This is a genomic window from Flavihumibacter petaseus NBRC 106054 (assembly GCF_000974785.1).
In the GTDB taxonomy this organism is placed as follows: Bacteria; Bacteroidota; Bacteroidia; order Chitinophagales; family Chitinophagaceae; genus Flavihumibacter; species Flavihumibacter petaseus.
Window position 1 is genome coordinate 2,303,688 of the sequence record NZ_BBWV01000001.1, and the last position, 41,481, is coordinate 2,345,168.

The 41,481-nt window shown below is 49.8% G+C and carries 35 protein-coding genes (1 of these 35 cut by a window edge); 21 read left to right on the top strand and 14 right to left on the bottom strand.

The genetic code is table 11. From position 1 onward, the window contains the following. Together FPE01S_RS09600 and FPE01S_RS09605 are read left to right on the top strand one after the other, a co-directional pair. On the top strand, positions 1-125 hold the 3' end of the coding sequence (locus FPE01S_RS09600) for an SDR family NAD(P)-dependent oxidoreductase (protein ID WP_046368453.1). It extends 877 nt beyond the left edge of the window; the window shows 125 of its 1,002 coding nt (coding positions 878-1,002); its start codon lies beyond the left edge, outside the window; its stop codon occupies positions 123-125. A gap of 72 nt (positions 126-197) precedes the next feature. Continuing rightward, positions 198-1,280 (top strand): carboxypeptidase-like regulatory domain-containing protein, encoded by a 1,083-nt coding sequence (locus tag FPE01S_RS09605; protein WP_083990197.1) that lies wholly within the window; start codon positions 198-200, stop codon positions 1,278-1,280. Positions 1,281-1,289: 9 nt separating this feature from the next. On the opposite strand, the gene FPE01S_RS09610 is transcribed toward FPE01S_RS09605, so the two are convergent. Continuing rightward, positions 1,290-2,237, bottom strand: a complete 948-nt coding sequence (locus FPE01S_RS09610; protein ID WP_046368865.1) for a UDP-3-O-(3-hydroxymyristoyl)glucosamine N-acyltransferase — start codon at positions 2,235-2,237, stop codon at positions 1,290-1,292. Between the two features lie 181 nt (positions 2,238-2,418). On the opposite strand from FPE01S_RS09610, the gene FPE01S_RS09615 reads away from it, so the two are divergent. Genes FPE01S_RS09615 through FPE01S_RS09635 form a run of 5 tightly spaced genes read left to right on the top strand, consistent with a single transcriptional unit; the run spans position 2,419 to position 6,094 of the window. Further along, positions 2,419-3,009, top strand: coding sequence for a pseudouridine synthase (locus FPE01S_RS09615; protein WP_046368455.1), 591 nt, complete (start codon positions 2,419-2,421; stop codon positions 3,007-3,009). A 34-nt stretch (positions 3,010-3,043) separates the two neighbouring features. Beyond that, positions 3,044-3,919 carry a YicC/YloC family endoribonuclease gene (locus tag FPE01S_RS09620; RefSeq protein ID WP_052955653.1) on the top strand — a complete coding sequence of 292 codons (876 nt, stop codon included), beginning with the start codon at positions 3,044-3,046 and terminating at the stop codon, positions 3,917-3,919. A gap of 8 nt (positions 3,920-3,927) precedes the next feature. Next, a complete protein-coding gene (locus tag FPE01S_RS09625) occupies positions 3,928-4,407 on the top strand; it encodes a gliding motility lipoprotein GldH (RefSeq protein ID WP_046368457.1) in 480 nt (159 codons plus the stop codon). Further along, entirely contained in the window at positions 4,404-5,390 is a 987-nt protein-coding gene (locus FPE01S_RS09630; protein WP_046368458.1) for a sensor histidine kinase, read from the top strand. The genes FPE01S_RS09625 and FPE01S_RS09630 overlap by 4 nt, the downstream gene beginning before the upstream one ends. Then, the gene (locus FPE01S_RS09635) at positions 5,390-6,094 is read left to right on the top strand and encodes a response regulator transcription factor (protein ID WP_046368459.1); all 705 of its coding nucleotides are present in this window, start codon (positions 5,390-5,392) and stop codon (positions 6,092-6,094) included. The genes FPE01S_RS09630 and FPE01S_RS09635 overlap by 1 nt, the downstream gene beginning before the upstream one ends. Positions 6,095-6,096: 2 nt before the next feature. Here FPE01S_RS09635 and FPE01S_RS09640 read toward each other — a convergent pair whose 3' ends face one another. The 3 genes from FPE01S_RS09640 to FPE01S_RS09650 are packed head-to-tail and all read right to left on the bottom strand — an operon-like array spanning position 6,097 to position 9,588. Further along, positions 6,097-7,932 (bottom strand): BatD family protein, encoded by a 1,836-nt coding sequence (locus FPE01S_RS09640; RefSeq protein ID WP_083990198.1) that lies wholly within the window; start codon positions 7,930-7,932, stop codon positions 6,097-6,099. A gap of 15 nt (positions 7,933-7,947) precedes the next feature. Continuing rightward, positions 7,948-8,646 (bottom strand): SDR family oxidoreductase, encoded by a 699-nt coding sequence (locus FPE01S_RS09645; RefSeq protein ID WP_046368461.1) that lies wholly within the window; start codon positions 8,644-8,646, stop codon positions 7,948-7,950. Between the two features lie 15 nt (positions 8,647-8,661). Then, entirely contained in the window at positions 8,662-9,588 is a 927-nt protein-coding gene (locus tag FPE01S_RS09650; RefSeq protein ID WP_169749151.1) for a DUF2167 domain-containing protein, read from the bottom strand. Positions 9,589-9,665: 77 nt separating this feature from the next. On the opposite strand from FPE01S_RS09650, the gene FPE01S_RS09655 reads away from it, so the two are divergent. Further along, a complete protein-coding gene (locus FPE01S_RS09655; RefSeq protein WP_046368463.1) occupies positions 9,666-10,364 on the top strand; it encodes a YjjG family noncanonical pyrimidine nucleotidase in 699 nt (232 codons plus the stop codon). A 14-nt stretch (positions 10,365-10,378) separates the two neighbouring features. Here the strand turns inward: FPE01S_RS09655 and FPE01S_RS09660 are convergent, their stop codons facing one another. After that, positions 10,379-11,035 (bottom strand): phosphatidylserine decarboxylase family protein, encoded by a 657-nt coding sequence (locus FPE01S_RS09660; protein WP_046368464.1) that lies wholly within the window; start codon positions 11,033-11,035, stop codon positions 10,379-10,381. A 49-nt stretch (positions 11,036-11,084) separates the two neighbouring features. Between FPE01S_RS09660 and FPE01S_RS09665 the strand changes: the two genes are divergently transcribed. From FPE01S_RS09665 to FPE01S_RS09710, 10 genes are all read left to right on the top strand, one after another. Further along, complete coding sequence (locus FPE01S_RS09665; protein ID WP_046368465.1) at positions 11,085-12,224, top strand: formimidoylglutamase; 1,140 nt, start codon at positions 11,085-11,087, stop codon at positions 12,222-12,224. A 29-nt stretch (positions 12,225-12,253) separates the two neighbouring features. Next, the gene (locus tag FPE01S_RS09670; RefSeq protein WP_083990199.1) at positions 12,254-13,597 is read left to right on the top strand and encodes a D-alanyl-D-alanine carboxypeptidase/D-alanyl-D-alanine-endopeptidase; all 1,344 of its coding nucleotides are present in this window, start codon (positions 12,254-12,256) and stop codon (positions 13,595-13,597) included. Between the two features lie 42 nt (positions 13,598-13,639). Beyond that, positions 13,640-15,487 carry a DNA mismatch repair endonuclease MutL gene (mutL, locus tag FPE01S_RS09675; protein ID WP_046368467.1) on the top strand — a complete coding sequence of 616 codons (1,848 nt, stop codon included), beginning with the start codon at positions 13,640-13,642 and terminating at the stop codon, positions 15,485-15,487. Positions 15,488-15,520: 33 nt separating this feature from the next. Further along, positions 15,521-18,433, top strand: coding sequence for a serine hydrolase domain-containing protein (locus FPE01S_RS09680; protein ID WP_046368468.1), 2,913 nt, complete (start codon positions 15,521-15,523; stop codon positions 18,431-18,433). 132 nt (positions 18,434-18,565) lie between these two features. After that, on the top strand, positions 18,566-19,855 hold the full coding sequence (gene eno, locus FPE01S_RS09685) for a phosphopyruvate hydratase (protein ID WP_046368469.1): 1,290 nt from the start codon (positions 18,566-18,568) through the stop codon (positions 19,853-19,855). A 9-nt stretch (positions 19,856-19,864) separates the two neighbouring features. Beyond that, positions 19,865-20,188, top strand: coding sequence for an FtsB family cell division protein (locus FPE01S_RS09690; protein ID WP_052955654.1), 324 nt, complete (start codon positions 19,865-19,867; stop codon positions 20,186-20,188). Between the two features lie 105 nt (positions 20,189-20,293). After that, positions 20,294-20,524 carry a hypothetical protein gene (locus FPE01S_RS09695; protein WP_046368470.1) on the top strand — a complete coding sequence of 77 codons (231 nt, stop codon included), beginning with the start codon at positions 20,294-20,296 and terminating at the stop codon, positions 20,522-20,524. Further along, positions 20,521-21,192, top strand: coding sequence for an endonuclease III (gene nth, locus FPE01S_RS09700; protein WP_046368471.1), 672 nt, complete (start codon positions 20,521-20,523; stop codon positions 21,190-21,192). The genes FPE01S_RS09695 and nth overlap by 4 nt, the downstream gene beginning before the upstream one ends. 234 nt (positions 21,193-21,426) lie before the next feature. Further along, positions 21,427-22,680 carry a murein L,D-transpeptidase catalytic domain-containing protein gene (locus tag FPE01S_RS26240; protein WP_169749152.1) on the top strand — a complete coding sequence of 418 codons (1,254 nt, stop codon included), beginning with the start codon at positions 21,427-21,429 and terminating at the stop codon, positions 22,678-22,680. 623 nt (positions 22,681-23,303) lie between these two features. Beyond that, positions 23,304-25,685: a GAF domain-containing protein gene (locus FPE01S_RS09710; RefSeq protein ID WP_046368472.1), complete on the top strand. Its 2,382-nt coding sequence runs from the start codon at positions 23,304-23,306 to the stop codon at positions 25,683-25,685. Here the strand turns inward: FPE01S_RS09710 and FPE01S_RS09715 are convergent. Further along, positions 25,638-29,297 carry a BamA/TamA family outer membrane protein gene (locus FPE01S_RS09715; protein WP_046368473.1) on the bottom strand — a complete coding sequence of 1,220 codons (3,660 nt, stop codon included), beginning with the start codon at positions 29,295-29,297 and terminating at the stop codon, positions 25,638-25,640. The genes FPE01S_RS09710 and FPE01S_RS09715 overlap by 48 nt on opposite strands. After that, the gene (locus FPE01S_RS09720) at positions 29,294-30,133 is read right to left on the bottom strand and encodes a hypothetical protein (protein WP_157473949.1); all 840 of its coding nucleotides are present in this window, start codon (positions 30,131-30,133) and stop codon (positions 29,294-29,296) included. The genes FPE01S_RS09715 and FPE01S_RS09720 overlap by 4 nt, the downstream gene beginning before the upstream one ends. 44 nt (positions 30,134-30,177) lie before the next feature. On the opposite strand from FPE01S_RS09720, the gene FPE01S_RS09725 reads away from it, so the two are divergent. Together FPE01S_RS09725 and FPE01S_RS09730 are read left to right on the top strand one after the other, a co-directional pair. Next, positions 30,178-31,446: a Pycsar system effector family protein gene (locus FPE01S_RS09725; protein ID WP_046368475.1), complete on the top strand. Its 1,269-nt coding sequence runs from the start codon at positions 30,178-30,180 to the stop codon at positions 31,444-31,446. Positions 31,447-31,448: 2 nt separating this feature from the next. Then, positions 31,449-33,671 carry an FUSC family protein gene (locus tag FPE01S_RS09730; RefSeq protein WP_052955657.1) on the top strand — a complete coding sequence of 741 codons (2,223 nt, stop codon included), beginning with the start codon at positions 31,449-31,451 and terminating at the stop codon, positions 33,669-33,671. Here the strand turns inward: FPE01S_RS09730 and FPE01S_RS09735 are convergent. From FPE01S_RS09735 to FPE01S_RS09765, 7 genes are all read right to left on the bottom strand, one after another. After that, entirely contained in the window at positions 33,668-35,524 is a 1,857-nt protein-coding gene (locus FPE01S_RS09735) for a 2-oxoacid:acceptor oxidoreductase subunit alpha (RefSeq protein WP_046368476.1), read from the bottom strand. The two genes, FPE01S_RS09730 and FPE01S_RS09735, sit on opposite strands and share 4 nt — an antisense overlap. A 12-nt stretch (positions 35,525-35,536) precedes the next feature. After that, positions 35,537-36,442, bottom strand: coding sequence for a gliding motility-associated ABC transporter ATP-binding subunit GldA (gene gldA, locus FPE01S_RS09740; protein ID WP_046368477.1), 906 nt, complete (start codon positions 36,440-36,442; stop codon positions 35,537-35,539). Positions 36,443-36,462: 20 nt separating this feature from the next. After that, positions 36,463-37,095, bottom strand: a complete 633-nt coding sequence (can, locus tag FPE01S_RS09745; RefSeq protein ID WP_046368478.1) for a carbonate dehydratase — start codon at positions 37,093-37,095, stop codon at positions 36,463-36,465. Next, on the bottom strand, positions 37,095-38,675 hold the full coding sequence (locus tag FPE01S_RS09750; protein WP_046368479.1) for a SulP family inorganic anion transporter: 1,581 nt from the start codon (positions 38,673-38,675) through the stop codon (positions 37,095-37,097). Before FPE01S_RS09750 ends, can begins: the two co-directional genes overlap by 1 nt. A gap of 46 nt (positions 38,676-38,721) precedes the next feature. After that, complete coding sequence (locus FPE01S_RS09755) at positions 38,722-39,069, bottom strand: hypothetical protein (protein WP_157473950.1); 348 nt, start codon at positions 39,067-39,069, stop codon at positions 38,722-38,724. 64 nt (positions 39,070-39,133) lie between these two features. Beyond that, positions 39,134-39,352 carry a DUF6814 family protein gene (locus FPE01S_RS09760; protein ID WP_046368481.1) on the bottom strand — a complete coding sequence of 73 codons (219 nt, stop codon included), beginning with the start codon at positions 39,350-39,352 and terminating at the stop codon, positions 39,134-39,136. Positions 39,353-39,363: 11 nt separating this feature from the next. Next, complete coding sequence (locus tag FPE01S_RS09765) at positions 39,364-40,830, bottom strand: MFS transporter (RefSeq protein ID WP_046368482.1); 1,467 nt, start codon at positions 40,828-40,830, stop codon at positions 39,364-39,366. Between the two features lie 42 nt (positions 40,831-40,872). Between FPE01S_RS09765 and FPE01S_RS09770 the strand changes: the two genes are divergently transcribed. Further along, the coding region (locus tag FPE01S_RS09770) for an AMP-binding protein (RefSeq protein WP_046368483.1) at positions 40,873-41,481 on the top strand (609 nt) is incomplete at its 3' end.

Here is a 41,481-nt window from a genome sequence, read left to right on the forward strand (position 1 = left end):
CGCAAAGCAAAACTTATTTCGATTCCGGCAAGCTTCTCACTACACTACCGGAGTTCCGGTTTACGCCACTGGAAAAGGTGATCAGGGAAAGCTGTTCGCGGTATTTGCAGCAGCTGAAAGCGTAAATGGCCTCTTTTTTGCAATTTCCATATACCAGTAACAAAAATTCAACGTTTCCTATCCGTTAAAGAAATGCCATGCGAAAATTCCTGTACCTTCTTTGCATAGTAGTTGCGCTCCCGTACTTCGTGTTTTCCCAGGAACAGTTTACGATCAGGGGAAAAGTACTGGACGCCGCTACCAAAGCACCACTCTCCGGCGCTTCTGTATTTTGCCAGAATACCACTTTCGGAGTGGTAACCAATGCTGATGGCGAATTCAGTCTCAGTCTTCCAAAAGGAGGCTATGATCTGGTCGTTTCCTACACGGGATTCCAGTCGGCCGAACAAAGAATCGGTGCCGGTAATACTGATCCGCTGGTACTGGAACTCAAAGCCAAAGACAAAAGCATGGAAGCTGTTACCGTTGCGGGCAGCAATGAGGTGCCGGATGGCTGGACAAAATATGGCGAGTTTTTCCGCGAGCAGTTCTTCGGATCCACTGCCAATGCACAGGAATGCAAAATCCTGAACCCCGAAGCGCTGCGTTTTTTTTACAGCAAGAAAAGGAACAGGCTGAAAGTATTGACAAAAGAAGAACTTAAGATCGAGAATCAGGCACTGGGATACCGTGTCCGCTACCAGCTGGATTCGCTGAGTTATGAATACAATACCCAGGTCAGCACATTTTCCGGTTATCCGTTTTTTGAAGCGATGACTGGCAGTACTGACCAGGAAAGCAAATGGAAAATCAACCGGCAAAAAGCCTACCGCGGCAGTAAACTGCACTTCATGAGGTGCTGGTATAACAAAACAATCGCACAGGAAGGTTTCGCACTGGAAAAAGTAAATCCTGATGCCAAGAGTTTTGAAGCAACCCCTATTGCCGATTATTATGATACCAGTTTTTACGGGATCGACAGCGGCGCAGCAGTGATCACCATGCCCGGCAAATACCGGGTGATATACCGGAAAGAAATGCCTGACGCCAGGTTCGTGATCGCCTATAAATTACCACCGCACATCCGTGTGCAGCTGAGCATACTCGATATCATGGATGAATTCGTGATTGAACAGAACGGATATTGGTATGAACAGTCGGATCTGATCAATACTGGTTACTGGAGTTACGAGAGAATGGCTGAAGCTGTTCCATACGACTACGTTCCTGAACCGAACTGATCTTTCACCTCAGGAGTTCATCACCTTTTGCCAGAGCTCGGGGATCCGCTTGATCCATACGAGCTCTCTTTTTTTGATGCTGGCATCTTCTGCAGGAGAACCGAAATAAATCTTGCCGGGTTCCACATCCACACCAACTCCCGATTGTGCATAGATTACTGCATTTTTCCCGATGGTGAGCGTTTTGTTTACACCAACCTGACCCCACAAGACAACGCCATCTTCAATAGTAGTAGCACCGGCAATTCCGACCTGGGCGGCAAAGAGGCAATTCCTGCCAACTATGGTGTCATGACCGATGTGAACCTGGTTGTCGATCTTGGTACCCCTGCCAATCACGGTATCATGGCTGACGCCCCGGTCGATGGTGCAACCGGCACCGATCTCCACCGCATCTTCAATCACCACACGTCCGCAACTTAACATTCTCCGGTACCAGTTTTCCCGGTCTTTTTTGGTGTTGTAGTAAAAAGCATCGGAGCCGATGACAGTACCGGACTGGATCACCACATCATCTCCGATCACACAATGTTCGAGTATGGTAACGTTGGGCTGGATCCGGCAATTGCGTCCGATGATCACATGCTCTCCGATAAAAACCTGCGGCGCGATATAGGTACCCGCACCAATCTTTGCCGTATCACTTACAGGTTTTACTGCTGGTTGAAACGGCCTGAAATATTCAACTATGGCAGTATATGCATCAAACGGCTGATTCACTACCAGCAAGGCTTTCCCTTCAGGTATGCTGACCTCCTTCGTGTTGATGATAATAAAACTTGCTGCTGATTGCAAACACGTGTTGTAGTACTTGGGATGATCAACAAAAGCAAGATCACCTGGTTCTACCCGATGTATTTCATTGATGCCGCCGGCCAGTGCATGTTCATCGCCGATGACTTCAGCGCCGATCAGTTCAGCAATCCAGGATAGTGCAACGGGAGTTGGAAAACGCATATTGGAAAATTTGGTCAAAGGTAGTTTCCACATCCCTAAAAAAAATGTGTATAAAAAACAGGTAAATATTTTTTTCGTTAGTAAAAATTCTTTTTAATATTGTGTAGGGAAATTTTGTTCCCTACTTACTAACCCATCCAAATAGCAAAGCTCGGTTTACTCCCGGGCTTTTTTTCTGCTCATGTTTTCCTACTATGTTCTATACAAACCTTATGAGGTGCTAACGCAGTTCAGTGCGGTTTCAGGAAAACGTTGCTTACAAGATATTCTGAAAGTGCCGTCTGATGTGTATCCTGTCGGAAGGCTGGATTACGATAGCGAAGGATTGCTGTTGCTGACCAATGATGCGGGCATGAATGCTGCCCTGCTGCATCCCCGGCGGGAACATTACCGGACCTACTATGTACAGGTGGAAGGATCACCTGATGACGAATCGCTTGCCCGGCTTTCAGCAGGCGTAACTATCTCGGTTGACGGCAGGAAACATCACACCCGGCCGGCCATAGCGCAACGCCTTCCCGCGGATCCGTCACTTCCTGAAAGAGTGCCTGCTATTCGCTTCCGCAAAAACATTCCCGCTACCTGGATCTCTCTTCAATTAACGGAAGGTAAAAACCGCCAGGTGCGCAGAATGACTGCAGCTGTCGGTTATCCTACCCTCCGGCTGGTGCGGTATGCTATCGGAGACCTGACGATCGAAGGCTTCGCATCCGGCGAATACAGAAAGTTTACCCCTGGGCAACTCCGGGAGTTGCTCTTCCGGAAAAAATAGCCCTTATTCATTACCTTGCTTAAAATACCGCTGCATGCTTAAATCAATGACAGGTTTCGGACGTTCAGAGAAAAACGTAGGGGACAAAACTTTCCTGGTAGACATCAAATCGCTGAACGGGAAGCAGTTTGATTGCTCGCTGAAAATGCCGGCATTTCTCAAAACATTTGAATTTGATATCCGTAAACGACTCTCAGAAAAATTGCAGCGGGGAACTATTGACTGCCTGATCAGCCTCAAACAGACCGGTTCAGCAAAACCCGTTTCCATCAATCTGTCCCTGGCTAAAGCATATTATGAACCCATTGCCGCATTGTCAAGGGAACTTGGCCTGGATGATTCACATATTCTCGGCAACATCCTGAAATTGCCCGAGGTGATCACACCTACTTCAGATACACTTACTGAAGAAGAATGGGAAGCTTTCAAGGGCATCATCGACGAAGCGGCCGATGACCTGATCAGCCATCGCTTTGAAGAAGGCAAAGTACTGGAAGAAGACCTGCTGACCAGGATTGCCAATATTGAAAAACAACAGGCGGTGGTTGCAGCCCTGGAACCGCAACGGCAGCAGAAGATCCGGGAAGGCCTGGTGAAACTGCTCGAGGAAAACGTCGGCAGCGACAACTACGACAAGAACCGCCTGGAACAGGAAATCATTTACTATATCGAGAAAATTGACATTTCGGAAGAACAGGTCAGGCTTAAAAACCATTGTGATTACTTCAGAAGCATGCTGAAGGAAAATTCAAATGAGATCGGAAAAAAGCTGTCTTTTCTGCTCCAGGAAATCGGCCGGGAAATCAACACCACCGGTGCAAAAGCCTATGACTCCACCATTCAGCAGGCAGTCGTGCTGATGAAAGACGAACTCGAAAAAGCCAAAGAACAGGTGTTGAACGTTTTATAATTTACCATATGCGCGCCTTACTATCCTATTCAGTGCTGCTTACCGTACTTGCCCTTTCTGTTGCTTCCTGTGAAAAGGTGGCAGTGTTTGAAAAAAATGAAATGATACCAGGCCACCAGTGGTCCGCCGGTTTCAAGCCCTCTGTGCAGTTCAATATCGATGATAGTACTTCCCGCTATAATCTTTTTGTGGTGTTGCGTCACAGCGATGCTTACCGTTATAACAATCTCTGGGTAAATATCCATACTACCGCACCGGGAGATTCAGCGGCCAAGGTCCAGGCGCTTGACCTCACCCTGGCGAATAACGAGAAAGGATGGCTGGGAACCGGCATGGATGATATCTATGAGCACCGTATACGCATCACCCAGGATGCCGTGACCCTGAAGAAAGGACTTTACCAGTTCCAGCTGGAACAGATCATGCGGGACGACCCGCTGGCCAATGTTTACAATGTGGGCATCAGGGTTGAAAAAGCAAATCCATGAAGCGGCTGCGTTTCCTGCCGCGACAAAAGCTGGCGGTTGCCACCGCCATCTACTGGTTCCTCCTCCTGTATATCATAGCCGCCCTCTTTTTCTGGTACATCAGGCTTCAGCAACAGAACCAGCAGATGGCCAGTTATAAACTGCTTGAACTTGTTGCGGATGATCCGAAATACATCGGCAAAGTAGAGACCATCCAGCAGGAAGCCGACCGCAAAGCCTACCAGTATCGGGGCGAAGGCATTACCTTTCTCGCCATTATCCTGGTAGGCGCAGTATTCGTATTCCGGGCAGTTCGCCGCCAGTTCAAGGTGGCTGCACAGCAACACAATTTCATGATGGCGATCACCCATGAACTGAAAACGCCGATTGCTGTTGCCAAACTGAACCTGGAAACACTGCTGAAACACCGGCTGGAAGAATCCAGGCAGCAGAAGATCCTGCAGATGACCCTGCAGGAAACCAACCGCCTGAATGACCTCACCAACAATATTCTCATTTCTTCCCAACTCGAAGCTGGCGGTTACCAGAAAGTTCAGCAGGAAGTTGACCTTACCGAACTGGGCAACAAAATGATACAGGAAATGCGGCAGCGGTTTCCTGATAACCAGTTCAATTTCGAGGCACCACCCGACCTTTCCATCAAGGGCGATCCGCTGCTGATCCGGATCCTGATCAGCAACCTGCTGGACAATGCCGTGAAATATTCACCCCGCGGGGCAGTAGTGGATACCGTTATGAAACAGACCGGCAAACAGGTGGTCATCGAAGTCAGGGATCCCGGCCCCGGAATTCCTGACGCCGAGAAACAGCGTATTTTTAAAAGGTTCTACCGGATCGGGAACGAAGAAGTCAGGAAAGCAAAAGGCACCGGCCTTGGCCTTTACCTTTGCAGGAAGATCGCCGCTGATCACCACGGCACTGTTGCCGTAACGGACAATACTCCTGCCGGCGCAATATTTACCATCACCTTACCTTCATTATAATGGCAGATAAAAGGTCAATATTACTGGTTGAAGACGAGGAGAATCTCCATGAGTCCCTGCGCCTTAATCTCGAACTCGAAGGGTATGAGGTAACAGGAGTATTTGACGGCCTGGCCGCCATCAAAGCAATCCAGCAGGAATATTTTGACCTGCTCATTCTGGATATCATGCTCCCCGAAATGGACGGACTTGCCGTGATGGAAACAATCCGAATTCAGAATAACCAGGTACCGATCCTGATTCTCAGCGCCCGGAACAATAGTGCTGACAGGGTACTCGGATTAAAAAAAGGAGCGGACGACTACCTTACCAAACCATTCGACCTCGAAGAACTGCTCCTGCGGGTGCAGAAGCTGATTGAGAAAAACAAACGGCTGCAGGACAAAGACAATGTGGGTGATGTGTATGCATTCGGCGATAACCGCGTAGACTTTGCTGCACAGGAAGCCGTAACCGGGAAAGGAGAGCGCATTCAGCTCAGTAAGAAGGAAGCCATGTTGCTGAAGCTCCTGTTTGAAAATAAAAACGAGGTGGTGACCCGGGAAAAGATCCTTCAAACGGTTTGGGGCTATAACGTTTATCCCACTACGAGGACCATCGACAATTTTATTCTGAACTTCCGGAAGTACTTTGAATCAGACAGCAGGAATCCGCGTTACTTCCACTCGGTGAGAGGCGTTGGCTACAAGTACACGGAACTGTAAGATCAGACTTCCGCAATTTTACCCAGCAATGTCGCTGCTGTACCGAGCAAAGCCGGATCTATCCGGTGAGCGGACGGGGGTAGGTACAGGATCCAGTCACAAGTTTTCCAGCAACCTTCCAGTGCCGCCAGATCGCCGGCATCCATGCCCCGTTTTGCCAGCATGGCAAGCGCAACGGGCTTTTGCTGAGATGAGCCGGGGAGGTCGAGCCGTGCAGCCACTGCTTCCCATAATGCCAGCTCTATGGCGTGGTAATAGGCAGTAGCATCTTCCCGCTCCATTGCCTGCCGCGCATGGATCAGCGGATCCCGGATTTCAACAATAACCGGTACCGCATCGGCTGCCCGTTCAGGGGCTACAGGTTCTGCGGCTGAACGTTGAACACGCCGCCTTTTCCTGACCAGCAAAACCAGGCCCGCAACCAGTAAGGCTGCTGCAGAAATGCCCCCGGAATAAAGCCACACTTTCCGGGATTTCCCCGCAGGCGCCGCAATTACTTCATTGGACTGTTTGCGGTGCTGCGGCTCCCCAACAACAAGGTAAACGCTATCTGTATGAAGGGAGTGGTATCTGGCTGAAACCGGGTCAAAATAACTGAACTCAATTGCAGGTAACAGGATCTTGCCGGAAGAATCAGGTGTGATACTATAAGTGAAAATTTTGGTGCCGGTCATCGGCGCAACTGATTTGTCGAGGGTTTCCTTAACCTGCGGGTCAAGTGAATGAAATCCTGTGGGCAGCGACCAGGCTGGAGCATTGATGAGGGGAAGATTTCCCTTTCCTTCAATACTGAGTTCATATTGTGCGGGTTCTCCGGCGGCCACGGCCGTATCCACCAGGCGCCCCTTCAGATCGAATTTACCTACAGCGCCGTTGAAACTGGCGGGCGCTCCCGGCGGTAGCGGTTTGATGTGGATTTGTTTTGCCTCACTGGAAAGCGTAACCTGGTGCGTCTCCGTCACACCACGCCGGGAATCAAACAGGTTGTCGAACATCTCCTCCAGCGGTGATTGATTGGTACGGTCTTTTTCGACTGGAACCATTCGGGTGAAGGAGATCCGGTTATCGAGGATTACCGGCTCCAGTTCAAAATCACCTTCCTGTAACGGGATCAGCTGCGTTTTACGAATGATGTGGGTCATGAATGTTTTGCCATTCAGGGTTTCGACATCCGGACCAAGTTTTTCCGGCTCAATCATATCATAAACGCTGAAACCATTGAGCGAGGGACGCTTGGTAACCCTTGACTCCGATCGCAGCCTCGTGAACAATTTGTAGGTAGCCACGATAGGCTCACCGATAAAAACTGATTTTCTGTCCAGTTCCAGTTTGACGAAAAGGTTCTTTTTTATTTTTTCAGCAGCATCTTCTTTCTCCTCCAGCTGGTAATCTTCTTCAGGCTGTTGCCGGAATAGGGAAATACCGGGGTTGCGTGGATAGGGATTTGGCTGCGCCCTCACGGCATCCGTCACTTCAATCACTACACGGTTGGAGGTCACGTTTTTTCCGTCGATCATAGCCGTGGCTCCGGGCAGCTGGAGCCGGCCCTTTTTCAGCGGCATCAGCACATAGGTATAGGAGAGGTAATTGCTGTACTGACCGTTGGTAATGATATTGCCATCTGTTTTGATTGGTCCCTGTACAACTTTAAAATCACGGAAAGCCGGCAGTTTAAACTGACCAACAGACTGCGGGTTTTCAATCATATAACTGACCTGCAACGCTTCATTCTGACGAATGCTGAGGCTGCCCGGAATCGTGTTGAATTTTGCCTGCCCGAAAACGCCGGAAACAATGGCAAGCAAAATAGTCCCTATGAAAATTTGACGAACACCCACTGGATCGGATTGTAGTTAAAGATCGCCCAATTGCGGACGTAAAACAATATCTTCTACACAAGCCCGGTCAGTAAGTGTACTGGCGGCAAAAACCATTGTTGCGATATCGCTTGCTTCCATCAGCCTGTTGCGGTCTATCCCGGCCCCTTCCCAGGAATCGGTATAGGCCGCTCCGGGTATTACAGCGGTTACGCGGATACCGAATGGTTTCATTTCTTCCCTGAGATTACGGCTGAAGCCCAGCAGTGCATGTTTGCTGATGCCATAGGCGCCGCCATTGTGGTAGGCCTGCATACTGGCGATCGAACAGATGTTGAAGATCATGCCTGATTTCCGTGCCATCATGGCTGGAAGCAGGTAGCGGGTCAGGTGATACGCACTCAGCAGATTCTGTTGCAGCATTGCTTCCAAGGCACCATCCGGTTCATTATGAACCGATCCTGGTATGAACTGACCGGCATTGTTGACAATGATGTCTGGAATGCCCTGTTCCAGCACCCACTCCGCAAATTCTTTTATGTCATTCGGAACGGAAAGATCAGCCGGCCGCGCTTTCCATCTTGTTTGTGGAAATGCTTCCTGCAGGTCCTGCAAGGCACGGTACAGGTTCGTTTCACTCCGGCTGCAGAGCAGCAGGGTGTTTTCAGGGGACGCAAACTTTTCCGCTATGGCTTTTCCGATGCCCCGGCTGGCACCTGTAATGACGATAAGCATGCCTAAAGGTAAGCCTTATACGGCTTGCCCTACTGCCTTCCTTTTTCTCAGTTTGGTGAACATGATGCCACCGCTGCCTGCAACCAGTGCTGCAAGCCCGATCCAACCCAGGTGAACTGCCGTTGACGGAAGACCGTTAGTTTCGGATTGATAACCGGCAACCATCTCTGGCATCGTCCATGTACTGGCGGTATCTGTGCCCGGTTTGAAATCGGCATAGGATTGACCTTGCGCAAAGCGTGTCTGGGCAATTATCGCGGGTAGTTCCTGTTTGATGGCGGCCAGCTGATCCATCGTGGCTACCGCATTGATCTTGATCACACCATTTTTACCCAGGAGCCGCAGGTTATAGTTGAGGATCTCCTCTTCTGATCCGTTTGCACGGATCCTGCTGGCCCAATACAACGCTTTTTTGAAGGAATCATAGTAAGGAACCATTACCCAGCCGGTAACTTTCATGGTATTGTACCCCATTTCTTCCCGTACCACATTACTTTTTTTCATGTTGTCTTCCAGTGTTTCCAGTAATTGGTTATGGTCGAGTTGAATGTTTTTGCTGTCTGTGATATACCCCACATTGCTGTAACTGATTACAAAACTGTGATCGTTATCCAACCGGGTAGCTTCAAAACCGGTCCTTACCAGCATACCCGCAACGTCCATGTCCGGCATATTGCCCCATATTTCCTCGAGGATGAACCTTGCCTGGTCGCCGGCAATAAAGTAAAACCCTTCCGGAACAGTAAGTTCGACGGCACCATCGGCAAGCTGGACCTTACCGGTATAAAACACTAATTTCCTGTCGATGGAATCAAGCTCCCTTTTGAGTCTGGGAAGCAGGGCGGATGCCTCTTTCGGCTCACTGGAAACACTGTCAAGGGGATCTGCTGAACTGGAAAATGCAGCAAGCAGGAACAGACCTGCCAGTACGGGTACACGCATGTTTTTCGGTTTAGGGTATTCAGGACTGCCGTCAATATAGGCAATCATTTTAACGCTTGCAATATCTTTGCGGAAATATGAAACAATATCAGTACCTGTTCTTTGATCTTGACCATACACTCTGGGATTTCGACACGAACGCGCGTCAGACTTTAGCCCATCTGTATGAAGAATATACCCTTGAAGCAAAGGGGGTTACCGATTTCGCTCAGTTTTACCGCCAGTATATGGCGCACAATGATAAATTATGGGAACGCTACCGGAATGGCTTTATCAAAGTAGATGAACTGCGCTGGAAAAGAATGTGGCATACCTTACTCGATTTTAAAATCGGCGACGATAAACTGGCCCGCCGGATGAGCGACACTTTTCTTGAATTGTTGCCGACCCGCAGGGCAGTTTTTCCACACACCATCGAATTGCTCAGTTATCTCCGTGACAAAGGGTATCAGTTACACTTAATCACCAATGGTTTTGAAAAAACGCAACGCAGTAAATTAAAGTATGCAGGTCTCGATGGTTTTTTTGGAAAGATGATCACTTCCGAAGGCAGCAACAGCCTTAAGCCGCATCGTGAAATTTTCGACTATGCATTACAGGAATCAGGTGCCACTGCGGCAACCAGCATTATGATCGGTGATAATATCGAAGTAGACATTATCGGCGCCAGCAATGCAGGTATCGACCAGGTTTTTGTGAACCACCTGAATGAGGTGCCGACATTTCGCCCCACCTATACCGTCAGCAACCTGAAAGAAATGGAGCTGATTTTCTGAGTATAGCCGAATCGTCAGAGTGTAGCCAGAACTGTAACCCCCCCCTGCACCATCTGATCAAGCTTTACATCTACGGCAGTACCCACCGGTAACAGCACATCCACGCGGCTTCCGAACTTGATGAAACCGAGTTCATCATTCTGCTTCACTTTCATTCCCGGTTGCAGATAGTTGACAATGCGTTTGGCTAAGGCGCCGGCAATCTGCTTCACCAGGATCTCGGTATTTCCCCTTTTCAGCACAACACTGTGCCGTTCGTTTTCAGTAGATGACTTAGGGTGCCAGGCAACCAGGTATTTGCCTTTATGGTATTTGCTGTATACCACATCACCGGTAACAGGGTTGCGGTTTACGTGCACATTGGCAGGACTCATAAATATGCTGACCTGAAGTCTTGGTCCATTAAAATATTCAGTATCGTGTATTTCTTCTATAACCACTACTTTGCCATCAGCCGGACAAATTACCTTATTGTCGCCGAAGGTCATGTTGCGGTTGGGAATCCGGAAAAAAGAAAGGATAAAGAGCAACAACCCAAAAGTCGCCACGAGGATCAGCCAGCTCAACCAGGGCAATGCAGCACTGATGAAAAAGAAAGACAGGATGTTCAGCAGCGCGAAAACCAGTGTAGCAATAGCAATGGATTTATAACCTTCCTTATGTATGGTCATGTTGTTGGGTTGAACTGCAAAAGTAAGGTCCAATTACTATATTGCACTCATGAGTGATATGCAGCATTTATCTGACTTTCTGATACCTGTTTCACCTTCTGCATTAAATGGCGATGAAGGATACCGTTCGGGTCAGATGGGAAAACAAATCAGTATTTTTCAGGATGACGATTTTCCTGACCTGGAGCAAACACAGATCGTACTGATCGGTTGCGGCGAAGAGCGGGGAATGGGAATGGGACGACCCTTCAGTGCCGCTCCCGACGCCATCCGCCAGCAATTTTACCAGACCTTTTACTGGCATACCGATATACCCGTTGCCGATCTGGGTAATATCAAACCCGGCGCCTCGCTGAGCGATACCTACGCGGCCCTGAAACTGGTCATTAAAGAACTGACCGATGCAGGCAAAACTGTTATCATTCTTGGCGGAGGGCATGACCTTACTTTGTCACAATACCATGCTTATGCCGACCGGCAGCAACTTATAGAAGCAGCATGTATCGATGCCCGCATCGACCTCGACATGGACGCACTGCCCCAGGCTGAACATTTCCTGATGGAACTGCTCACCGGTGAGCCCAATTTCATGAAGCACTACAGCCACCTCGCATTCCAGAGTTATTATGTACATCCCTACATGCTGGAGAACATGGACAAACTGCGGTTCGATTGTTTCCGGGTGGGTCATGTCAAAGAACATATCGAAGAGATGGAACCAGTTATCCGCAACTGCAGGATGGTCAGCTTCGATCTCTCTTCCCTCGCACATGCCTATGCGCCGGGAACCGCCATTTCACCGAATGGCCTGGATGGCGAACAGGCCTGTGTGCTTTCCCGTTATGCGGGCATGAGCCTCCAGGTAAACAGCATCGGCTTTTACGGCTACCAGCCCGGAAAAGACCAGTCTGACCTCACAGCTAAACAGATCGCACAGATGATCTGGTATTTCATCGACGGCCGCTACAAGGGATTGAAAGAATCGGCACTTTCTGACAGAAATTCCTTTTACGAATACCACATCACCTTCGCAGAACTCGAAACACTCTTCCTGCAAAGCAAAAGGACCGACCGCTGGTGGATGCGCCTTCCGGATGAACGCTTTATCCCCTGCTCCTATAAAGATTATGTAATGGCCTGCAACAACAATCTTCCCGAACGCTGGTTGCGTGCCATGGAAAGGGGATAAGACAGAAGGGAAATAGTTACATTTGAAAGATGCGATCTCAATTACTTCATTGGGCAGTGGTACTGTTGTCCGGTACCATGCTGGCTTCCTGCGGAACCAGCAAAGTCTGGACGAAAACTGCCAACGAACAGTTACTCGGCAAAGAAGGACTTCAGCAGGCGCACGTAGGGATATGCCTCTACGACGCCGACAAAAACCAGTATGTCTACCGGTACCAGTCTGAAAAATTTTTTGTACCGGCCAGCAATACCAAATTGATGGCGTTGTATGCTGGCATGAAACTGCTGGGAGATTCCATTCCGGCAATCCGGTATACAGAAACTGCCGACAGCCTTTACCTGCAACCGACCGGCGACCCGACTTTCCTGCACCCCGACTATCCCGAACAGCCACTGTTCGACTTTCTGAAAGCAAAAGAGAAAAAGATCGTGATCAGTGACGGTAACTGGCAGGAGAAAGAATTCGGCTACGGTTGGTCATGGGACGATTTCAACAGTGCCTATATGGCCGAAAGAAGTTCTTTTCCCATTTATGGCAATGTGATCAAATGGACCCAGGTAAGGGAGAAAACAGACGACGAAAATGGCGAGGCCAAAGAAGACATCTTCGTCTACTCTGAACCGGAAGTGTCCTGGAAACTACGGTTCAATCCGCAGTCGGGCAATAATTTCTCAGTCATCCGGGAACGCTACGATAATATTTTTCATGTGACGGAAGGAAAGGAAATCCTGCGCAGCCTGGAAATTCCGTTTGTCACCAATGGTTTGCTGTCTGCAATGGATCTGCTGAGGGATACGCTGAATAAAACCATTGTATATGTACCTGCCACGAAATCGCGGCCGATGCAAAACGTCGTTTACTCGCGGAAAGCCGATTCGGTTTTTTCACCGATGATGCACCGCAGCGACAACCTGTTTGCCGAACAATGCCTCCTCATGCTGTCCGATAAACTGCTGGGCGTCATGAGCACGGGCAAAACGATCGACACGCTGCTGAAATCATGCTTCCAGGGAATGCCGCAGCCGCCGGTATGGGTCGACGGCAGCGGCCTGAGCCGGTATAACCAGTTCAGCCCGGAAGATTTTGTATGGGTAGTGCGCAAACTCTATGACGATTTCAGCCCGGAAAGGGTAAACTCCATCCTTCCGGCAGGAAACGAAGGAACGCTCAGGGGATATTATAAGGAAATTGGTAATAATATACATGCCAAAACAGGCAGCCTCAGCGGCCAACTCGCACTGAGCGGGTTGCTGAAGACAAAAAAAGGCAGCCGGTTGTACTTCTCCATTATCGTCAACAACCATACGGGATCAGCCACCGCAGTCAGACGCAGTATGGAAGCCTTTCTGACCAAAGCGTATGAAACCTATTAGTCTGACGGGGCTGCCGTATTTTTGCAACAGAAAAATCAGACTTTGGGAGATAGCATACAACTGTTACCGGATCATATAGCTAACCAGATCGCAGCAGGGGAAGTGATTCAACGGCCTGCCAGCGCAGTAAAAGAGCTGCTGGAGAATTCCGTTGACGCCGGTGCAACCGAGATCAGGCTGATCGTTGCGGATGCCGGCAAGTCATTGATCCAGGTGGCCGACAACGGGAAGGGGATGAGTGAAACTGACGCCCGCCTTTGTTTCGAAAGACATGCTACTTCAAAAATCAGTCAGATTGACGATCTTTTTCATATTCAGACCATGGGTTTCCGGGGCGAAGCGCTGGCCAGTGTGGCAGCCGTGGCACAGGTCGATCTCAAAACCCGCAGGGCTGCAGATGAAGCAGGCACCCATATAGAAATAGAGAACAGCATGGTCGTATTACAGGAACCCTGTGCCATGGCGCAGGGAACCAGTATTGCCATGAAAAACCTTTTTTTCAATATCCCTGCCCGACGCAACTTTCTGAAAAGCAATGCTGCAGAAATGCGGCATATCATCGATGAGTTCATCCGGGTGGCGATGGCTTTTCCACAACTCTTTTTTTCCCTGTCCCATAACGGACAAAACGTATTTCACCTGGACAAAGGTTCCCTGAAACAGCGGATCGTACAGGTGCTCGGAAACCAGTACAACGCGAAGCTGGTTCCGGTACAGGAACAAACAGACTACCTCAATATCCAGGGATTCATCGGCAAGCCGGAAGCGGCCAAAAAGACCCGCGGTGACCAGTTCTTTTTTGTCAACAACCGCTTTATCCGAAGCGCCTACCTCCACCACGCAGTGATGCAGGCCTTCCAGGATCTGATTCCCGCAGATGCATTTCCCACATATGTATTGTTCATTGACCTTCAACCCGACCAGATCGATGTAAACGTGCATCCCACGAAGCAGGAAATCAAGTTCGAGGATGAGAAGATCGTATATGCCTTTGTACAGGCAGCCGTAAAACATGCGCTCGCGCAATTCAGCATCATGCCATCGCTGGAATTCGACATTGATTCAGGTATCCAGCAGCTGGATGCAGTAGCCAAGCCCTTTACACCGCAACAACAGGATGCAGCCCGTGACTCAGGCCTCTTCCGCAGTTTTACCCAACAGCACCAGGCACATTTTATCGAAAAACAACCCGCTTCAGGGAATACTGCAGGCAACACGTCCGGCATGCAGGACTGGAAAAGCCTGCTCAGCTCCACCGAAACAGAAAGTACTGTAAGCGCATTCGACTGGGAGCTGCCCAAAAAGAAATGGGAGCTGGCTGAAAATGCCGGTCTGCTGCAACTTGAGTCGCAATACCTCATTGCGCCACTCCTGAAAGGTTGCCTGCTGATTCATCAGCAACTCGCCCATGAGCGCGTGCTGTATGAAAGATATGCCGCTGCCGTGGCCGGCAGGCAAATGCCTTCCCAGCAAACTATGTTCCCGGTGACCATCGACCTCTCTGCGGCCGACAGCGCCCTTCTGACTGAAATGCTGGCCGACCTGCAATTGCTGGGTTACGGCATCGAACCGTTTGGCACAAACGCTTTTATCATACAGGGAACACCTGCTGACCTGTTCCAGGGAAATGAAAAAGCCGCTATCGAAGCATTACTCGAACAATACAAGCATTTCAATACCGATGTCAAATTTTCCCGAAGGGAAAAACTGATCCGTTCACTCGCTGCACAACACGCCATCAAACGGGGCACCGCCTTGTCCATAACCGAAATGCGACAGCTGGCAGAAGACCTCCTCCGCTGCGCCACACCGAATATTACACCCGGAGGACAACCGACTTTTATTGAATTTACCAGCGACTATCTCTTCCGCCTGTTTGATGCGAGATAGAGTTATCTTCATTCCTACAAAGGAAGGAAGCACATGAAAAAACTCGGGTTAGTGGCCGTCGCGGCTTTGCTGTTGCTAACAGCCAAAGCGCAGGATGCGCAGGCAGACAAATGGGTGGACAGCGTTTTTAAATCATTGTCAGCGGATCAGAAAATTGCGCAACTGATGATCATCAGGATGTCTACGCTGAAAGAAGGCAAACCATTCTTCTACGACAGCCTGGTTACCGCGATGGTGAACAAGTACAATGTCGGCGGCATCTGTCTGTTCCAGGGTGGCCCGCTCCAACAGGCGAAAAGCATCAACTTTCTTCAGTCAATAGCGAAAACACCATTGCTCGTTACGGTAGATGGCGAATGGGGACTGGGCATGCGTTTCGACAGTGTCAGGGCATTGCCACGCCAGATGACACTTGGCGCAACCAGCAATCCTTCCCTTGTTTACGATTATGGAAAACTGGTGGCTGACCAATGCCGCCGCATAGGCATCCAGGTGAACTACGCACCCGTAGTAGACATCAACAATAATCCTGACAACCCGGTGATCAATGACAGGTCTTTCGGGGAAGATAAAATGAAGGTCGCCGCACTCGGTATACAATACATGAAAGGATTGCAGGACAATGGTGTAATGGCCTGCGCCAAACATTTTCCCGGACACGGCGATGTAGCCGTCGACTCCCATTATGACCTGCCGGTTATCCGTAAATCACGTGCGGCACTTGATTCCCTGGAACTGTATCCCTTCAGGCAGATCTTTAAAGCAGGTGTGGGCAGTGTAATGATCGCACACCTCGCAATTCCAGCGATCGACAGTACCACGAACCGGCCAACTTCCATTTCCCGTAATGCCGTAACAGGACTTTTACAGGATGAACTTCATTTTAAGGGACTGAGTTTTACAGATGCGCTGGAAATGCAGGGCGTCGCCAAATATTACCCCGATGGTGAAGCATCTGCACAATCGCTGATCGCTGGCAACGACCTGCTTTGCCTTCCCGGTGATGTGGCAGATGGCATTGCCAAAATCAAAAAAGCCATCCGGAAGAAAAAACTGAGCTGGGATGATATCAATATCAAAGTAAAAAAAATGCTCTATGCAAAATATGCCTATGGCCTCAGCCAGATCAAACCGATTGATCTTCACCAGCTCACAGATGACCTGAACAGTGGTACTGACCGGATGCGCCGCCGCGTTGCTGAAGAGTCCGTCACCCTCCTGCGCAATGAACACAGCCTGTTTCCCTATCCCGCAACAGGACGCACCAGCCGGAGGGTCGCCTACATTGGCATTGGCCTGAAAGCCGACAACCGTTTCGCTGAAAGATTGCGGAACGATTACAATGCCCACACCTACTATTTTGACTATACACTTGACTCCGCGAGAGCCAACGCCCTGATCGCCCTGATTCAGAACCGTTACGACATGATCATTCTGGGTGTACACGGATACGAACGGCGGCCGGCGCGGAATTTCGGTATCAGCAATGCAGCGATTTACCTGATTCAGTCCCTGGAGAAACAGGAGCAGGTGGCCAGCATCTATTTCGGCAACCCCTATGCGATCCGCTTCAACTGCAGCAGCAAGGTATTGGTTGCCGCTTATGAAGATGATCCCATTACCCAGGAAACCGTAGCTGATTTTATCAACGGAAAAATACCCGCCCGGGGCAGACTGCCGGTGACGGTTTGTCCTGAACTGACCTTCGGATCAGGCATCGTCTCCAACCGGCTTCTGGCGGAAACCTGGCCAGGCAATGTGGGTATGGATCACAATAAATTGCAGGAGATCGATACGATCTGTCTCCAGGCGATCAGGGAAAAAGCACTCCCCGGTTGCGTGGTGCTGGTAGCGAAGGAAGGGAAGATCGTTTATGAACAGGCTTTCGGTCAGTATGCATACACCGATTCCACACCAGTAACCACCGAAACAATCTACGACCTGGCATCGCTCACGAAAGTAATGGCCACAACGTTGTCGCTGATGAAATTGTATGATGATGGAAAGCTGGATCTTGACAAAACGCTGGGAGATTATCTGTCCTGGACACAGGGAACAGACAAAGCCCGGCTTCCTATCCGGGAAGTCCTGCTGCACCAGGCTGGCCTGAATGCGTTTATTCCCTTTTATAAGGAGACTATTGATCCTGCAGACGGTGTGCCGCTGGGCAACCTGTATGCCAATAAGAAAGAAGGCGCATTTACTGTACGGGTAGCTGAAAACATGTACCTCCGGCAGGATTATGAAGATACCCTTTACCAGCGGATACTGAAAAGCGCCCTGGGGCCGGAGGGCAAATATGTATACAGCGACAATGATTTTATTTTGCTGGGTAAAGTGGTGGAGGCCATCAGTGGAAAATCGCTGGATCAATATGTGCGGGAGACTTTCTATGAGCCGCTTCAGCTGAGTCATACGGGATTCAGGCCCTGGGAGCGTTTTCCGAAAAACTTTATGGCGCCTACAGAAAATGAGCCGGTATTCCGCCGCCAGTTGCTGCAGGGAGATGTTCATGATCCCGGTGCGGCAATGTTTGGTGGCGTGGCCGGGCATGCAGGGTTGTTCAGCGATGCCTATGAACTGGCCGTTCTGGGGCAATTGCTGCTGAACAACGGAACCATAAACGGCATGAGCTTTTACAAACCGTCAACTGTGGCGTTGTTCACCGCCTATAGCAGCAATATCAGCCGGCGGGGACTCGGCTTCGACAAACCCGAAAAGGACAATGCAACACGAAAAGAACCCTATCCGTCACTTTCGGTTTCCCCTGAAACCTACGGACATACCGGGTTTACCGGTACCTGTATCTGGATGGATCCCCGTTACAACCTGACGTACATCTTTCTGGGCAACCGGGTAAACAATAATGGCGATCCGAATAAATTCGGGCGGATGAACGTCCGGCCGCGGATCCAGGAAGTTATTTACAATGCCATGTCAAAATAACCTTGGATCACCTGCCACCGCGGAGTTCAACTCCTAAACAACTAAACTCCTAAACAACTAAACAGTAAAACTTCCCTAATTTCGCTTCCGCTTGCTGTGCACACACATATCTAAAACCAAACAAGCAAAACAATGAGTTACATTTCCGAAGTACACGCCCGGCAGATACTGGACAGCCGCGGTAACCCGACAGTTGAAGTTGATGTGATTACCGACGAAGGTGCCCTGGGCAGGGCTGCGGTTCCAAGCGGCGCCAGCACGGGTATTCACGAAGCAGTGGAACTGCGTGACAACGACAAGAAAAAATATGTAGGTAAAAGTGTGCTGAAAGCGGTAAAGAATGTAAATACCATTATCGCCGATAAACTGATTGGATTTGAAGTGGCAGACCAGACCGGGCTCGACAACCTGATGATCGCACTCGATGGTACTCCCAACAAGGGAAAACTGGGTGCCAATGCGATCCTGGCCGTATCGATGGCTGCTGCCAAGGCTGCCGCTCTCGAAGCCGGACTGCCCCTGTACCGTTATATCGGAGGTACCAATGCCAAGACGCTTCCCCTTCCCATGATGAATATTGTGAATGGCGGCGCGCATGCTGACAACAAGATCGACTTCCAGGAGTTCATGATCATGCCAGTAGGCGCTCCTGACTTTTCAGAGGGACTTCGTTGGGGGGTTGAGATCTTCCACGCACTGAAAACTGTTCTGAAGAAAAAAGGATTCAGCACCAACGTGGGTGATGAAGGTGGTTTCGCACCGAATATCCAGAGCAACGAAGAAGCTATTGAAACTGTGCTCGAAGCAATTTCTGCTGCAGGATACAAAGCCGGCAGCCAGATCGTGATCGCCATGGATGCTGCAAACAGTGAGCTGTGGGATGCAAAAGCTAAAAAATATGTATTCCACAAGAGCGACGGAAAGAAAATGTCCAGTGAACAACTGGTAAAATTCTGGGAGAGCTGGGTGAAGCAATATCCGATCGTTTCTATTGAAGACGGTATGGCAGAAGACGACTGGAATGGCTGGAAAATGCTGACGGATGCTGTTGGTTCAAAATGCCAGCTGGTGGGAGACGACCTGTTCGTAACGAATGTTGACCGCCTGCAGCAGGGGATCGACAAGCATATCGCCAACGCATTGCTGGTGAAAGTTAACCAGATCGGTACCATCACTGAAACCATCAATGCCGTGACACTCGCACAGCACAATGGCTACAACACGATCATGAGCCACCGCAGTGGTGAAACAGAAGATACAACGATTGCTGACCTGGCAGTTGCGCTGAACTGCGGACAGATCAAAACGGGTAGTGCCAGCCGCACAGACAGGATGGCCAAATACAATCAGCTGATCCGTATTGAGGAAATGCTGGCTGAAAGCGCGATATTCCCGGCAGGAAAGATTAAATTCGGTAAATAAATATCCGGCATGGCATCTTCGATCATCGAAAAAATCCCTCCGATCTGCAGGAACAAGTACTTTTTATGTACAGTTGTCTTCGCAGTCTGGATGGTCTTTTTCGATGATCGGGATATCATCACAACGCATTTCCGGTACAAGAAAGAACTCCACGATCTCGAAAAAAGCAAAGCATACTACCTGGATCAGATCGCTGAAACAAAGCAGGAGCTTTCCAAACTTCAGTCAGATCCGGCACTACTGGAAAAATATGCACGTGAAAAGTACCGGATGAAAAGGGATAATGAAGATCTCTATATTGTTGCACCCCCCCGTCCCACAGAAAAAAAGTAGATTTTTTTTCTGTTAAGGCAATATTAACCAACCCTCACCGTTTAGAAACATGGACGAAACCCCGGACTGGACCCCGGGAATTACTGGACAATAAATGGTTTGCACATGTCAATCTTTACAACAGAAGATTTACTTCTCTATTATTACAAAGAAACTTCTCCCGAACAAAACACCGCGATTGAAGCTGCAATGAAGCAGGACTGGGACCTCAAAGAAACTTATGAGGTTTTGGTAGAATCACTGAAAGCCCTGGAACATCCCCTTGAAACTCCTCGTACTGAGGTGGTTCTCAATGTGTTGAACTATGCGCGCGAAGCTGCCGAAGCAACTTCATGACCGTTAAGGAGCGTTACCGGAAAGTAATCGACTATTTTTTAGCACATGCCCCCGAAGCTGAGACGGAACTGTTTTACGACAACCCGTTCCAGCTTTTGGTGGCTGTTGTGCTTTCTGCCCAATGCACCGACAAACGGGTAAACCTGACCACCCCCGCACTGTTTGATCGTTTTCCTGATGCAGAAACACTGGCCCAGGCCAGTCCCGATGACGTATTACCTTATATTAAGAGTATTTCTTATCCCAATAATAAAGCCCGCCACCTGTCGGGATTGGGAAAGATGCTGGTGGACGATTTTGGCGGCCAGGTTCCCATGACAGTAGATGAACTGGTCAGACTACCGGGTGTGGGCCGAAAAACTGCTAATGTTATTACTTCAGTAATTGACGCCCAGCCCAATATGGCCGTGGATACCCATGTTTTCAGGGTTTCTGACAGAATCGGCCTCACTACCAATGCAAAAACGCCACTGGCCGCTGAGAAACAGTTACTGAAACATTTGCCCACCGGCCTGGTACATAAGGCACATCACTGGCTGATCCTCCATGGCCGGTACGTCTGCACTGCCAGATCCCCGCAATGCGAAATCTGTGGTTTACGATCGGTCTGCCGGTTTTACAGCAGGCTCCCTGAAATTCCATCAAGCAAAAACCCTCGTGGTAAATAGGTAGAAAGCCTTTTCTGATCGGGAAAAGAGGGCAATATTTCTACCGGCAAAATCTGTCCATTCATCGAAGAGCTTTTTTTACGGAGGTTGATAATCAACGCATTAATATCCACCGTGATTCTACGATCGTGAATTTTCATGGGCATTTACTTTGCCCCGCTGCATAAACGGTAATATTTTTCGTTTTAGTTACAGCCCGATCCGCATTCTATTAAAACGAAAATGTCTAAATCTATGAAAACAAAGCTATGCGTAGCTGGCATTGGCGGTTGCATACTGCTGATGGCCTACTTTAGTCCCTACGTAATGTTTTCTTCAAATCCTGCCGAACAATCCCGGATGGATTTGTCAAAAGCCCAAGGATTGTTGAACTATGAAAAATCCAGTATCCCGGGTCTGGAAGTTAAAACTCCGGCCAAAATCGCTATAGTCAACAAAGTAGCTGTTGCCAAAATGAAGAAAGCTCCTAAAAAAGAGCGTGTTCTTCCGGTTACTCCCCTAAACGACAATGCTGAATTGCTTGCAAGCAATCAGAATCCCTCCCGCAAAAACAAGTCTGCAAAGAATGCTCAACAGGAGTCTGTCGTATCTGAGGATCAGTTGGATGATCTGGACAATAACCAGTCCGACATCAATCCATCCCAACCTTTGGTGAACATGCCAAAGCCCGGTTCGACGAAAGAACATCCGGGTCGCACCGTAATCAACTATTCATCCAACGATTACGCAGAGCATACCTCCAACAAGCGCTTCCCGCATAACAATGAGGAAGAAGAAGCCCTTGTATTAAGGGATGAATCTGTAAACCTGGTAGCCGACAAAGCCGAGAAGACTTATACTTTTCGCGGTAAAACAACGGTCAAATCCAGTTTGATGAAATATATCCCGCCATTCTGGGATGGCTTTTCAGAAGAAACCGGTCAGAACAAGGCCGACCACGCTGAATTGCTTCAGAAGGCGCGCAAAATTGCCAAATTTGCCGAGAAGAACGGTTGTAACAGTGATTTCGCTTTCCTGCTCGACATGAGTGTGAAGTCAAACAAGAACCGCTTCTTTGTTATCAATCTCAGAACCAATACCATCGAGATGAGTGCACTCGTTGCCCAGGGACGTGGAAACCAACGCCTGAACCTGGACAAGGACTACTCCAACAGACCGGGTAGTAACTGCAGCTCGCTGGGTATGTACAAGATCGGAAAACCATACGATGGTGATTTCGGTCGCTCGTACAGACTTGCAGGACTGGATGCAACCAATAAAAATGCCGCCGCGCGTGCTATTGTGTTGCATGCCATGGGAAGTATTCCCAATATGGAAACCAATTTCCCGATCTGGCAAAGTGAGGGATGTCCGTCTGTTTCACCTGCAGTATTGGAAAAGATCGGTAACATGATCGATGGCAGCAAAAAGCCTGTATTGATGTGGATGTTTGATGACACCTATATCGATGCTGGTAAGAGTGTCGCTTCGGCTTATGCCGGAAGCTGATACTGCAACAGGTAAACACGGATCCAGGGCAGATTTTTAAAATCCGATAGTTCAAAAAAACCTATAGCGTTTCAAACATTTTCTACTAATAAGACCCGCAGTTTTTACTGCGGGTTTTTCATTGGCAAAACGGAGGAACAAAGGCGGGAACCAAAAAAGTTTGAAGTCTGCAGTTTGCTTTGCCTGCCGAAGCTTTAGCGTAGGCTGGGGGGGTGAGGTTTGGTTTGGGGTTTGAAGTCGTCACCGGATTTTTAAATACTTGATTGACAGAAATTAGAAAGTCAGCTTAGGGTCAGCTTAGGGTCAGCCTAGGGTCAGCTTAGGGTTTCGCCATACTCATCCTATTTTCATCCATGCTTCACCCCTGCCTGATACCAGCTTCAATGATGCCCGGAGAGCGTTCCGTAGTCAATCAAACCCACCCAAAATTGCAGGGATAGAACCCGGATAGCGCCAGGATTGCACTTAGATGGTTATCGGAATTCATTTCAGGCATACAAATCGACCAGATTAAACCTCAGACACAACCTCAAACCCCAGACTCCAGACCCCAAACCTTTCTCCAACCATTTCCACCGCCCTTTGTTATCTTCTTACCTTTACTATATCCCAAAAGGCCTGTTATGGACCAAACGCTACCTGAATTGCCCTTTATCAACGGGCGACTGTCTTTTGCACCCCTTGTGGATGCCTGGAAAAAGAATGCCGCAGCCGGAAGCCCCGGCGCCCGCCGTGTTTATCAATACCTGCTGGAACGCATTCACCATCATCCGGAACTGCTTTCGCCGATCGACGATTTCTCTATCCTGGAGGAACACCAGGAATGGGTGGATATCCTGATGACCACGCTTTTTCCTGTTTCAACTTCCGACGAAAAAGACATCTACGCTGTATCCGTTCCGTTCAACTTTAAATTCATACATACCAGCAAGGCATTCCGGGAATATTTTCTGGATAGCGAGGGACAACTTAAATATCAGCCCGAGCGGGAGGCAAAATTGAAGCTGATTGACGAAAAATGTTCCGTTGCCTACAAGATGATCCTCTCCAAATACTATGGCCGCGTGATCACCGGTCATGTCACTACTATCCTGCAGTTACCACACCCGGAAACAGGTCTTCCACATTATTTTGAAATGGAACTTGACCCGACATTTATCCAGGCTGTTCCTAAAGGTGAGTTGCCACCGTTACTGGACGATTTCAAATGTGGCAACATGAATGACCTGCGCAGAATGGAAAAGCTTCAGGAATGCCTGCCGCTCGACAAATTTGTTTTCGAAGGAATTGCCATTATCCGGATTAAAGATGTTACCCGCCGGGAAGTGGTCAACAATATCAAAAACATACTGCTGGAACAGCACAACCTTGAGGACAACAGCGTTTTCGCTGACCTGGAAAATGAAATGCGAACCCTCATCGGTATACCGGGACTGAAACTTGGGCTTACCCCTTTTCTGAATATTAATAACCATTTTGTATTCTCGGAACAGCAATACCAGAATACCGTTCTGCTGCGAAGCATGCAGGATAAACCGGTAAAGGCTGAAGTGTTCCGCGTGTTCCAGGAAATGTTCCAGGCGCTGGACGAACCGCTGCTACTGGAAAATATCGATGCGGCTGCCGTTGAAAAACAGCCCATGCTCGGCATGCTTACAGAGAAAGGGTATCACAGTGCGGCCTTCTTTCCGCTGAAATCGGAAGGAAAGCTTGTTGGTGTTCTTTCTGCAGCGCATGCTGAGGCTGGAACCCTGAACGGCAGGCATTTACATGAAGTGATGCCATCCATTCCGTTGTTTGTCCTCGCACTCGAAAAAGCCGCGGAACGGCTGGATGTAGAAGTAGACAAAGTGATCAAAAAGCATTTTACCGCTGTGCAGGCTTCTGTGGAATGGAAGTTCACCGAGGCCGCCCTGCAATATCTCGCCAATAAGAAACAGGGGATCAAAGCAAAAATTGAAACGATCTCCTTCGATCAGGTATTCCCGTTATATGGCGCGATCGATGTCCGGAACTCCTCTATCGAACGCAATAATGCCATTCAGCTTGACCTGAAGGAACAATTGGAAGGTGCCGGGAAAATAGTCAGGCAGGCAGAAGCACTGACCAATATGCCGCTGCTGAAGGAGATTTCGTTCCGGATTGAAAAGTACCAGTACAATGTGTCCAATATTCTTTTTTCGGGAGATGAGATCCTTATCGACAATTTCCTGAAAAACGAGCTGGTGGAATTGCTGCAACATCTCCGTACGATGGTGCCTGCACTGCAGCCGGTGATCGATCAGTATTTCGAAGCGATCGACCCTAAGGTCAAACTGCGGGTGGAACACCGCCACGATTTTGAGGACAGCATCACGATGATCAACCAGGAACTTGCCCGCTTTATCGACCAGGAACAGGAAGCAGCACAAAAGATCTATCCGCATTATTTTGAGCGTTTCGTAACAGACGGAGTGGATTTCAATATGTATATCGGGCAATCGATCAGCCCGGATAGGCCATTTGATACATTCTACCTGAAGAACCTGAAAATGTGGCAACTGAATACACTGGCCAATGCCGCCATCATGGTTAAACAGTTGAAAGACAAATTATCCATGCCGCTGGAAACCACGCAACTCATCCTCGCACACAGTCTGCCGATCTCTATCAGTTTCCGGACGGCAGAACGAAAGTTTGATGTGGAAGGCGCATACAATATCCGCTACGAGATTATCAAAAAGCGGATCGATAAAGTGCATGTACGCAACAGCAATGAACGCCTCACACAACCCGGTAAAATAGCAATTGTATATACCCAGGCCAGGGAAGCCACAGAGTACATCAGTTATGTGGAATACCTGCAGAACCAGGGCGTTCTGCTCCATGATATTGAACACCTGGAACTGGAAGAGTTGCAGGGCGTCATTGGCCTGAAGGCACTGCGGGTGGGCATCAACATGGAATACGGCAAATCATCAGAACTGGAATCCGAGCGTAACACTCGGAAGGCCACCGTCCTTTGAGTAAGCGTAGTTGGCTGTAACGACATAACGGGAAGCGGGCGCAAGCCAGATGCCCCCACCGTAACCTGTATGCCACCTGCCGGATTCTTCACCAGGCTGCCATACGCGACCGATGTCGTGAAAGAACACCAGGCCCGCCGTCGCCGGAAGAATATAGCCCTTTATTTCACCGATTTTTAAACGCAGGTCGATATTATTGAAAAACATAGTCTCGCCGCCAAACCGGTATTTCCGGTATCCGCGCAGGTTATCCGGACCGCTCAGGTACTGCGCCTGAAAGAATTCATAACGTCCGCTGTTGGTTCCTGCGCCAATCCGCGCAGCAATCACCACTGCAGCCCTTGTGTTGAAACTGGTATAGAATGACAGATCCGTTCGGTATTGCTGAAAGGCATGGGCGGCTGCGTTCAAACCCCCAATCCAGCGTGCATAGCTGTTCCAATAGATGCCACGGGATGGCATCAGCTCACTGTTCCGGTTATCTATGATCATTTGCAACTGTCCGCCCAGGTATGATTTCCGCTCAAACAGGGTTTCCTGGTCAAGCCCGCTTTCGGGAGAGGTAATGAATTTCCCTTCGTTTCTTTCTTCATCCATCCAGTACCGTTGAATGACAGGACCCGCCAGTAACGACAGGGATCGTGTTGCTTTCAATCGTAGCAATGCTCCGGCTTCTACCAGGTTGAACCTGCTCCGGTAATAAGAGATCGTCTGATCCCCTTTGTTGGGGAATTCTGTTTCGTTACCCAGGCCAAAAAAGTTCTGGATATTATCCGGCGCCTTGAACTGCGCCATAAAACGCAGGTCCATTTTTTTATTGACTGCAAAGGGCAATGGTATCAGGTCAATTGCTTCCAGGTCATATTTCAGATTGAATGCCCCGGTAGCAAAGGCTACGCTGCCTACAAGCGACTGCTTCACAGCAAACGGTGTTTTACGGAAACCCTGCCTGACCGACCGGATCCCGGCACCTACGAAAACACCGTCATCGGGGTTGTACGCAACGGAAACCAGTGGCGAAGTCACGTGGTACCGGTAACTGTGCGGATCATAAGCGTTGACTGCAGGATCTTTTGTGAAACGATTCCTGACCACTCCTGTGCCGGTCAGTACATTCTTTTCGGTGGACTGATCATACCACCGGATATGGCGGCCGCTACCATCCTGTACCACGCTGTCGGCACCTTCACCACCGATGATCCTGATCCGCGGACCGGCAGACGTATTCCCGGTAACGTGGAAGACATCGTCCCCATTCATCCCGTAAAGCCGCAATTCCCGTGTAACGGAACCTTCAAATACACGGTCATATTTTTTGTCGTGGTGCAGTCCCGCCTTGTTGATCTTGTACATTCTTATGCGAACATTGCCGGAGTCCGTATAGCTGATGTCAAAATATTCCCGTTTGTCCGATCCGGTTATATCCACCTGCCGGGACAGGAAACGGTAGTACTTCATCACATCCCCTTCAAAATATTTCCTTCTTTCTTTCAGCGTGGCGGCAATTTTCTGTGCATTCATTTGTTGAATGGCGGCAGGTTGCTCTGCCATGGCAGCTGCAATCACGCTGTCTGTCATCAGTGGCAGAAACCGGCTGATCTCCTTATGCCAGTCAGCAGCATCGGGCTCCCGCAGGAAAATCCGGTCAAACCATCTTGCATTAAAATTGAAGCGGTTGATATTCCTGGCTTTTGGACGGAAACCCTGGAATTTCGGCTGGATCCAGGGCATGCTGATAATGGCAGGAAGAAATCCCTCGTTGATAAAAAATGCCTGATCACGGTCGCGGGGAATGGGCGCGTATTTTTTGCCGTCTTTTGTTATCGTAGCTGTCCACCGCCACTGGTCTTCATGTCGGTCGAAATCCATGATATACATGTCCAGCAATCTTGCGCGCAGCACTGCTTTCTGATCCACCTCATTGTCGTTGTCTTTTTGCAATGCCACCTGCACTTTGGTGGAGTTATATGACTTGGTTACCCCTTCCGGTTCGCGTGCTTCAAACAGGTAGAGACTGTTGGCAAAATCGTGCCGGTATGCGCCCAGTGCAGGATCATCAGGAACATATACCAGCTTTGCCGGGAGATACGGAATGCCTGCCGCTTTTGCCAGCGGCGGAACAGAAAGTGCGGCAAATGGATAGGAGGCAGAAATGCCATCCACAATAGCATCCTTTACAAAAGTTTGCCGCAACTCTTCAGGCAGCGTTTTGTCGGGATATTTCTGAATGCTCCTCAATACAAATTCCTGTTTGGCGCTGTCTTCCAGGCGGATGGAACGCGATTGCATGCCACCTCCCCGGCGGGTAGGTGACAGACCACCATTGATCTCCCGGATACTGATCACGGGAAGGATCACGGGCGTGGTCCATTCCTGCCGGTAATTGGTGCCCAGCAGCCATTTTTTAAAACCGCCGGCCCGGTAATATGGGGCTGCGATGATGCTGGCAGAATCAGGGAAAGTAACTGCCGGAAGCGTACTGACCGTGTCGGGTGCAGGATGAAAAACCGGAAGTGCTGCGGTAAATAATGCCGTGTCGCGTTGAATATCCACACCTTCGTAAACTATACTAACGGCGCCGTTTGAACGAAGGGTGAGCGTACAATATCCGGTTTCTGTTGCCTGGAAGACCGAATAGGGCCCGTTCCTTAGCCTGGTCTTCTTGGAGCCGGCGCCGCTGACCACATAAGGCATGCTGTCTTTCACCAGGTATTGCAGCCCGTGTTCATGACCGGCAAGCCGAATGCAATAGGGGTGTTGTGCAAGTATCGTATCAACGCCTTCAATGAAGCTCTTGTAAAGGGGATGCCGCAGATCCTGGATATTACCGAAAACGCCGCGTACGATAGGATAAAGTGAACCGATTACGGGTAAAGGTATATACAGGGACGGGTCTACATCAGTGAGCGGAAAGATATGTTGCTTGATGGTAAAGTAGCCCCCGTGGATACCATCGGAAATAAAGGGATGGTGGGAGAGAAACAGCAACATTTTGTCGCGGTGCTGATAGACGATATCCTTGAGACGCAGTAAAACTTCTTCGTTGGTATGGCATTCACAGTCACTTTCCGGTCCGGGCTTCCCTTCCTGCTGCAGCCACCATTGACTGTCCATCATGACCACTGCAACCTGTGGCGTAACCGCGATGACCTCGGGGCCGGGACAACCATTCTCAGGAAGGAACCTGACCCGGGGTTCTTCCAGGCCGTTGATATAGGAAGACTGGTGCTGCAGTTGCTGTCTTCCATATACGCGTCCCTTTGCCCAATCATGATTTCCGGGAATGAAATACGCTTGCTGCGCTGCAGTCAATCCAGCCATCCATTGTGAATCCAGCAGTGCCTTTTTTTCCTGGAAAAGCTTTGAGCCCGGGTCCGGCAATCCGATAGGGTATACATTGTCGCCCAGGAAGAAAATGGCATCTGCCTTCTTTGCGGTTGCAGCAGCTTTCTGACGGATATCACGCATCACCGGATGCACGCCATGATAGAACTCACCGGCATCTCCAACAAAAATGAAACGCGCAACCACGCTGTCGTCCTGTGCATTGACCAGGCACGAACTCAGCAGGCACAACAATAAAAGTAAAGTGGGTAGATGTTTATACTTCATTTATTCTGGTAAGGAAAGTAAAGAATGCTTGCTTTTGACTGGCGGCCTTCGTTAGAAATATACAGGTCTCCGGAAGGAGAAAAGCAAAGCCCCTCCGGTTGCTGAAACTGATAAGGATTAATTTTGTGCACGGATTTTAGCTCCCCTTTCAGGTTACAGATCAGCAAGAGTTTCTTTCCCAGTGTGGAGATGACATACAGGTCGCCAGTTATGGGATGAATGGCTGCCGCTGAAGCATGAAATTCCAGTGAATCATCCTTGCCCATTTTTCGGATAGCCATCCAGGGTATGGTGAAGGTTGGACCGCCGGTAAACTGAAGCGATTTGCAATCAAAACGCCATGCCGTCATAAATGGTTCATCGGTGTCGCAGATTTTGCAGATAAGGATGAGCTGATCACTGCTATGGTCATAAGCAAGACTTTCAAATTCGGTGTTTTTGGAAAAGGTACCTTTGTAAACAGCTTTTTCTGTGCCGGTGAGGCTGTCTACCTGGTACAGGTGACCATTGCTTTTGAGAATGAAATAACCATAGGGGGTAATGGCGAGGTCTTCGTAGTCGCCTTTTTTGCCGAAGGGGCGTTCGCGGAAGGTGCCGGTTTTGCTGTTGATGTAAAATAAAGTGCCGTCTTCATCATTGATGCCGGCAAGTTCATCGGGGCCTGTATAGATGATGCCCGAGATTTCCCTGAGCTGTTTCTTCAGCAGCAGTGTTGACGCCGGACTTTCCGCGTAACCTTGCAGTGCCGGAACAAAAGACAGCGACTGGATGCGGTTGCAACCGGAGAGAAAAGGCATCATCAGCCCGCAACACATCAATAGCACAGAAAGCTTCATACATGCAATTTAAATAACCTTAATTTAGATTTATAATCAGCCGCATGGAACCTAACGGAACTTTGATCGATGCAGCCGAGCTTTTCGTCAGGCAATTATTCGAAGAACAGATACCCGCAGCCTATTATTACCATGATCTGCGGCATACCACTGCCGTGGTGACTGCCGCAGAAACCATTGCTGCACGCTACGACCTCAGTTCCCGGGACCGGGAAGCCCTGATGATCGCGGCCTGGTTTCACGATACCGGCTACAGTCGTACCTACATGGATCACGAAGCCGCCAGTATGCGGATTGCATCAGATTTTTTGCGTTCCCGGAATGCGGGGGAAGACCTTATACAATTGGTATCGGGTTGTATCCGGGCCACCAAAATGCCCCAGTCACCGCAAACCCTGATTGAAGAAATCCTGTGCGATTCCGATCTTTTCCACCTGGGTACAGAAGATTTTACTGAGGATACAAAATTATTGCGGAAAGAGCTCAATACGGCATTCGGAAAGGATATCGGTAAAAAGAACTGGCGCAAAGCCAACCTGGAATTCCTTCAAGGACATCATTATTATACTTCATTTGCCCGCCAGAACCTTGAACCCGGCAAACAAAGGAACATCGATGAACTCCTTGCAAAGATATCTCCGGGCGATGAGCCGTCCGCCACACCGGTGACGCCCGCGCTCGTTCAGGAACTACGGGAAGAACCTCCGGTTCAGCAGGAGCCGTTAAAAAAAGAAAAGGAAAAGGATCCGGAGAAAAAAGATAAGGATAAAGGCAAACTTGCGCGTACCGAGCGGGGTATCGCCACCATGTTCCGGATCATGAGCGATAACCACGTGAGCCTTAGCCAGATGGCCGACAGCAAGGCGAATATCATGATCTCCGTGAATACCATTGTTTTGTCGATCCTCGTTTCAGTATTGCTGGGCAAACTCCAGTATTACCCGCAGTTTATCATTCCGACCATCATCCTCGCCACATCCTGCCTGGGTGCAGTAGTATTCGCCATCATGGCCACCCGTCCCAATGTGACCAAAGGTGTTTTTGCGGAGGAAGATATCCGGCAGAAAAAAGTAAACCTGCTGTTCTTCGGGAATTTTTTCAAAATGCAGCTGGCAGACTATGAATGGGCGATGACTGAAATGATGAATGATAGCGAATACCTCTATGGCAGTATGATCAAGGATATTTACTATCTCGGGAAAGTGCTGGCAAGAAAATACCGTTTTCTGCGCATTGCCTATAACGTTTTCATGTTTGGTTTGATCATCTCTATCCTGGCATTCGGGATCGCCGGGTTTGTTGGCAGTAAATAATCATGATCGACTATATCAGGGCATACAAAAAGTATAGCAGCAGTTATTATGTTTCTGAAGGTATAAGGACCACGGCAGGTGTAATGATTCCTGTGCTCGCCGCCAGTTATTTCGGAGAACTGGCCACCGGTGTCTCCCTGGCCCTGGGGGCGATGTGTGTTGGTCTGACAGACAATACCGGGCCCATTCATCACCGGGTGAATGGCATGGTCGCAACCATCCTCCTGATCTTCCTCATTTCTCTGCTGACAGGCTGGTGTATTCCATACCCATGGCTGCTCGCCGTATTTATCGGGGTGATGGGTTTCTGCTGTTCCATGATCGGCGTGTATGGCATGCGTGCCAATGCCGTAGGAGGTGCAGGCCTGCTCATCATGGTGCTGAGCATCGATGAAAAATATGATCCTGCGCAGATCCTCCGCAATGCCCTGCTGATTTCCGGCGGTGGAATTTTTTACCTGACGCTCAGCCTCCTGCTGTATCGCCTGCGGCCTTACAAACTGATTCAGCAGGCCCTGGGTGATTCACTGATCAGCATGGGCGTTTACCTCCGCCGCCGCTCCCGCTTTTATGAGATTGATGTGAATTATGATCAGACCTACCAGCAATTGCTGGAACAACAGGTGCTGGTGCACAACAAGCAGAACCTGGTGCGGGAAATGCTGTTCAAAACACGGGATATTGTAAGGGAGTCTACCCACATGAGCAGGATACTGATGATGATCTTCCTGGATAGTGTTGATCTTTTTGAAAGGATCATGACTTCCCAGCAGGATTACAGAAAGCTGCATGCTATGGCAGATGACAGCGGACTGCTGCCGCAGTTTGAAGACATGATCGTTTCATTGGCCAATGAGGCGGAAACGATCGGGCTGGCACTCCAGGAAGGCAGCGTATCCGTGCCCATGGCAGGCATCGCGGACCAGTTGTATGCACTGGACCAGGCATTCGGACAAAAGCGCGCTGCAGCTATGGATGACAGTAATATCGAAACCTATATCACGCTGCGCCATATTCTCGACAGCATAAAGGATATTTACCGGCGTATCGAAACGCTGCACCGCTATACGAGTTTTGATGCCCGCCTCAGCGCCAACTACTCCAGCCCGGATGACTATACCAAATTTGTGAGTCCGTCTGAGTTCAACCTTAAACTGCTTGCCAATAATTTCAGCACACAATCCAATATCTTCCGCCATTCAATCCGCGTATGTCTCTCCCTGCTTGCCGGATTTTTTCTCAGCAAGATCCTGCCTGTGGGGCACGGCTACTGGGTGTTGCTTACGATCATTGTGATCCTGAAACCCGCATACAGTCTTACCAAACAAAGAAATATTCACAGGCTTGGGGGCACGCTCGCCGGAGCCGTGGCAGGCGCTGTTATACTCTGGCTCGTGCGGGATGAAAAAGCATTGGTCGGCATCATGGTAGCAGGCATGATTATCGCCTACAGCATGATCCGCCAGAAATACCTTGTAGCGGTAATCGCCATGACGATTTACATTCTCATTGCTTTTCATTTCCTGAAGCCGGGAAATTTCAATGAAGTGCTGCGTGACCGCCTGATCGACACGTTTGTGGGTTCGCTGATCGCGTTTATTGCCACAACGGCCATTCCGCCCCGCTGGGAACATGAGCAGATCCAGGAAATGCTCCGGGATACGATCCGGGCCAATGCACATTATTTCCGCTCCATCAGCAGGTTGTTTCTGGGTGAGGCATTGACCAGCCTCGAATACAAACTGAACAGGAAAGAAACCTTTGTACAGCTGGCCAACCTGTCGGACGCCTTTCAGCGAATGCTGAATGAGCCCCGGCGCCAGCAGAAAAAGATTCAGACCATCCACCAGATGGTGGTATCCAACCACATGCTCGCATCGCACATTGCGACACTGAGTTCCTATCGTGGATTTGCGAAAGAATATGCATCAGAAAACTTCCGCCCGATTGTGGATGCTTCCTTTGATCACCTGCAGGGAGCTGCTGCATTTCTGGACAGTGGTAATCCTGACGATCACGAATACAGTAAAGATGAAAATTTCCAGATCAGGGAGGAGCTGAAAACTTTACAACAGGTAAGATTGCAGGAACTCGCTGCCGGAAGCCTGGAAACGGTTACCCGCAAAAGGCACTCAGAACTGACCACCATCACGGATCAGTTCGAATACATTAACAAGATCAGCATAGAGCTGGAGAAACGGTCAAAACGACTGTTGCGCGACTAGTTCAGTCCGCCCAGCATTTCTTTCAGTTTCTGAACCAGTTCGGTTTTGGTAATGGGAACGCCCATGATCTTGTTATATCCTTTGGCGTCGATCAGGAACTGGTCGCGGATGATCCTGATCAGTTGTCCGTTGTTGATCTCCGGAATCAGTACCTGGTCAAACTGCTCCAGCATATGCCCGAGGTTCTTCGGGAAAGGGCGAAGGTGACGCAGGTGTGCATGACTCACGGCATATCCCAGTGACTGCATTTCGGCAACTGCGCTTTTGATCGCACCGTAGGTGGATCCCCAGCCCAGCACCAGCACCTGGCCTTTCGCAGGGCCGCTGTCAATGGTTTGTTCCGGGATGTATTCCGCGATCTTGTCCACTTTTTCCTGGCGGATCTTTACCATCAGTTGGTGGTTATCGGGATCGTAACTGATGTTTCCGGTTATATTCTGTTTCTCGAGTCCGCCCACCCGGTGTTCAAGTCCGGGGGTGCCCGGGATTGCCCAAGGACGTACCAGTTTTTCGTTTCTCAGGTAAGGCATGAACTTGTCCTCGCCATAACCCAGGTCAGTTTTGAAGCTAACCGCAATGGGGTGCAGGTGGTCGCTGGTAGGGAATTTCCAGGGCTCTGCGCCGTTGGCAATATAGCCGTCACTAAGGAAGATCACGGGGGTCATGTGTTCAACCGCGATCCTCGCCGCTTCATACACTGCGTTGAAACAATCGCTGGGTGTTGAGGCGGCAATAACAGGCATAGGACACTCGCCGTTACGGCCATAATAAGCCTGCAGGAGGTCGCTTTGTTCCGTTTTGGTAGGCAGGCCTGTCGAAGGTCCGCCGCGTTGAATATTGACGATCAGAAGGGGGATTTCGAGCATTACAGCAAGCCCCATCGCTTCAGTTTTTAAAGCCATGCCTGGCCCGGATGTGGTAGTAACACCCAGGCTGCCGCCATAGCTGGCGCCGATCGCTGCGGTAATCCCGGCGATCTCGTCTTCCGCCTGGAACGTGCGGATGCCAAAAGTCTTGTATTTACTCAGCTCATGCAGGATATCAGATGCCGGCGTAATCGGGTAGGTGCCCAGGAATAGGGGCAGGTTGCTTTTGTCGGAAGCTGCAATCAATCCGAAAGCGAGCGCCTGGTTACCCATGATGTTCCGGTAAAGACCAGGCTCCATCCGGGCTTTGTCCACCGTATATCGGGTCGTAAAGGTTTCAGTGGTATCCCCGTAGTTGTATCCCGCCTGCAGTGCTTTGATATTGCTGTCTAGCAACTCCGGCTTCTTGCCGAATTTATCTTTCAGGAACTGGATGCTGCTGGCCATATCCCGGTTGTACATCCAGTAGAGGAAGCCCAGCACGAACATGTTCTTGGCGCGATCCTTTTCCTTGGTGCCGAGTGTAAACTCTTTCAATGCCTCGCGGGTCATTTTGGTGACGTCCATGCGGATCACCTCGTAATTGGTGAGGCTGTTGTCTTCAATGGGGTTAACGCCCTCCGGGTAATTGGCCAGGCGAAGGTTCTTCGCATCAAAGCCGTCAGTGTTCGCAATAATTTTCCCCCCTTTCTTCAGGGCTTTGAGATTGGTTTTCAGGGCGGCTGCATTCATCGCAACCAGAACATCACATTCATCACCGGGGGTATAGATGCGGTCGCTGGAGAACCGGAGCTGATAGCCGCTTACACCGGGGATAGTACCCTGCGGGGCGCGGATTTCGGCGGGGAAATCAGGAAAGGTGGCCAGGTCGATGCCGAGCAATGCAGTATTGTTGGTGAATTGGGTACCAGTCAATTGCATGCCGTCGCCGCTGTCGCCGGCGAATTTTATCACTACCTCCGAGAGGACTTCATCTTTGCGGATCATCCCGCAAAGTTACTATTTGGTGAGTGACCGGAAGAGTTCCTCCAGGCTTTTTTCACCACTTTGCAGGGAAACAATATTCAGGTTCTCCCGCATGGCCAGTTCCAGCAATTGTTTTTTTGCCTGTTCCAGATCCGATGCGGCAATCTCCCATTCCTGCGGAGCGACCTGTTCCAGCTGGGTGAGGGAACTGATGGCGCGTTCAAGCCACTGGGGTTCAAGGGCTTCCTGGAACCTGACCCTGATCAGGGGCTGGCCGTGTTTGGATTGCAGTTCCGCAAGTGTATTGTCAGCGATAACGGTTCCCTTGTTGATAATGATCACCCGGTCGCATACCGCCTCCACCTCCTGGAGGATATGGGTGGAAAACAGGATCGTTTTGTGTTGTCCGAGGCTGCGGATCACCTCGCGGATCTCTATGATCTGGTTTGGATCAAGTCCTGTAGTGGGCTCGTCCAGGATCAGTACTTCCGGATCATGGATAAGGGCTGCGGCAAGACCTACCCGCTGTTTGTAACCTTTCGACAGCTGTCCGATCTTCTTGCTGCTTTCAGGCGTGAGGCCCACAATGACGATTACCTCCTCCACTCTTTTGTCGCGATTGCCGACGCGATGCACTTCCGCCATAAAATGCAGGTACTCGCGCACGTACATATCGTAATAAAGCGGATTGGACTCCGGCAGGTAACCGATCCGGGATTTGGTGGACAGCGGATCTGCCTGCACATTGGTGCCGCAGACCTCCGCCGTACCGCCATCGGGTTGCAGATAACCCGTCAGGATCTTCATGGTAGTGGATTTCCCGGCCCCGTTGGGACCAAGGAAACCCACTATTTCTCCCTTGCCGACGGCAAAGGAAATATTATTTACGGCCTTTTGTGTGCCGTAGGTTTTAAGCAATAAATCTACACGGATCGACATAGGTGGACAAACCTACTGAATTACAGGTCATCGTACTCATAAATTTCGTCAATATGGGTGCCGGGTGGCATTTCGATCACCGTATTGAGCAACCCGTCTTTCAGCCCGTAAACCCATCCATGCAGGTGCGGCCGCTGTTCCTTTTTCCACGCTGCCTGGATAATGGAGGTTTTGGCCAGGTTCATCACCTGCTCACAAACATTCAGTTCAACAAGGCGATCTGACCGCTTCTCATTGTCGTTGATGAGGTTGATCTCATCCCTGTGAATGCGGTAAACGTCTTTGATGTTCCGCAGCCATTTATTGATGATGCCGAGGTTATGCTGTGTCATTGCTGCCTTAACACCGCCGCAACCATAGTGGCCGCAAACGATGACGTGCTGCACTTTAAGGTGGTTGACCGCATATTCCAGTACGCTGAGCAGGTTCAGATCGGTGTGCACCACCATGTTGGCAATGTTCCGGTGAACAAAAATCTCACCAGGTTCGGTGCCGGTGATCTCATTCGCCGGTACCCGGCTGTCACTGCAGCCGATCCAAAGGAAATCGGGACGCTGAATATGTGCCAGCCGGTTAAAGTAATCAGGATCCTCCTGCACTTTTTCGGCGGCCCAGGCTTTATTCTCCAGTAGTAGTTTTTCGTACTTCTCCATTATGCTGTTTCTTTAATTGGTTGGTGATTGTTGATAATGCCATGATCCCTGAACTGACTTCTCTTTAATTCTACGGTGATGTTTTTCAGGGGTGCGTGTTTCATGAAGTCTTCGATGACTTCTATCACGTCGCGGTCCAGGAAATCGGCTCGGGTGATATCGATCAGCACCTGCGCATTTTCAGGAACGCTTTCCAGTTTGTGTTTAACAATTGGTTTGTTGAGAAAGGATACGTCTTTCCGGAAACGGAACAGGTACTTGTTGTCATCATGAACAACAAATACGGCCGAACGGAAGTTGCTGCGCAATACAAAAAACAGACCCACCATGCAGCCGACCAAAATACCGATCAGCAGGTCGGTGAGCAAAATAGCCAGGATAGTCACCACAAAGGGAACAAACTGATCGAAACCTTTCGCCCAGAGGCTTTTGAAGATCGACGGTTTTGCCAGCTTGTACCCGGTATAGATCAGCACGGCAGCAAGTGCAGGCAGCGGGATCAGGTTCAGCAACTTCGGAATAAATGCTACGCAAAGCAGCAACATCATACCATGAATGATGGCAGAACTTTTGGTCTTTGCTCCGGCATTCACGTTGGCGGAAGTCCGGACGATAACGGATGTCACCGGAAGGCCTCCCAGCAAGCCACTGACAAGGTTACCAAGCCCCTGCGCTTTCAGTTCCCGGTTGGTGGGCGTAACACGCTGGTAGGGGTCGAGTTCATCCGCTGCTTCGATGTTCAGCAGCGTCTCTAGACTTGCCACGATGGCAATGGTGAATGCCGACAGCCATACCTGGTAATTGCCGATCTGTTTGAAATCAGGCATGGTGAAGAAAGAAAAGAATTCACCAGCAGAGGAAGCTATGGGTATGCTCACCAGCGCATGCGGCGGCATAGCCCAGCCGGGTTTGCTGGACTGGAGCCACATATTGATGCCCACTGCAACAAGTACCACGATCAGCGGGGCTGGTGTGAGTTGGAAAAAGCGATGTTTTTTTGCCAGTACCTTATCCCATACGATCTGGATCAGCAGCGACACGCCACCGATCAGGATCGCCATGGGAACAACGTGTTTCAGTCCGCTGAAAACGCCCGAGATGGTATTGTCGCCATCGGCCTGCAAAAATGTTTCATCCCCTTCATAATCTGCATTGTAGCCTACAAGGTGGGGCAATTGTTTCAGGATAAGGATTATACCGATCGCGGCAAGCATGGCTTTGATCACGGAACTCGGTACATAATCACCGAGGATACCGCATTTCAGGTATCCCAGGATCAGCTGGAAGACACCGGCCAGCACCACAGCCAGCAGGAACGCTTCGAAATGAGGCAATTTTCCGATCGCTGCAGCAACTATTGCAGTTAAACCAGCAGCTGGCCCGCTCACACTGAGTTGTGATCCGCTGGCCAGGCCAACGACAATGCCACCGGCTATGCCAGCGATCAGTCCGGAAAACAGGGGAGCACCAGAGCCAAGGGCAATGCCCAGGCAAAGTGGCAGAGCCACGAGAAATACTACGACAGCCGATGGGAAGTCTGAAGACAGACTGCCCAATGGGCTATAGACACGACGAGCCATAAAAGTTTTTTTAGAGAATAAGAAGAACGGGCAACGATGTTATGGCTCAGCACTCAGGAGGCTGGATGATGCGGCGGATATGGGGAAACGCGCCGAGGTCTACCGACCGGGGTATTTCGAATGTAATGGTTGCTTTCCTGGCGCGCTCTAGATAGGCAGACATATCCAGGAAGTTGCTGTGCAGGCTTTTGCCGCACTTATGCTCTTCATTGAAATTGTTATTACTGCCGGCAGCTTCTTCTTCAACAGCATTCAGCAATGTACTCCTGTTCTGACGGGAGCTGAAGGGAAGCGAAACCAGGCTGGATGCCAGGGCGCACATGAAAAATACCGCCATAGCAGAAACCAGCCAGCGAAGGCGGAAAAGTTTCGGCGTAACTATTTGACGGTACATACCCATGGGTCGCAAAAATATTCACTCGCAGGCACATTCTGTCAATTGTTAATCCAATTAACATTTAATTTCTGTCATATTCTCCTCTGAATGCGTATAAACCGAATATCATCAGGCCAATAGAGATGGGGAAAAATACGACGAGGAAAACTGTCCACTGGATGCGGGTGTCGATATGTGGAGAGGCCTGCATTTCCTGCATAGCAGTGCGCAGCAACAGGAAAAAGAGGGCCGGGCCAAGGAGCATCCATACCAGTCCGAGATATCTTCTTATTGTATTCACGGCAGACGATTTTAATCTTTAACGTTTGGGTCAGTTTCGTTCGATAGGTACAACGTGCCGATAACCAGGCAGATTCCGGCAACCAGCAGGGGGTACCACAGGCCAACCAGTTTGTCTGTACCCGACATAGTGGTCAAAAGGGTAGCGATGAAGGGTGTAAGCCCGCCGAACACACCATTTCCGATATGGTATGGCAATGACATGCTCGTATACCGGATTCGCGTCGGAAACATCTCAACCAGGAATGCTGCAATGGGTCCGTAAACCATCGTTACGAGAAATACCTGCAGGAAAACCAGCAGCACGGCCTGCCGGTAACTGCCCGGATCAAGGTGCTTGTCGGTAAGTTGCGGGGCGCTGTTGTTGGTTTCCGTATAAGCGAAACCGTTAGGTAAGGTGATGCGCTTGCTGTTTTCCGCCAGTGGTGTTTCTGTAATGCCCATACTGACGGCTATTGCAGGGGGAGTGCTCAGGTGCAGCAACTGGCGGTAGATAGGCCGGTAGCTGAAAATAGCCAATGCCAGGCCGGCCATCATAATCCATTTACGGCCGTACCGGTCACTCAGTCTGCCGAAAAAAATAAAAAAGGGCGTGGCAAACAGGATGGCCCAGATAAGAATCGTTCTGCTCTGGTCGAAATTCACCTTGCAGGTATTTTCAAGAAATGACTGCGCATAGAATTGTCCTGTATACCAGACTACGCCCTGGCCCATGGTTGCGCCGAACAGTGCCAGCAATACCATTTTGAGATTGGTCTTGTGGCCAAAACTTTCCTTCAGCGGATTCTTTGAAATGCCGCCTTCCGATTTCAGCCTTGCAAAGAGGGGAGATTCCGCCATTTTCATGCGGATATAAATAGAGACCAGTACGAGAAATATGGAAACCAGGAACGGGATGCGCCAGCCCCAGGTATTGAATTTCCGGATGGATTCGTTCAGGTCAGGATCGAGGCTGTGACGGGTAAGCAGGATGACACCGAGTGACAGAAAAAGTCCCAGGGTAGCGGTGGTCTGGATCCAGCTGGTAAAATAACCCCGTTTGTCGGGGGGAGCATGTTCGGCAACATAAGTGGCGGCGCCGCCATATTCGCCTCCCAGGGCCAGGCCCTGCAGCAACCGCAACAGCAATACCAGTAATGGCGCGGCAAATCCGATCGATTCATAACCGGGTACAAGGCCAATGGCAAAGGTTGAGCCACCCATGAGTACCAGGGTGAGCAGAAAAGTATTTTTCCGGCCGACAAGGTCGCCGAGACGGCCAAAAACCAGCGCACCGAATGGCCGCACAATAAAGCCCGCAGCAAAAGTTGCCAGCGTGCTGAGCAGTGCTGCAGTGGGATTTGTTTTGGGAAAAAATTGTTGAGCAATAACCGTGGCAAGGCTTCCGAAAATGTAAAAGTCATACCACTCAATCAGGGTACCGGCAGAAGAAGCGCCGATGATACGCCATATTCCGCGGCGGGAGGTTGTATGATTCATACTTAAACATACTAAATTAGCGGCCTAATATAAAGTTGCCATATGTCTTACCCGTATCAGATCCAGTCGCCCGAACAATACCAGGCCCAGTATAAGAAAAGTGTGGAAGACCCCGAAGGTTTCTGGGCAGATGTTGCCGGACACTTTTACTGGCGGAAAAGATGGGATACAGTGTTGCAGTGGAATTTTAAAACACCCAATGTGGAATGGTTCAAGGGAGGCCGGTTGAACATTACCGAAAATTGCCTTGACCGTCACCTCGGTTCGCTGGGTAACAAACCGGCGATCATCTGGGAACCCAATGATCCATCCGACGACCACCGCATCCTAACCTACCGGGAGTTGCATAACAAGGTGATGCAGTTCGCCAATGTGCTCAAAAATAACCAGGTGCAGAAAGGTGACCGGGTTTGTATTTACATGGGCATGGTGCCTGAACTGGCGATTGCCGTATTGGCCTGCGCCCGCATCGGTGCCGTACATTCGGTGATCTTCGGGGGCTTCAGTGCGCAGAGTATTGCCGACCGTATTCTCGATGCCCAGGCATCGTTTGTGATTACCTGCGATGGCGCGTATCGCGGCAACAAGGAGATCCCACTGAAGAATGTGATTGACGATGCCCTTGTACAGTGTAAAAATGTGAAAAAGGTG

Bases quoted from the DNA above. Each gene is read 5' to 3' on its own strand.
- FPE01S_RS09605 (WP_083990197.1), top strand. From the start codon at position 198: ATGCGAAAATTCCTGTACCTTCTTTGCATAGTAGTTGCGCTCCCGTAC.
- FPE01S_RS09610 (WP_046368865.1), bottom strand. From the start codon at position 2,237: ATGCGTTTTCCAACTCCCGTTGCACTATCCTGGATTGCTGAACTGATC.
- FPE01S_RS09615 (WP_046368455.1), top strand. From the start codon at position 2,419: ATGTTTTCCTACTATGTTCTATACAAACCTTATGAGGTGCTAACGCAG.
- FPE01S_RS09620 (WP_052955653.1), top strand. From the start codon at position 3,044: ATGCTTAAATCAATGACAGGTTTCGGACGTTCAGAGAAAAACGTAGGG.
- FPE01S_RS09625 (WP_046368457.1), top strand. From the start codon at position 3,928: ATGCGCGCCTTACTATCCTATTCAGTGCTGCTTACCGTACTTGCCCTT.
- FPE01S_RS09630 (WP_046368458.1), top strand. From the start codon at position 4,404: ATGAAGCGGCTGCGTTTCCTGCCGCGACAAAAGCTGGCGGTTGCCACC.
- FPE01S_RS09635 (WP_046368459.1), top strand. From the start codon at position 5,390: ATGGCAGATAAAAGGTCAATATTACTGGTTGAAGACGAGGAGAATCTC.
- FPE01S_RS09645 (WP_046368461.1), bottom strand. From the start codon at position 8,646: ATGCTTATCGTCATTACAGGTGCCAGCCGGGGCATCGGAAAAGCCATA.
- FPE01S_RS09650 (WP_169749151.1), bottom strand. From the start codon at position 9,588: ATGCGTGTACCCGTACTGGCAGGTCTGTTCCTGCTTGCTGCATTTTCC.
- FPE01S_RS09655 (WP_046368463.1), top strand. From the start codon at position 9,666: ATGAAACAATATCAGTACCTGTTCTTTGATCTTGACCATACACTCTGG.
- FPE01S_RS09660 (WP_046368464.1), bottom strand. From the start codon at position 11,035: ATGACCATACATAAGGAAGGTTATAAATCCATTGCTATTGCTACACTG.
- FPE01S_RS09665 (WP_046368465.1), top strand. From the start codon at position 11,085: ATGAGTGATATGCAGCATTTATCTGACTTTCTGATACCTGTTTCACCT.
- FPE01S_RS09670 (WP_083990199.1), top strand. From the start codon at position 12,254: ATGCGATCTCAATTACTTCATTGGGCAGTGGTACTGTTGTCCGGTACC.
- FPE01S_RS09680 (WP_046368468.1), top strand. From the start codon at position 15,521: ATGAAAAAACTCGGGTTAGTGGCCGTCGCGGCTTTGCTGTTGCTAACA.
- eno (WP_046368469.1), top strand. From the start codon at position 18,566: ATGAGTTACATTTCCGAAGTACACGCCCGGCAGATACTGGACAGCCGC.
- FPE01S_RS09690 (WP_052955654.1), top strand. From the start codon at position 19,865: ATGGCATCTTCGATCATCGAAAAAATCCCTCCGATCTGCAGGAACAAG.
- FPE01S_RS09695 (WP_046368470.1), top strand. From the start codon at position 20,294: ATGTCAATCTTTACAACAGAAGATTTACTTCTCTATTATTACAAAGAA.
- nth (WP_046368471.1), top strand. From the start codon at position 20,521: ATGACCGTTAAGGAGCGTTACCGGAAAGTAATCGACTATTTTTTAGCA.
- FPE01S_RS26240 (WP_169749152.1), top strand. From the start codon at position 21,427: ATGAAAACAAAGCTATGCGTAGCTGGCATTGGCGGTTGCATACTGCTG.
- FPE01S_RS09710 (WP_046368472.1), top strand. From the start codon at position 23,304: ATGGACCAAACGCTACCTGAATTGCCCTTTATCAACGGGCGACTGTCT.
- FPE01S_RS09715 (WP_046368473.1), bottom strand. From the start codon at position 29,297: ATGAAGTATAAACATCTACCCACTTTACTTTTATTGTTGTGCCTGCTG.
- FPE01S_RS09720 (WP_157473949.1), bottom strand. From the start codon at position 30,133: ATGAAGCTTTCTGTGCTATTGATGTGTTGCGGGCTGATGATGCCTTTT.
- FPE01S_RS09725 (WP_046368475.1), top strand. From the start codon at position 30,178: ATGGAACCTAACGGAACTTTGATCGATGCAGCCGAGCTTTTCGTCAGG.
- FPE01S_RS09730 (WP_052955657.1), top strand. From the start codon at position 31,449: ATGATCGACTATATCAGGGCATACAAAAAGTATAGCAGCAGTTATTAT.
- FPE01S_RS09735 (WP_046368476.1), bottom strand. From the start codon at position 35,524: ATGATCCGCAAAGATGAAGTCCTCTCGGAGGTAGTGATAAAATTCGCC.
- gldA (WP_046368477.1), bottom strand. From the start codon at position 36,442: ATGTCGATCCGTGTAGATTTATTGCTTAAAACCTACGGCACACAAAAG.
- can (WP_046368478.1), bottom strand. From the start codon at position 37,095: ATGGAGAAGTACGAAAAACTACTACTGGAGAATAAAGCCTGGGCCGCC.
- FPE01S_RS09750 (WP_046368479.1), bottom strand. From the start codon at position 38,675: ATGGCTCGTCGTGTCTATAGCCCATTGGGCAGTCTGTCTTCAGACTTC.
- FPE01S_RS09755 (WP_157473950.1), bottom strand. From the start codon at position 39,069: ATGTACCGTCAAATAGTTACGCCGAAACTTTTCCGCCTTCGCTGGCTG.
- FPE01S_RS09765 (WP_046368482.1), bottom strand. From the start codon at position 40,830: ATGAATCATACAACCTCCCGCCGCGGAATATGGCGTATCATCGGCGCT.